We start from the raw sequence: 57,671 nt of genomic DNA on the forward strand, positions 1-57,671 counted from the left end.
AGGGGGGACCCTGTGGGAGAGTAGGACGCCGCCGAACAATTTTTGAGGAGAGGGCTCCACACTACGGTGTGGGGCCCTTTCCGCATTTCTAGACACTTTTCTCGGGAGAATGGTCGCCGGACAGGACCTGGCGACCATGTGTCTCCCGATTTTTAGAGCCGGCCGGCAGCTTTGAGCGTCAGGTAAGCGTCTGCAAGCGCCGGTGCAAGGTTCTCGGGCGTCGTGTCGACGACGGTCACCCCGTGCCGTTGCAACTGCTCGGCGGTGCGACGGCGCTGGGTCTGGGCTTGAGCGGCAGCTGCTGCCTCGTACACCGCCTCCACACTGCCCCGGGCCTTGGACATCTTCTCGACGTGCGGGTCGGCGACGGACGCCACGAGCACCGTGTGCCGCTGGGTCAGCTGAGCGAGCACCGGAAGCAGCCCTTCCTCGATGGGAGTCGCGTCGAGATTGCTCAGAAGCACGATCAGTGAACGGCGTGGTGCGCTTTTGAGCACCGCTGCGCTGAGGCCGCGGGCGTCCGTCTCGACGAGTTCGGGCTCCAGCGGGGCCAGGGCGTCGACCAGGGCCGGGAGCGTTTCGCTTGCAGATCGGCCGTGAACCTGGGCGCGGACGCGACGGTCGTAGGCCAGGAGGCCCACCCGGTCGCCGGCTCGGGACGCGAGCGCCGAGAGCAGCAGGGCGGCGTCCATGGAGGCGTCGAGACGGGGGACGTCGCCGACGCGACCCGCGGACGTGCGGCCGGTGTCGAGGACGAGGACGACGTGGCGGTCACGCTCCGGGCGCCAGGTGCGTACGGCGACGTCGGCCTGGCGGGCCGTGGCGCGCCAGTCGATGGAGCGCGTGTCGTCGCCCGGGACGTAGTCACGGAGGCTGTCGAATTCGGTGCCCTGGCCTCGGATGAGCGTGCTGGTGCGGCCGTCCAGCTCCCGCAGGCGGGCCAGCCGGGACGGCAGGTGCTTGCGACTGGTGAACGGTGGAAGCACGCGTACGGTCCACGGCACCTGGTGGCTGCTCTGGCGGGCGGCAAGGCCGAGGGGACCGTAGGAGCGCACGGTGACCCGGTCCGCGTGGCGGTCGCCACGGCGAGCGGGGCGTAGTGCGGTCGTGATGCGCCGACGCTCGCCGGCCGGGACGGTGAGGCGGCTCCGGGACCCGGCCTGTTCGGTGCCGGCTTCCCAACTGCTGGGTGGCCAGGCGTCGCGGACCTGGGCGCGCAGCATCCGCTTGGACGCGTTGGTGATGCTGAGCTGTACGTCCGCCCGTTCCCCGAGTCGAACTCTTGTTTCACCGCTTCGAGTGAATCGGAGCGATCGCACTGGCGCGGCGAGGGCGTAGTCGCACAAGATTGCTAGAGACAGCGGTGCGTTCACCGCCAGCATTCCCGTCCAACTGGGCGCGAGGATGCCGACGGGGAGCGAGCCGATGGCGGCGAGGAGCGCGGTTCTTCCGGTGAGGGCCATGGGCTCGCTCTCAGCGGGGAACGGGGACGTGACTCAGGAGCGCGGTGATGACGGAGTCAGTGGTGACTCCTTCCATCTCCGCTTCGGGCCGGAGCTGGATCCGGTGTCGCAGGGTGGGCAAGGCCAGTGCCTTGACGTCATCGGGGATGACGTAGCCGCGACCGGTCAGCCAGGCCCAGGCACGTGCTGCGGAGAGCAGCGCGGTGGCGCCTCGGGGCGATGCGCCGAGGGTGAGCGAGGGGGATTCACGCGTGGCACGACAGATATCTACGACGTAGCCGGCGATCTCGGTTGACACCGCGGTCCTGGCGACAGCGGCCCGGGCCGCTTCCAGGTCCGCGGGGCCCGCGACGGGGCGAACACCTGCGCTCTGGAGGTCCCGGGGGTTGAAGCCCTCGGCGTGGCGGGTCAGGACGCTGATCTCGTCCTGACGGGACGGCAGCGGGACGATCAGCTTCAGCAGGAACCGGTCCAGTTGCGCCTCGGGCAGGGGGTAAGTGCCCTCGTACTCGACGGGGTTCTGGGTTGCTGCGACGAGGAAGGGCTCCGGGAGCGGACGCGGCGTGCCGTCGACCGTCACCTGTCGCTCTTCCATGGCCTCCAACAAGGAGGACTGGGTCTTGGGCGGTGTGCGGTTGATCTCGTCGGCGAGCAGCAGATTGGTGAAGACCGGGCCCGGCTGGAAGGAGAACTCCGCAGTGCGGGCGTCGTAGACCAGCGAACCGGTGATGTCGCCGGGCATCAGATCGGGGGTGAACTGAACGCGCTTGGTGTCGAGTTGCAGGGATGCGGCCAGCGCCCGCACGAGGAGGGTCTTGGCGACGCCGGGCACCCCTTCCAGCAGGACGTGACCCCGGCAGAGCAGGGCCACGACGAGCCCGGTGACTGCGGGGTCCTGGCCGACGACGGCCTTGGCGATCTCCGTGCGGAGGGACTCCAGGGATGCGCGGGCGCCGTCCGAGGTCGTGGTCGTCTCGGGGGACGGGGCACTCATGAGGTGCGTACCTCTCTTTCGAGGGCGTCGAGTTGGTCTGCCAGGCGGACGAGGGCGGCGTCGTCCGCCGGCGGTGGTCCGAAGAGCAGGAGCGCCGGGCCCTGGTCACCGGGGTCGGTGCGGGCCGCGACGGCGGGGAGGAGGACGTCGGGGGAGTGGGCGTGGGCCGAGGCGATGCCGAGGAGGGGTGCCAGTCGTTCGCGTGTGGCTGCGCGCAGCACGTCCGCTGCTCGGTCGCGGGCTTTCGCCTGGTGGTACAGCCGGGCTCTGCCCTCGGTGGTCTCGGAGGCGCGGATGGACACGGGCAGGCGCTCGGTGACCAGGGGGCCCAGTCGGTGGGCGCGCCAGACGGCCGCGAGGGCGGCTGCGACGAAGAGCTGGAAGGAGGCCCAGAGCCAGCCGGAGGGGAGCAGGTCGAGGAAGGACTCGTCACCGCCGTCGGGTGCGGTGGAGCCGTCGCTCAAGGAGGGGAGGTACCAGACCAGATGGCTGCGGGAGCCGAGGAGTTGCAGGGCGAGGGAGGCGTTGCCGTTCTTGTCCAGGCGCTCGTTGTGGAGGAGGTCGGGAGCGCCGAGCACCACGGTGTCGCCTTCGCCCGAGTCGGTCCTGACGAGGGTGGGCAGGCCGTCGACGGGATAGCAGCCGTCGACGCCTGGACCGTCGGCGACGGCGTACTGCTCGCCGCCGAGGTCGACGTCCCCGGCGTTGCGGGCCGCGGGCAGCGAGCACTTGGGGGCCAGGGCCGTGACCCGGGTCGTCGACGTGGACCGGACGCCGGGCGCGAGGGTGTCCAGGGAGGTGGGGCCGGGGGCCACGAGGACGGTGCGTCCACCGGAGGTGTTGGCTGCCTTCCGCAGGGCCCGCTGTTGGCTGTCGGTCAGGAGGTCGGGGGCGGCGACAAGAAGCGTGGAGTCGGGGCCGACGGCGGTCGTGGCCTCGCGGAGGGTGGTGGCGACGCGGACGGTGACGCCGCGGTCCGCAAGGAGTTCGGCGACGGCGCGGCTGCCGGAGCGGTCGGCGGAGCGCGGGTCGAGGCTGCCGTGCCGGTCGCCGGAGCGCATCGCGGCGATGACGACCCCGGCGGTGATCAGGACGGCAAGTCCGAGCAGCAGCCCACGGGCGCGCGTCCACATTTGGCGGCCCGTGGGGGACAGGGACGTGGTGCTGGGGGCGGCCCTGGTCACTCGGCTGCTCCAAAGGACGGCTCGACCAGGTGTGGCTTGGTGCGCTCCAGTTCGAGGTCCAGGCTGCGCAGCCGGTGGTACGCGTGCTGGTCGGCCGTTCGGCCGCCGTATGTGACGTCGTCGAACTCCCGGGCCGCGGCTAGGAGGTCCGCGGAAAGGGTCGGGAGCGACCGGCCGCCCTCGGCGGCGGCTTCGTCGGCGGTGCGGCCCGGACGGAGGTCGAGGAGGGCGCGTTCCTCCAGGCCGCGGACGATCGCCCGCATGCGTTCCTGGACGGCTGCGCTCCAGCGGCCCGCTGCGGCGTGGGCCTCCGCGGCGGCTCGGTGTTCTACGGCGCTTCGGGGGGAGTCGTCGAAGAGTGGCGACGCCGACGCGGGGATGCGCCGGGGCGTGCCCAGGCGCCACCACAGGGCGCCGACCAGGGCGATGGCCATCAGGACGATGACGACGAGCCCGACCGTGCCGCCGGGGGCGGCGGTGGAAGCGGCGCCGAAGAGTTCGTCGACCCAGTCCCAGAAGTCGTTGACGGCCTGCTGGAGGGGGTTCGGATCGTTCTCGTGGTACATCGGCTTGGTGAGCTCCCGCCGTGCCGCTTCGCGTGCGGGGTCGCGGGAGACGTCCACCGGTATGTCCCCGTCGGCGCGCACCAGAGTGCCTGCCGCCGCTCCCCCCGTGGCGAACACGTCATTGGCTCCCGGTGGTCGCGCCGGGCGGCGGCTCGGTGCCGTAGCCGGGAAGACCGGCGGCGCGGCCGAGTTCGATGTCCAGGGCCTCGCGGCGGATCCGCTGGTCGATGTAGAGGAGCACGTACACGCCGGCGGTGATCGGGTAGGTGATCGACGAGGCGATCACCGCACCGATGCCCGTGATGATCAGGTACATCCAGCTGTAGTCGGGGATGTCACCGGAGACGAAGCCGCTCACGCCGCCGTCGTCCGCCGCCAGGGCCGCGATGCTGAAGGGGATCGCGATGATCATCGAGACGATGAGGGAGAGCAGCGTCGTCAGCACGACGATGCCGAAGGTGCGCCACCAGGAGCCGCTGACCAACTTGGCGGACCGCCGCATGGCTGCGAAGACGCCCTGACGCTCCAGCATCAGTGCGGACGGCGCCAGGGTGAACCGGACCATGAGCCAGATCGCCACCGGGAGCGCCGCGATGATCCCGAGCACCGCGAGGGCCGCGCCTCCCGCACCGCCCAGGGCCATGCCCGGCAGGGCGGCGACGGTGACGATGGCCGCCGCGATGAGTGGCAGCAGCAGGGTCACCGCGAGGAGTTGGGGCAGCCGGGGGCGGGCTTCCTGCCAGGCTTCGGCGATCGTCACGGGCTTGCCGAGCACCGAGCGGCTGATGACCATCGTCAGCAGCGCCGTGGTGAAGAGGGTCGCGATCAGCCCGATGATCATCATGGGGATCGTGGACAGCATCGTCGACTGGAGGGAGTCGACGGCCTGGCGCAGGGCTTCCTCGCCGTCGGCGTCGGAGTCGATCTCCAACGGCTCGGGCATCAGGTAGCGGGTGACGAGGATGTTGCCGATCTCGGCGATCACGGAGACGGTGATCGTGATGCCGAGCACCGTGCGCCAGTGCGTCCGCAGGGTGGACACCGCGCCGTCGAGGATCTCACCCACGCTCAGCGGGCGCAGCGGGATGACACCGGGCTTCGCCGCGGGCGGTGCGCCCCAGCCGCCGTGGTGCTGCGGCCCGCCCCAGCCGGGGCCGGGCTGCGGTGGAGGAGGAGCGGACCACTGGCCGGCGGGCGGCTGCTTGCTGGACCAGTTCGAGGCGGGGCCGGTCTGGTCGACGGGCTCCGCGGGGCGGGGCACCTGGGCGCCCTGGCCTTCGTCCTGGCCCTGTCCCCGTCCCTCGGAAGGAGCAGATCCGGGCGAGGCCCAGCCCGGAGTGTCGTTCACGGTCGTCCACCTCGTGTGTCGGTATCGGCGCCGGCTCGGCGAGCCGGCGTCTGCGGGGTGCCCGTCCGCACAAAGAATCGGCAGGCTGGCAGCCATCGTGCCACGCACGGTCCAACCGTGGGCCGGCGGCCGGGTGCCGATCACGCCTTCTCTGGGCGTTCGTCACCGGGCAGACTGGTCGGATGGCTGATCAGTACGCGCAACGGCGGGCCGGAGCGGAGCCGCAGCAGCTCCCGGTCATTCGCTGGGAAGAGCCGGTGGACGGGCCTGTTCTGGTGCTCCTCGACCAGACCAGACTGCCCGCTGAGGAGGTGCTGCTGGCTTGTGCCGACGTCCCCGCGCTGGTGCGGGCGATCCAGACGTTGGCCGTGCGGGGCGCACCGCTGCTGGGCATCGCGGGCGCCTACGGTGTGGCGCTCGCCGCGGCCCGCGGGGACGACGTGGAAGAAGCCGCTGCTCTGCTGGCACAGTCGCGGCCCACCGCGGTGAACTTGGCGTACGGGGTGCGCCTGGCGGCCGCCGCCCACCGGGAGGCCCTGGGCGGGGCCGCCGATCCCGCGCGCGCGGCCCTCGCCGCCGCCCGGGAGCTGCACCGCCAGGACGCGGAGGCGAGTGTGCGGATGGCCGCTCACGGCCTGGCCCTGCTCGATGAGTTGCTGCCCGACGGAGCGCATCGGATCCTGACCCACTGCAACACCGGTGCGCTGGTGTCGGGCGGCGAGGGCACGGCGCTGGCGGTGGCGCTCGCCGCCCACCGCGCCGGCCGGCTGCAGCGGCTGTGGGTGGACGAGACCCGTCCGCTGCTCCAGGGCGCTCGGCTGACCGCGTACGAGGCGGCACGCGCCGGCATGCCGTACACCTTGCTGACGGACAACGCCGCCGGTTCGCTGTTCGCGGGCGGGGAGGTGGATGCTGTCCTCATCGGCGCGGACCGCATCGCTGCCAACGGTGCGGTCGCGAACAAAGTGGGTAGCTACCCGCTGGCCGTGCTGGCGAAGTACCACCGGGTGCCGTTCGTCGTCGTCGCGCCGACCACGACGATCGACCTCGCCACCCCGGACGGGGCGGCCATCGAGGTCGAGCAGCGGGCCGCGCACGAGGTGACGGAGATCCTTCCGCCACAGGCGAGCGGGGCCCCGGGGAGCCCGGCCGGCGGCGTTCGGCTTGCGCCGCGGGGAACACAGGCGTACAACCCTGCATTCGATGTGACTCCACCGGAACTGGTGACCGCGATCGTGACCGAGGAAGGTGCGTTGTCGCCGGTCACGGGGGACGGGGTGGCACAGCTGTGTGCCAGGTCACGACAGGTAACGATGAGCTAATGGGATGATGTCGGTTATGAAGGGACGAGTCCTTGTCGTCGACGACGACACCGCACTGGCCGAGATGCTCGGCATCGTGCTGCGTGGAGAAGGTTTCGAGCCGTCGTTCGTGGCGGACGGCGACAAGGCGCTCGCCGCGTTCCGGGAAGCCAAGCCGGACCTGGTGCTGCTCGACCTGATGCTGCCCGGGCGGGACGGCATCGAGGTGTGTCGGTTGATCCGGGCCGAGTCCGGGGTGCCGATCGTGATGCTCACGGCGAAGAGCGACACGGTGGACGTGGTGGTCGGCCTGGAGTCCGGGGCCGACGACTACATCATCAAGCCGTTCAAGCCCAAGGAGCTCGTGGCGCGCATCAGGGCGCGGCTGCGGAGGTCCGAGGAGCCCGCGCCGGAGCAGCTGACCATCGGTGACCTGATCATCGACGTGGCGGGGCATTCGGTGAAGCGGGGCGGGCAGTCGATCGCGCTCACCCCGTTGGAGTTCGACCTGCTGGTGGCGCTGGCACGCAAGCCGTGGCAGGTGTTCACCCGTGAGGTGCTGCTGGAGCAGGTGTGGGGGTACCGGCACGCCGCGGACACCCGGCTGGTGAACGTGCACGTCCAGCGTCTGCGCTCCAAGGTCGAAAGGGACCCGGAGCGCCCGGAGATCGTGGTGACCGTCCGTGGTGTCGGTTACAAGGCGGGACCGAGCTGACGTGCCCGGCGGCAGCGCTGCTCCGCAGCCCGGGGAGTCGGGGGCCGTGAAGGGGCGGGCTGCTGCCGGACCGGAGCAGGGGACGGCCGGGCCGCTGTGGCTCGGCCGGCTGCTGCGCGGTCGGCGTGCGGGACAGGACGGCGAGCCCAGCAGGTTGCTGTTGCGCATCCTGCTGCGCTGGGTGCGGCGACCGTTGCTGCCCGCGATTCGGCTGTGGCGGCGCAACATCCAGCTGCGGATCGTCGTGATGACGCTGCTGATGTCGGTCGGCGTCGTGGTGCTGCTGGGGTTCGTCGTCATCGGGCAGGTGCGCAACGGCCTGCTCGACGCCAAGCGGGAGTCGGCGCGCAGCCAGGCCGCGGGCGGGTTCGCCGTTGCGCGGGAGGCCGCCGACATGCCGACGGCACCCGGCGGGCCGGACGGCGCGGGTCAGGACAGTTCGGCCGCCTCCGGTTCATGGCGCACGGACCTGGTGCAGCGGCTGGCGAGCGGCGGCCAGGGCGCCTTCCACGTGGTCGCGCTCAGCGTGGACGCGGAGTCGATGGGCGCCCGCGCGGCCCGTACGTCCGGCGACATGGACCCCGCGTCCATCCCGGACCGGCTGCGGCAGGACGTCCGCAAGGGCAGCAAGAGCTACGAGACGTACATCAGGATCACGTACAACAACGGAGAGTCACCGGCCGAGCCGGGGCTTGCCGTGGGTACGCAGCTCAACGACGCGGAGGACCAGCCGTACGAGCTGTACTACGTCTTCCCACTGGCGCAGGAGGAGCAGTCGCTCAACCTCGTCAGGGGGACGCTGGCCACCGCGGGGCTCTTCCTCGTCGTGCTGCTCGGGGCGATCGCGTGGCTGGTCGTGCGGCAGATCGTCACGCCCGTGCGGATGGCGGCCGGGATCGCCGAGCGGTTGTCCGCGGGCCGGCTCCAGGAGCGGATGAAGGTCACCGGCGAGGACGACATCGCCCGCCTCGGTGAAGCGTTCAACAAGATGGCGCAGAACCTACAGCTCAAGATCCAGCAGTTGGAGGAGCTGTCGCGGATGCAGCGGCGCTTCGTCTCCGACGTCTCGCACGAGTTGCGCACCCCGCTGACGACCGTGCGCATGGCGGCCGACGTCATCCACGAAGCGCGCAGTGACTTCGATCCGGTGACGGCGCGCTCGGCGGAGTTGCTGGGCGATCAGCTCGACCGTTTCGAGTCGCTGCTGTCCGACCTGCTGGAGATCAGCCGGTTCGACGCGGGAGCGGCGGCGCTGGACGCCGAGCCGATAGACCTGCGCGAGGTGGTGCGGCGGGTGATCGGCGGTGCCGAGCCGCTGGCCGAGCGCAAGGGCACTCGGATACGCGTCATCGGCGACGACCAGCCCGTCGTCGCCGAGGCCGACCCCCGGCGCGTCGAGCGGGTCCTGCGGAACCTGGTCGTCAACGCTGTGGAGCACGGCGAGGGCCGGGACGTCGTGGTCCGGCTGGCGGCGGCGGGCGGGGCCGTCGCGGTGGCCGTACGGGACTACGGCGTAGGGCTGAAGCCGGGCGAGGCGACCCGGGTGTTCAACCGCTTCTGGCGGGCCGACCCGGCGCGGGCGCGCACCACGGGCGGCACCGGGCTCGGGCTGTCGATCGCGGTGGAGGACGCCCGGCTGCACGGCGGCTGGCTCCAGGCGTGGGGGGAGCCGGGCGGCGGTTCGCAGTTCCGGCTCACCCTGCCGCGTACGGCGGACGAACCGTTGCGGGGCTCCCCGATACCCCTGGAGCCGGAGGACTCCCGGCAGAGCCGGGAACGCGCCGCGTCGGATGGCGCCGGCGGTGGCAAGAGCAAGATCCAGGAGCGGCCACGGGCGCACGGCGTCGCCCAGGGGCACCGGCTGACGTCCGTACCGGTGCAGCACGCTTCGGGCGCCCGCTCGGCGCTCCCGGTGCCGCCGCCGGCCGCACCGCCCGAGGTGGATCCGACGGCGCTGCCGGGGAGCGGTGCGCGGGTGGTGGCCCGTCCGGTCGGACCACCTGCCGGCCCGCCGTCGGAATCGATCACGGATCCGCTGGCAGATCCGTCTTCGGACACGCCTTCGGGTTCGCTCGCGGACTCGTCGTCGGACTCGTCGTTGGACTCGTCTTTGGAAGCGGACCGGGAGGACACGACGCGTGGGCGCTGAATCTCGTGGGGGCCGCCGGTTGCGGCTGCGGTTGGGGGCGGCCCTCGGCGGGAGCGGGGTGCTGCTGGCGGGGTGTGCGTCGATGCCCGACAGCGGGGACATCCACGCCGTCAAGGCGTCGCCGAGGGCGGACGCGCAGGTGCGGGTGTACCCCGTGCCGCCCCGCAACGGCGCCGAGCCGAGGGAGATCATCAGCGGCTTCCTTGAGGCGATGACCAGCGATGACGCCGACTTCGGCACTGCTCGTACGTATCTGTCGCGGAAGATCGCGAGCAAGTGGCAGCCGGAGGCCCAGACGACGGTGCTGACGGCGGCGCCCACCACGCGGGACGCGCCGCGACGGGACAGCCAGGAGAGCCAGGGATACACGTTTCCGCTGGTCGGCACGCGTATAGCGACGGTCAACTCGCAGTTGGAGTACGAGGCCGAAACCCCCGCCGAACACAGCTGGAACATCCACGTGTCGAAGAACGGCGAAGGGGAGTGGCGGATCGATTCGCTGCCGGACGGCCTGGTGCTCGGCCTGTCCGACTTCCAGCGCAACTACCGATCGGTGAACAAGTACTACTTCGCCAGCGATCGGGCGAAGGTCGTGGCCGACCCGGTCTTCATCAGGCAGCGGGTGGATCCGGTCACCGGGATGGATCCGGTGACGCAGGCGGTCAAGGCGCTGCTGGACGGGCCGACGAACTGGTTGAAGCCGGTGGTGGAGTCGCCCTTCCCGAGCGGTACGGCCCTGAAGGAGGGCGTCACTTCGCTGACGATCGACGACCGTGACGTGCTGAAAATACCGCTCAACGAGAAGGCGGCGAACACGGGCCGCGCGCAGTGCAACAAGATGGCCGTGCAGATCATGTTCACGCTGAAGGACCTGTCGTCGGCCAATGTGGACCAGGTGGAGTTGCAGCGGGCGGACGGCTCGCAGCTGTGCGTGTTCTTCAACGGGCGGGAGAAGCAATACGCGCCGGACAGCGGGGCTGCTGGGAGCGAGGTGCGGCAGTACTTCGTGAACGACAAGCGGCAACTGGCCGTGTTGAACGGCAGCGGGAGCGACGGCAGCGTGCCGGAGCCGGTCCAGGGACCGTTCGGCGAGGGGCACGTGCCGGTGGGGGTGGCCGCGGTCTCGCGGGAGAACGAGCGCACCGCCGCCGTGGTCTCGCCCGACAGGTCGAAGCTGCACGTTGCGCCCATCACGGCCCCGAGCCCGCCCAAGCCCCCCGTGGTGACCAGCAGCGGCAAGACGGAGAACGACCGGCTCACGGCGCCGAGCTGGGACGGGCTCGGAGATCTGTGGGTGGCCGACCGCAACCCCGGAGGGGCGAAGTTGCTGAGGCTGCCGTCCGGCGGCGGAGTGCCCCAGGAGGTCCCGATCGTGCCCGGGCTGGACGGTGCGCGGATCAGCTCGCTGAAGGTCTCGGCGGACGGGGCGAGGATCGCGCTGCTGCTGGAGAAGGACGGCAAGACGACGTTGCAGATCGGGCGGGTGGAGCGGTCGGGGACGGGGGACGGAGCAGCGGTCTCGGTGGCCCATCTACGGGCCGCGGCACCGCAGATGGAGACCGTCACGGCCGTCTCCTGGGCCGGGGCCAGCCGTCTCGTCCTGGTTGGCAGGGAGGCCGGTGGCGTGCCGCAGGTGCGCTACATCCAGACGGACGGCTCGACGCCCGCGGGGAGCGTGCTGCCCGGTCTGAACTCGGTGAAGTCGGTGACCGCGTCCGACATCGAGGGCCGTCCCCTGGTGGCGTACTCGCAGGACGACGGCATCGTGCGGCTGCCGCCCGGGGGGAACTGGCAGACGGTGGACACGACGGGCTCGTTCCCGATCTACCCCGGCTGATCACCCCATTGCCTTGTTGAGAAAACAGCAGGTCAGATGGATGCTGCGGGAGTTATCCACAGGGGTGGCGGGCTGCTGCGGTTCCGGGCACAGTGGAGTGCATGCGGGGGTGGTGGCAGGAGATCTCCGGCCTGGTGCTGCCGGCCGCATGCGGTGGCTGCGGCATCCCGCGCACGCCACTGTGCGAAGAGTGCGCGCATGAGCTGTACGGCTCCGCTGCGCGCCGGGCGACACCGGATCCCGAGCCCGACGGGATGCCGGAGGTGCATGCGGCAGCGGGATACGTCGACGCGGTGCGCGCGGTGCTCCTGGCCCACAAGGAGCGGGGTGTGTTGGGGCTGGCCCGACCCTTGGGAGTGGCGCTCGCAGGGGCCGTGCGGGCGGCGGTGCGGGATGGCTGGGTGAGTCGTGGCGGGGTGAGTTGCGGCGGTGGGCGGGACGGGCCTGAGCCCGATGGCGGGGTGCTCGATGCCGTGGGGTTCAGCGGTGCGGGACTCGACGGCTCGGTGTTCGACGGTGGTGACGAGTGGCAGGGGGCGCCGCTGCTGCTCGTGCCGGTGCCTTCGGCGCGGCGTGCGGTGCGGGCCCGCGGGCACGACGCGACACGACGGATCGCCCGGGCAGCGGCGGGCGAGTTGCGGCGTACGGGCCGGCAGGCGCGCGCACTGCCGGTGCTGCGACAGCTCCGCCCCGTGGCCGACCAGGCGGGCCTCACGGCTCGGGAGCGGGCGGAGAACGTCTCCGGGGCACTGAGTGCGGTGAGTGGGGCCGGACGGCTCCTGGCGGGCGGTCGGGTGGTGCTGGTGGACGACCTGATGACGACGGGTGCGTCTCTTGCGGAGGCGGCCAGGGCGCTGGGAGAGGCGCTTGACGAGGCAGGAGCCGGGCCCTGGCGGGCTCCGGTGAGCGCCGCGGTGGTGGCCGCACCGGTCAGCGCGCTGGCCTTGCGCTAACGGGACGGGAGGCGAAGGAAAGGGCGGTGAGCGCGGCAAGCGCGTCAAGGGTTGTGCGAAGTGCCCAAGACAAGCTGCGGAAACTGTTGAATCAGAAGGGATTGGAGTGAACTGAAGAGAATCTGGGAAAGCGGAACTTAAAGATCACGCACAAACGTTGGTCTGGGTGACAGGTGAAACGGTCCGTGTCCGCCCAAACGGACGTACGCGCTGGTAGCGGGTGCCGACACCCGCTCGATGGGGCTATGTTCGGTGGTGTGGAGTGCGGAATGAGGTCCCGTGCCTCACCGAATGCACTGCCGTCCCTCGCGGGCGGGGATTCGGGGCTGCGAAAACCTCGAAAGTTGGTGGGGTGGGGATCTTGTCGACTGGGGAGGAGGAGGTGAAAGTCGCCTAGTCCGAGGCTCCGGTTCACAACCGGGGTCTGGTGCAAGAGGGAAACGCTCCGCGTCCGCTGTGACAGCGGGGCAATCCGGGAACGGAGTTCTGCGTGGACATCGTCGTCAAGGGCCGCAAGACCGAGGTGCCGGAGCGGTTCCGCAAGCACGTGGCCGACAAGCTGAAGCTGGACAAGATCCAGAAGCTCGACGCCAAGGTGATCAGCCTGGACGTCGAGGTGTCCAAGGAGCACAATCCGCGGCAGGCCGACCGTTCGGACCGAGTGGAGATCACGCTCCGCTCCCGCGGCCCGGTGATCCGGGCCGAGGCATCGGCCAGCGACCCCTACGCAGCGCTTGACCTGGCCACGGGCAAGCTGGAAGCGCGGCTGCGCAAGCAGCACGACAAGCGGAGCGACCGCCGTGGCAATGGTCGACTGTCGGCGGCAGAAGTGCCCGACGTCGTCCCCAACGTCGCCGAACTGAATGCGAACGGGCAGCCCGTCGCACACACATCGGAATCCATTCCCACCACCAAGATCGGTTCGCTCGAAGTGCAGGGCGAAGGGCCGCTGATCGTCCGCGAGAAGGTGCACACCGCGGCCCCGATGACGCTCGACCAGGCGCTCTATGAAATGGAGCTGGTCGGACACGACTTCTATCTCTTCGTCGACTCGGAGACGAAGCAGCCCAGTGTCGTCTATCGGCGACACGCCTATGACTACGGCGTCATCCACCTGGAGACGGACCCCCTGGCCGGGTCCCCGGCCGGCGGCGCCGGAGGAGCGCTCGGCGGCTGACACCGGCCCCGTTCACCACGGGTGACCGAGTGACGATGCCCCCGGGAGCGCCCCGTGCGCCCTCGGGGGCACCACCGTGCGCCCACAGGATCACCGCAGTGACGGTCAGGCATGAAAGCATGGCGTCACGGCCAACCGGTGTGTCACGCAACGGCGTTGGCTGATGGAACATGACCGTCAGGCCCTGATCTCAGGGGAGGAACGATGCCGGACAGCTTCGGACCGGTGCACCACCAAGCGGCCGGTGCCCGGGACACGGCCGTCGAGGTCGCCGCGAGCGGCCACCGAGCCGAGCCGATCCGAGTCCTCGTGGTGGACGACCACGCCCTCTTCCGTAGAGGGTTGGAGATCGTCCTCGCTCAGGAGGAGGACATCCAGGTCGTCGGCGAGGCCGGTGACGGTGCGGAGGCCGTCGACAAGGCCGCGGACCTGCTGCCCGACATCGTGCTGATGGATGTCCGGATGCCACGGCGGGGCGGCATCGAGGCGTGCACCTCGATCAAGGAGGTGGCCCCCAGTGCGAAGATCATCATGTTGACGATCAGCGACGAGGAGGCCGACCTCTACGACGCGATCAAGGCGGGGGCCACCGGGTACCTCCTCAAGGAGATCTCCACGGACGAGGTCGCCACCGCGATCCGAGCGGTGGCCGACGGGCAGTCGCAGATCAGCCCGTCCATGGCGTCCAAGCTGCTCACCGAGTTCAAGTCGATGATCCAGCGCACGGACGAGCGTCGGCTCGTGCCGGCGCCCCGGCTCACCGACCGGGAGCTCGAAGTGCTCAAGCTGGTCGCCACCGGCATGAACAACCGGGACATCGCCAAGGAGCTGTTCATCTCCGAGAACACGGTGAAGAACCACGTCCGCAACATCCTGGAGAAGCTCCAGCTGCACTCCAGGATGGAGGCCGTGGTCTACGCGATGCGGGAGAAGATCCTGGAGATCCGCTAGGGCAGGTCCGGGAAGGAGCGCCGTTCGGGCGTCCGGCGGTGTGCGTCGGGCGCCCGTCGCCTGCGTGGGGCGGTGGCGGGGTCAGGACAGGGCGGCGACGAGGGGGGCGGCCCACTCGGGGCGGTCGACGCGCTCGACCCGTACCGCGTCGCAGCCGACCCACTCGGCCGCCTCCCGCAGCGCCTGGGCCATGGGCGCGATGGCCTTGGCTGACTCCAGCGAGACCTGCTTGGCCACCAAAGTCCGGCCCTCGCGCGCCGGGTCGACCCGGCCCAGCAGCCGGCCGCCCGACAGCAGCGGCATCGCGAAGTACCCGTGCACGCGCTTGGGCTTGGGGACGTACGCCTCCAGGCGGTGGCTGAAGCCGAAGATCCGCTCCGTGCGGGCCCGTTCCCAGATCAGGGAGTCGAAGGGGGACAGCAGCGTCGTGCGGTGCCGGCCGCGCGGCGCGGTGGCCAGCGCCTCGGGGTCGGCCCAGGCCGGCTTGGCCCAGCCCTCGACCGCGACCGGCACCAGACCGGAGTCCGCGACGACCGCGTCGAACTGCTCGCCCTTCAGCCGGTGGTAGTCAGCGATGTCCGCGCGCGTGCCGACGCCCAGGGCCCGGCCGGCGAGGCGGACGAGCCGGCGCAGGCACTCCGCGTCGTCCAGCTCGACGCCGAGCAGGGCGTCCGGGACCGCGCGCTCCGCGAGGTCGTACACCCGCTTCCAGCCGCGCCGCTCGACGCAGACCACCTCGCCGTACATCAGCGCGCGCTCCACGGCGACCTTGGAGGCGGACCAGTCCCACCACTCCCCGCCGTTCTTCGCGCCGCCCAGCTCCGTCGCGGTCAGCGGGCCCTCGGTGCGCAACTGCTTGATCACCGTGTCGTACACGCCGTCGGGCAGGTCGTGGTACCACTGCGGGCGGGCGCGGTAGGCGCGCCGGCGGAAGCCGAAGTGCGGCCACTCCTCGACGGGGAGGATGCACGCGGCGTGCGACCAGTACTCGAAGCTGTGGCCCTCGGTCCAGTACGCCTCGTCGACCGTCGTGCGGCCGACGGCGCCCAGCCGGGCGTAGGGCACGAGTTCGTGGGAGCGGGCGAGCACCGAGATCGTGTCCAACTGGACCGCCCCCAGGTGGCGCAGGACGCCCCGCACGCCGGCACGCCGGTCCGGTGCGCCCATGAAGCCCTGGGCGCGCAGGGCTATGCGGCGGGCTTCGTCGGCGGACAACTCGGCAACGGGAGGCGGCGGCGTCGTCATGCTCCGAACGATAGAGGGTGCCACTGACAGCCCACCCGGCGCGGTTTCACCGCCGGGCCGGGGCGGCCGGGAGGTAGGCGTACGCGCTCTGCATCCCCAGGTCGGACGGCAGCAAGGAGCCCACCCAGACGTCCCGCAGGCTGCCGTTGTTCAGCAGGGAAGCCCGGAGCTCGCCCTCGACCGTGAAGCCCGCGCGCACCGCGACCGCCCGGGACGCGGCGTTGCCGACCTCGGCCCGCCACTCCAGGCGCGTCGCCGCCAGCCGGGAGAAGGACCAGCGGGCCAGCGCGTCCACCGCCTCCGTCATGATCCCGCGGCCCCGGTACTGCTCCCCGAGCCAGAAGCCCACCTCCCACGTGCCCGAGAGGGTGCGGAGCGTGACCGCCACGGAGGCCATGATCGACCCGCCGCCCGCCGGGACGACGGCGAAGGTGAACATCGTCCCCGTGCGCCAGCCCTCCGGCACCATCTGTCCGACGAAGTCGATCGCGTGCTGCCGCTCGTAGGGGGAGGGGATCGTCGTCCACCGCTGGATGTCGGCGTCCTGGCAGAGCCGGTACACCTCGTCGGTGTCGTCCTCGGTGAAGCTGCGCAGCAGCAGTCGCTCGGTGGTGAGTGTGATGGGCTCCATGACCGGATTCTTCACGGGCCCCGCACCGGAGGCGAGCACTTTTCGTGCCGCACCGGCACCTTCCGCGCGTCCCGTGCGTTCACATGGGGAGCGCGGACCGCCCGGGACGGGTGCGGACCTCCCGAGCCGGCGTGGTCCTCGCTTACGATGGCCGTTGCGGTGGGGCCCGCCTGCCGTGCCCGTGCCCGAGTCCCCACGACCCAGCCAGGCCCGAATCGGCAAGGAGACCAGCCTCAGTGTCCGTCTTCAACAAGCTCATGCGTGCAGGCGAAGGCAAGATCCTGCGCAAACTGCACCGCATCGCGGACCAGGTCAACTCCATCGAAGAGGACTTCGTCAGCCTCTCCGACGCCGAGTTGCGGGCGCTCACGGAAGAGTACAAGGAGCGGTTCGCCAGCGGTGAGAACACCCTGGACGACCTGCTTCCGGAGGCGTTCGCCACCGTCCGTGAAGCCGCCAAGCGCGTCCTCGGCCAGCGCCACTACGACGTACAGCTGATGGGCGGCGCCGCGCTGCACCTCGGCTACGTCGCGGAGATGAAGACCGGTGAGGGCAAGACCCTCGTCGGCACCCTCCCCGCCTACTTGAACGCGCTCTCCGGCAAGGGCGTCCACCTGATCACGGTCAACGACTACCTGGCCGAGCGCGACTCCGAGATGATGGGTCGCGTCCACAAGTTCCTGGGTCTGGACGTCGGCTGCATCCTGGCGAACATGACGCCCGCGCAGCGCCGCGAGCAGTACGCCTGCGACATCACCTACGGCACGAACAACGAGTTCGGCTTCGACTACCTCCGCGACAACATGGCGTGGTCCAAGGACGAGCTCGTCCAGCGCGGACACAACTTCGCCATCGTCGACGAGGTCGACTCGATCCTCGTCGACGAGGCCCGTACGCCGCTGATCATCTCCGGCCCCGCCGACCAGGCCACCAAGTGGTACGGCGACTTCGCCAAGCTCGTCACCCGCCTGACCAAGGGCGAGGCCGGCAACCACCTCAAGGGCATCGAGGAGACCGGCGACTACGAGGTCGACGAGAAGAAGCGCACCGTCGGCATCCACGAGTCGGGCGTGGCCAAGGTCGAGGACTGGCTGGGCATCGACAACCTCTACGAGTCGGTGAACACCCCCCTCGTCGGCTACCTGAACAACGCCATCAAGGCGAAGGAACTGTTCAAGAAGGACAAGGACTACGTCGTCATCGACGGCGAAGTCATGATCGTCGACGAGCACACCGGCCGCATCCTCGCCGGTCGCCGCTACAACGAGGGCATGCACCAGGCGATCGAGGCGAAGGAAGGGGTGGACATCAAGGACGAGAACCAGACCCTCGCCACGATCACCCTGCAGAACTTCTTCCGCCTCTACGGCAAGCTCTCCGGCATGACCGGTACGGCGATGACCGAGGCCGCCGAGTTCCAGCAGATCTACAAGCTCGGCGTCGTCCCCATCCCGACGAACCGGCCGATGGTCCGCATGGACCAGTCCGACCTGATCTACCGCACCGAGGTCGCCAAGTTCGCCGCCGTCGTCGACGACATCGCGGAGAAGCACGAGAAGGGCCAGCCGATCCTGGTCGGCACGACCTCCGTCGAGAAGTCGGAGTACCTGTCGCAGCAGCTCAGCAAGCGCGGCGTGCAGCACGAGGTGCTGAACGCCAAGCAGCACGACCGGGAGGCGATCATCGTCGCCCAGGCCGGCCGCAAGGGCGCCGTCACCGTCGCGACGAACATGGCCGGCCGCGGTACGGACATCAAGCTCGGCGGCAATCCGGACGACCTCGCCGAGGCGGAGCTGCGTCAGCGCGGCCTCGACCCGGTCGAGCACGTCGAGGAGTGGGCGGCGGCGCTGCCGGCCGCGCTGGAGAAGGCCGAAGGGGCCGTGCGCGCGGAGTTCGAGGAGGTCACCGACCTCGGCGGGCTGTACGTGCTGGGCACCGAGCGCCACGAGTCCCGCCGCATCGACAACCAGCTCCGCGGCCGTTCCGGCCGACAGGGCGACCCCGGCGAGTCCCGCTTCTACCTCTCCCTCGGCGACGACCTGATGCGGCTGTTCAAGGCCCAGATGGTCGAGCGCGTCATGGCGATGGCGAACGTCCCGGACGACGTCCCGATCGAGAACAAGATGGTCACCCGCGCCATCGCCTCCGCCCAGTCCCAGGTGGAGCAGCAGAACTTCGAGACGCGGAAGAACGTCCTCAAGTACGACGAGGTGCTCAACCGCCAGCGCGAGGTCATCTACGGCGAGCGCCGCCGCGTCCTGGAGGGCGAGGACCTCCAGGAGCAGATCCAGCACTTCATGAACGACACCATCGACGCCTACATCCAGGCGGAGACGGTCGAGGGCTTCGCCGAGGAATGGGACCTGGACCGACTGTGGGGCGCCTTCAAGCAGCTCTACCCGGTCAAGGCCACCATCGAGGAGCTGGAGGACGCCGCGGGCGACCGCGCCGGGATCACCGCCGACTTCATCGCGGAGTCCATCAAGGAGGACATCCACGAGCAGTACGAGGCGCGGGAGAAGCAGCTCGGCTCCGAGATCATGCGCGAGCTGGAGCGCCGCGTGGTGCTCTCCGTCCTCGACCGCAAGTGGCGCGAGCACCTCTACGAGATGGACTACCTCCAGGAGGGCATCGGTCTGCGCGCCATGGCGCAGAAGGACCCCCTGGTCGAGTACCAGCGCGAGGGCTTCGACATGTTCACGGCCATGATGGACGGCATCAAGGAGGAGTCCGTCGGCTATCTGTTCAACCTGGAGGTCCAGGTCGAGCAGCAGGTCGAGGAGGTTCCGGTGGAGGACGCGGAGCGCCCTTCGCTGGAGAAGAAGGACGCCGTGCCGGCGGCGCGCCCGGAGATCCGTGCCAAGGGCCTGGAGGCCCCGCAGCGCCCGGACCGGTTGCACTTCTCCGCCCCCACGGTGGACGGCGAGGGCGGTGTCGTCGAGGGCGACTTCGAGACCGCCGAGAACCGCACCGCGTCCGGCTCGGGTGACGGGATGACGCGCGCCGAGCGGCGCAAGGCGCAGAAGGGCGGCGGGCGCCGCCGCAAGAAGTAGCCAGGTGACCGCCCTGCGAACGCGGGGCGGTGCGTGACGGCGGCCGGGCCGGACTTCCGACGGGGAGTCCGGCCCGGCCGCCGTCGTGCTGCGCGGGCTCAGGGCGCCGCAGCCCGGTCGCCGCCCAGCTCGACCGCGGAGCAGCGCCAGCGGCGGTCGTCGGGGTCCTGCTCCAGCCGGAAGGCCATGGCGCGCACCCGTTCGCCCGCGCTGATGCGGGCGAACGCCTCGATGACGCCGGGCCCGGGGCGGAACTCCCCGCAGTGGCGCACGACGGGCATCACGCGCTCGCCGGGGCGCAGCGGGGCGCCCGGGGCGAGCCGTACGAGCTGCTCGTACGCCTCGCCCATGGTGTGGCCGAGCATCCAGTGCACCGGGCGCTGGCCGCTGAGGACGGCGAGGAGGCGTTCGGCGAACCAGTAGTGGGGCTTGTCGCTGCGCTGGGGGCGGGCCGGTGCGGAGGGGGTGCCGCGGCCGGGGCCGCGGCGATCGCGCCGTCCGCCGGGGCGGGTCCCGGCGGCCGTCCCCGTCCGTCCGGGCGGCCTGCCCGGTGCCCTGCCCGCCGGCTCGGGCGCACTGCCGGCCGCGCCGGCCGTTCCTCCGGCCGTTCTCTCCGCGAGCCCGCCCGCCGTCCCGGCTGGAGCCGTTCCGGGCGTTCCGTAAGCTCCGCCTGTTTCGTCCATCTGTATCGCCCCCGTCCGCTCGGGCCCGGCTCGACCGCGGCCGATACCGGGCGGTAACTGCGCTCGGTGACCTTCTACGGGCCGGCGCGCGCCGGTCGCAACGGGGTGCCGGGGCGGCCGGGGGCGCCGCCCGATTCACCTATCCGGGTGATCGCGGGGCGTGGGCAGGGCAGACGGCCCGGGATCCGGGCTCCCCGGAGTGGACGGTTCCGCCCTGCTGGACCGGCAGTCCGAAGGGGGACCGCGCACGTATCCTGAGGTGCGTCTTCCGACTACGAAAGCGGCCAGCCATGCGCGTCTACGTCCCTCTGACCCTCGCCGGACTCGCGCAGGCGCACCAGCGCGGGGAGCTGGGCCCGGGGCCGGTGACGGCGTACGGAGTCACCCCCGGACTGCGCGAGTGGTACGTATCGGACGACATCGAGGAGCTGGAGTACGCGGCGCTCAGCCGGGCGGCCGCCGCGTCGCTGCGGATGATCGCGGGCGCGCCGGACGCGGCCCGCCGCCGGGTCGTCGTCGCCGTCGACGTGCGGGACCAGGACGCCTCCGTCGACCCCGATCGGGCCCTGGACGCGACGTCCCTCGGTGAGGTGCGGATCGCCGCGGCGGTGCCGTTGTCGCTGGCCGCGGCGGTGCACGTGGACGCCGACGACGCCGTGGCCGACGTCTCGGCGGCGGCGGGCGCGCTGGGCGCGGCGGACCAGGGCGACGACGACGCCCAGTTCACGGTGGACGGTGCCGAGGACCACGAGCTGCTCTGGTACGGGGTGCAGGAGATCCCCAACCTGGTGGGCTGACCCCGCCGGCTGTCGTACCCGGCGGGTACGGTTGATCGACATGGGGAAGCAATCGGGGAGTCATCTGGTCTGGGACTGGAACGGCACGTTGCTGGACGACGTGACCGCGGTCGTCGGTGCGACGAACGCGGCGCTGGAGGTCGTCGGCCTCGACGCCATCACCGTCGTGCAGTACCGCGAGTGGTACCAAGTGCCGATCCCGCGGTTCTACGAGCGGATGCTCGGGCGGCTGCCGACGGACGCGGAGTGGCAGGCGATGGACGACGTCTTCCAGCGGGCCTATCTGGAGCACCGCGTGGGGTGCGGGCTCACGCAGGGCGTCGAGGAGCTGTTGCGCGACTGGCAGGGCGCCGGCCGCAGCCAGTCGCTGTTGAGCATGCACACGCACGACGACCTGGTCCCGACGGTGCGGAGCTTCGGCATCGAGAGCCACTTCATACGGGTCGACGGCCGCAAGGGGCCCTCGGGCCCGTCCAAGGCGGACTCCATGGAGCGCCACCTCACGGCGCTCGCCGCCACGGTGTCCGTCGAGCGCACCGTGGTGATCGGCGACGCGGCGGACGACGCGGTGGCGGCGGCGCACGTGGGGGCGCTGGCCGTGCTGTACACGGGCGGTTCGCACAGCCGGGCCAATCTGGAGGCGACGGGCGCACCGGTGGTGGACTCCCTCGCGGAGGCGGTCGAGCTGGCCACCGGCCTGACGCGCTGAGTCCGCGCCGCGGCCCGGCGCCGGGGCGCGCGAGCCCAGCAGGATCCGGAAGAGCGGGCCGAGGGAGGCCCGGGTCGGGTCAGCCCTTGGTGCGCAGCACCTTGAGGAACTCGCGCATCCACATCGGGTGGTCGGGCCAGGCGCGGGAGGAGACGACGGTGCCGTCGACGACGGCCGCGGAGTCCTGGAAGGTGGCGCCCGCGGCCTGCATGTCCAGTTCGAGTGCGGGGTACGCGGTGACGCGGCGGCCCTCCAGGCTGCCGATGGCGGCCGTCAGCAGCGGGCCGTGGCAGATCTGGGCGACGGGCTTGTCCGCGTCGAAGAAGGACTTGAGGATCTTGCGCAGCTCGGGGTCGTTGCGCAGGTACTCCGGGGCCCGTCCGCCCGGGATGACCAGGGCCGCGTACTGGCCCGGCTCGACCTCGGAGAAGGCGAGGTCGGCCGGCCAGGTGTAGCCGGGCTTCTCGGTGTAGGTGTCGAAGCCGGGCTCGAAGTCGTGCACGACGAACTGCAACTTCTTGCGGGCGGGGGCGGCGATGTGGACCTCGTAGCCCTCCTCCAGCAGCCGCTGGTAGGGGTAGAGCACCTCCAGGGACTCTGCGGCGTCGCCGGTGACGATGAGGACCTTCGTTGCCATGTCTGCTCCCGGTGTGGAGTCGGGCGGTGACCGTGCGGTGGCGGGGACGGGCCGGTGAGGGCGAGCCGGCCGGTGGAGCCGTCCGGGTGCCTGCCCGCCCGCCCCGTTCCTTCCTTGTCGCTGTGCAGAGTGTCAAACTTCCGACCCTGCTTTTGTACACATAAGGCCCATGACGGTGACCGGGTGCGGGGGGATAGCCTGGAGCCGTGATCAGTGCGATACGCCCTGGGGGCAGCGAAGCCCCCGGCCGTCGCCCGGCGCGAGGACGCAGCCGGGCGATCGCTGGTCCCCGTGTGCCGACCCCATTGTTGAATTCTGTTGAATTTCGTCGATTGTGGCTCGGGCACCTCTCATCGCGGCATAACGTCGACCCAGACCGGACACCCCGTGCTGTGGCGTTGCGCCGCACCCTTCACCTACGTCACGCAACGGCGCGCGACAGGAGCCAGAGGACATGCAGACCAAGCTGGACGACGCCAAGGCCGAGCTGCTCGCACGAGCCGCCCGGGTAGCCGAGAACGGTCCGGGCGGTGGTCACCAACCGGCCGGGCCCGAGCAGGGCAAGCGGCCGGACCAGGACACCCTTCTCGCATACCTCCAGCGCTACTACCTGCACACCGCGCCCGAGGACCTCGCCGACCGCGACCCGGTCGACGTCTTCGGCGCAGCGCTCTCCCACTACCGCCTGGCCGAGAACCGCCCCCAGGGCACGGCCAACGTGCGGGTCCACACTCCGACGGTCGAAGAGAACGGCTGGACCTGCAGCCACTCCGTCGTCGAGGTCGTCACTGACGACATGCCCTTCCTCGTCGACTCCGTCACCAACGAGCTCTCCCGCCAGGGCCGCGGCATCCACGTCGTGATCCACCCGCAGGTCACCGTCCGCCGCGACGTGACCGGCAAGCTGATCGAGGTGCTCACCGGCGAGACCCGCACCGCCCGCAAGGACCTCCCGCACGACGCGCTCGTCGAGTCCTGGATCCACGTCGAGATCGACCGCGAGACCGACCGCGCCGACCTCAAGCAGATCACCGCCGACCTGCTGCGCGTGCTGTCCGACGTCCGCGAGGCCGTCGAGGACTGGGAGAAGATGCGGGACGCGGCGCTGCGCATCGCCGACGACCTGCCGGCCGAGCCCAGCGCCGACGACATCGCGGGCCAGGAGGTCGACGAGGCCCGCGAGCTGCTGCGCTGGCTGGCCGCCGACCACTTCACCTTCCTGGGCTTCCGCGAGTACGAGTTGGTGGACGGCGACGCGCTGGCGGCCGTCCCCGGCACCGGCCTCGGCATCCTGCGCTCCGACCCGCAGCACCGCGAGGACGAGGCCCACCCCGTGAGCCCCTCCTTCAGCCGGCTCCCCGCGGACGCCCGCGCCAAGGCCCGGGAGCACAAGCTCCTCGTCCTGACCAAGGCCAACAGCCGTTCCACGGTCCACCGGCCCAGCTACCTCGACTACGTCGGCGTGAAGAAGTTCGACGAGAAGGGCAACGTCGTCGGCGAGCGCCGCTTCCTCGGCCTGTTCTCGTCCGCCGCGTACACCGAGTCCGTGCGCCGCGTCCCGGTGATCCGCCGCAAGGTCGCCGAGGTCCTGGAGCGCGCCGGCTTCTCGCCCAACAGCCACGACGGCCGCGACCTGCTCCAGATCATGGAGACCTACCCGCGCGACGAGCTGTTCCAGACGCCCGTCGACCAGCTGAGGGCCACCGTCACCAGCGTGCTCTACCTCCAGGAGCGCCGTCGGCTCCGGCTCTACCTGCGCCAGGACGAGTACGGCCGCTACTACTCCGCCCTCGTGTACCTGCCGCGGGACCGCTACACCACCGCGGTGCGGCTGCGGCTGATCGAGATCCTCAAGGAGGAGCTCGGCGGCACCAGCGTCGACTTCACCGCCTGGAACACCGAATCGATCCTCTCCCGGATCCACTTCGTCGTCCGCGTCCCCTCCGGCACCGAGCTGCCGCACCTCGCGGACGCCGACACCGAGCGCATCGAAGCGCGCCTGGTGGAGGCCGCCCGCTCCTGGGAGGACGGCTTCGCCGAGGCGCTCACCGCCGAGCTGGGCGAGGAGCGCGCCGCCGAGCTGCTGCGCCAGTACGGCAACGCCTTCCCCGAGGGCTACAAGGCCGACCACTCGCCGCGCAGCGCCGTCGCCGACCTGGTCCACCTGGACGACCTGACCCACTCGGGCCGGGACTTCGCGCTCTCGCTGTACGAGCCGGTCGGCGCCGGCCCCGGCGAGCGCCGCTTCAAGATCTACCGGACCGGCGCCCAGGTCTCCCTCTCCGCCGTGCTGCCGGTGCTCCAGCGGCTGGGCTGCGAGGTCGTCGACGAGCGGCCGTACGAGCTGTGCCGCGCGGACCGCACGTACGCCTGGATCTACGACTTCGGGCTGCGCATGCCGGTCCCGAACGGCACCGCCGCCAGCGCCTCCGGCAACGGTCACAACGACTACCTCGGCGACGACGCCCGGGAGCGCTTCCAGGAAGCCTTCGCCGCGGTGTGGACCGGGGCCGCGGAGAACGACGGCTTCAACACCCTCGTCCTGGGCGCCGGGCTCACCTGGCGGCAGGCGATGGTGCTCCGCGCCTACGCCAAGTACCTGCGCCAGGCCGGGTCGACGTTCTCGCAGGACTACATGGAGGACACCCTCCGCACCAACGTCCACACCACCCGGCTGCTGGTCTCGCTCTTCGAAGCCCGGATGTCGCCCGGCCGCCAGAACGCGGGCACCGAGCTGATCGACGGCGTGATGGAGGAGCTGGACGGCGCGCTGGACCAGGTCGCCAGCCTCGACGAGGACCGCATCCTGCGCTCCTTCCTCGTGGTCATCAAGGCCACCTTGCGCACGAACTTCTTCCAGAGCGCAGGCGAGGGAAGCGACAAGAGGGGCCAGAGCGCAGGCGAGGGAAGCGACAAGAGGGGCCAGAGCGCAGGCGAGGGAAGCGGCGGCCACCACGGCTACGTGTCGATGAAGTTCGACCCGCAGGCCATCCCCGATCTGCCCGCGCCGCGCCCGGCGTACGAGATCTGGGTCTACTCGCCCCGCGTCGAGGGCGTCCACCTGCGCTTCGGCAAGGTCGCCCGCGGCGGGCTGCGCTGGTCCGACCGGCGCGAGGACTTCCGCACCGAGATCCTGGGCCTGGTGAAGGCGCAGATGGTGAAGAACACCGTGATCGTGCCGGTGGGCGCCAAGGGCGGCTTCGTCGCCAAGCAGCTCCCCGACCCGTCCGTGGACCGGGACGCCTGGCTCGCCGAGGGCGTCGCCAGCTACCGCACCTTCATCTCCGCGCTGCTCGACATCACGGACAACCTGGTCGCCGGCGAGGTCGTGCCGCCCGCGGACGTGGTGCGCCACGACGGGGACGACACGTACCTCGTGGTCGCCGCGGACAAGGGCACGGCCTCCTTCTCCGACATCGCCAACGAGGTCGCGCTCGCCTACGAGTTCTGGCTCGGCGACGCCTTCGCCTCCGGCGGCTCCGCCGGCTACGACCACAAGGGCATGGGCATCACGGCCCGCGGCGCCTGGGAGTCCGTCAAGCGCCACTTCCGCGAGCTGGGCCACGACACCCAGACGCAGGACTTCACGGTCGTCGGCGTCGGCGACATGTCGGGCGACGTGTTCGGCAACGGCATGCTGCTGAGCGAGCACATCCGGCTGGTGGCCGCCTTCGACCACCGCCACATCTTCGTCGACCCGAACCCGGACGCGGCCGTCTCGTACGCCGAGCGCCGCCGCCTCTTCGAGCTGCCGCGCTCCAGCTGGGCCGACTACGACACCTCGCTGCTCTCCCCGGGCGGCGGAATCCACCCCCGTACGGCCAAGTCCATCCCGATCAACGCCCATCTGCGGGCCGCCCTCGGCATCCCGGAGGGCGTCACCAAGATGACGCCGGCCGAGCTGATGAAGAGCGTCCTTGAGGCCCCCGTCGACCTGCTGTGGAACGGCGGGATCGGGACGTACGTCAAGGCGTCCGGCGAGTCCAACGCGGACGTCGGCGACAAGGCCAACGACGCGATCCGCGTCAACGGCGACGAGCTGCGGGTCAAGGTCGTCGGCGAGGGCGGCAACCTGGGCCTGACCCAGCTCGGCCGGATCGAGTTCGCCCGCGCCGGCGGCCCCGACTCCACCGGCGGCCGGGTCAACACCGACGCCATCGACAACAGCGCCGGCGTGGACACCTCCGACCACGAGGTGAACATCAAGATCCTGCTCAACGGCCTGGTCAACGACGGCGACCTCACCGTCAAGCAGCGCAACGCCCTGCTCGCCGAGATGACCGACGAGGTCGGCGCGCTGGTGTTGCGCAACAACTACGCGCAGAACGTGGCCCTCGCCAACTCCCTCGCCCAGGCCCCCTCCCTCCTCCAGGCCGGCCAGCGCCACATGCGCCGGCTGGAGCGGGACGGCGCCCTGGACCGGTCGCTGGAGTTCCTGCCGGCCGACCGGCAGATCCGCGAGCTGCTGAACGCGGGCCGCGGCCTGAGCCAGCCGGAGCTGGCGGTCCTCCTCGCGTACACCAAGATCACGGTGGCGGACGAGCTGATCGGCACCGACCTGCCGGACGACCCGCACCTGCGCAAGCTGCTGCACGCGTACTTCCCGACCCCGCTGCGGGAGCGTTTCTCCGAGGCGGTCGACGGCCATGCGCTGCGCCGCGAGATCATCACGACCGTGCTGGTCAACGACACCGTCAACACCGGTGGCGCGACCTTCCTGCACCGGCTGCGGGAGGAGACCGGCGCGTCGATCGAGGAAGTGGTGCGGGCGCAGACCGCGGCCCGGGAGATCTTCGGGCTCGGCGCGGTCTGGGACGCGGTCGAGGCGCTGGACAACGAGGTCGCGGCCGACGTGCAGACCCGGATCCGGCTGCACTCGCGCCGGCTGGTGGAGCGCGGCACCCGCTGGCTGCTGGGCAACCGTCCGCAGCCGCTGGAACTGGCCGAGACGGTGGAGTTCTTCGCCGAGCGCGTGGCACGGGTCTGGGACGAGCTGCCGAAGCTGATGCGCGGCGCGGACCTGGAGTGGTACCAGGGCATCGTGGACGAGCTGACCGCGGAGGGCGTGCCGCAGGTGCTGGCGCTGCGGGTGGCCGGGTTCTCCTCGGCGTTCCCGACGCTGGACATCGTCGCCATCGCCGACCGCACGGGCCAGGACCCGCTGGACGTCGCCGAGGTGTACTACGACCTCGCGGACCGGCTGCGGATCACCCAGCTGATGGACCGGATCATCGAGCTGCCGCGGGCCGACCGCTGGCAGTCGATGGCCCGCGCCGCCATCCGGGAGGACCTGTACGCGGCGCACGCCATGCTCACCGCGGACGTGCTCTCCGTCGGCAACGGCTCGTCGACGCCCGAGGAGCGGTTCGAGGACTGGGAGTCGAAGAACGTCTCGATCCTGAGCCGGGCGCGGGCCACCCTGGACGAGATCCAGGGCTCGGACACGTTCGACCTGGCGAACCTGTCGGTGGCGATGCGGACCATGCGCCAACTGCTGCGTACGCACAGCTGACGCACCACTGACGCACCGCCTGATCACGGCGCGCACGAGGAGGGGCCCGTCCCGGTACGCCGGGGCGGGCCCCTCGCCGTGTCGGGCCCTACCCGGGTCGTACGGCGGACCGCCACAGCCGTCGGCAGGCCAGCGCGGTGGCGAGCAGCAGCAGCCCGTTGCGGACCAGCAGCAGGGTGCAGCCGACCGCGGTGCCGGCCACCACGTCGTCGTACAGCAGCGGGTACGCCAGGGCGCTGACGGCCGCGGTCGGGAGCACCAGCAGCGCCGCGGGGCGCATCACGGTGTGCCGGCAGGTGAGGCAGACCGCGGCCAGGCCCAGCAGCCACACCAGGTACTGGGGGCTGATCACCCGGCTGGTGACGGTGAACAGCAGGACGGCGGCGAACGCGGCGTCGAAGGGGGTCGCCGGCCCCCAGCGCCGCGCCCGCACCCGCCACAGCACCAGCCAGCAGAAGGCGGCGGCGGTCAGCAGCAGTGAGAGCCGGGAGACGGAGGAGACGTACGGTCCGACGAACTCGAAGGCGCCGTACTGGTACCGGGTCTCGCCGGGCCAGCCCAGGTTGCGGGCCACGTGGAGCGCCGTGCCGCCCAGCGACTCGATCTGCACGCCGCGGGCGCCCTGCTGTCGCAGGAAGTCCAGGGTGTTGCTGAAGCCCAGTACGAGCACGGCGAGGAGGGCGGCGGCGGAGGCGACGGCCGCGCCCCAGGCGGCCCGGGTGCCGGGGCCGCGGGGCGTGCCCAGCAGCGTCAGCAGCGGCCAGACCTTGATCGTGGCGCCGATCCCGGCGAGCGCGCCGCCGAGGCGGGGGCGGCTGCGCAGGGCGAGCAGCGCGAGGACGGCGACGGCGGTCACGGGGACGTCGTAGCGGGCCAGCGGCAGGTTCAGCAGCAGCGGCAGTCCGCAGACCCACAGCCAGCCGCCGCGGACGCCGGCGCGGGCGAGTGCGCAGGTGACGACGGCGTCGCAGACCAGCACGATCAGCACGAACGCCTGGAAGTAGGTGAGCCAGGGCAGTGCGGCGGGGGAGAGCAGGACGAGGGCGGCGCCGGGCGGGTACTGCCAGGTGACGTCGTGGACGGGGAACGCGCCGTGGGCGAGCTGCTCGTACCAGGCGCGGTACAGCGAGTGGACCTCGCCGGCCACTCCGCTGTCCCCGAGGCGGTCGACGACCAGCAGCGCGAGCATCACGGCCCGGGTGAGCGCCCAGACGGCGGCCAGGGCCGCGACGTCCCCCGGCTGGGCGCCGCGCCGGTCGCGGCGCCCGCCGTCGTACGGGGCGTGGAGCGCGGGCCGCGGGGCGAGGCGGTGGCCGGCGGGCAGCGGAGTGATCCCGTGGGGCGTCATCGCCCGGCACTTTAGTCCGCTTTAGTCACTTTTAGCGGCTTATTGGTGGATCGCCGATGCGGTGTTGGTGGCCGTCGCGGGCCCTTCGGGCGGTCGGGGCGGAGCCGGACCGCCCGAAGGGCGCGGGGGCTACTTCTTGCCGCTGGAGAACTGCTCGTACGCGGCGATGACGTCCTTGGCGGGCCCGTCCATCCGCAGGACGCCCGCCTCCAGCCACAGGGCCCGCTCGCAGGTCTCCAGGATGGTGCCGTTGCTGTGGCTGACCAGGAAGACCGTGCCGGCCTCCGCGCGCAGCTCGTTGATGCGGGCCTGGCTGCGGCGGCGGAACTTCGCGTCGCCGGTGGCCAGCGCCTCGTCGATGAGCAGCACGTCGTGGCTCTTGGCCGCCGCGATGGCGAAGCGGAGCCGGGCGCCCATGCCGGAGGAGTACGTGCGCATCGGGAGCGAGATGAAGTCGCCCTTCTCGTTGATGCCGGAGAAGTCCACGATCCCCTCGTAGGCGCGCTGGATCTCCTGGCGCGACATGCCCATGGCGAGGCCGCCGAGGATCACGTTCCGCTCGCCCGTCAGGTCGCTCATCAGGGCCGCGTTCACCCCGAGGAGGGAGGGCTGGCCCTGGGTGTAGACCTTGCCCTCGGTGGCGGGCAGCAGGCCGGCGATGGCCTTCAGCAGGGTGGACTTCCCGGAGCCGTTCGACCCGATCAGGCCGATGGCCTCGCCCTTGTACGCGGTGAAGGTCACGCCCTTGACCGCGTGCACCTCCCGCACGCCCGGGGGCAGGGCACCGGACTTGCGGGCCCGGCGCGCCTTGAGGGAGACCATCCGGCTCAGGGCCGCGGTGGCACTGCCCTTGGCGGCCTTGCCGCCCTGGACGCGGTACTTGATGTGCACGTCGTCCACGACGACCGTGGGGACCTTCTCGGGGACGGGGGCGGTCACTCCTACCTCCTGTGCCGCTTGCGTCGCGTCTTTCGTCATCAGGTTCTCAGCCACGGCCGTACCGTTCCTCCGCCTTCCAGAAGTACATGAATCCGCCCACCCCGCAGAGTGCGGCCCAGCCGAGGGCGACCGCCCACACGTGCGGCGGCAGCTGGGCCGAGGTGTAGCTGTCGATCAGGGCGAAGCGCACCAGATCGATGTAGACCGCCGCCGGGTTGTACTGCAGGCCAAGCATGACCCATTCCGGCAGGTCGTGGTCCTTCAGGATCGTCGAGATGCTCCACATCACACCGGACGCGTACATCCAGGTGCGCAGCAGGAACGGCATGAGCTGCGCCACGTCCGGGGTGCGCGCCGAGATCCGGGCCATCGCCATGGCGAGACCGGTGTTGAACGCGGCCTGGAGCGCCAGCGCCGGTACCGCGAGCAGCCAGGACGGCTCGGGGAACTCGCCGAAGCCCATCAGGATCAGCAGCAGCACGCCCATCGAGAACAGCAACTGCTGGAACTGCTGGAGGGCGAACGCGACGGGGAGCGCGGCGCGCGGGAAGTGCACCGCCCGGACCAGCCCGAGGTTGCCCGAGATGGCCTTGGTCCCCGCCATGATCGAGTTCGCCGTGAAGGTCCAGATGAAGACCCCGGTGACCAGGAACGGGACGAAGTCCGGGACCTGCTTGCTGGTGCCCAGCAGGATCCCGAAGATGAAGTAGTAGACCGCCGCGTTCAGCAGCGGGGTCATCAGCTGCCAGAGCTGGCCGAGCCTCGCCTGGCTGTACTGGGCGGTGAGCTTGGCGGTGGCGAAGGCGGTGATGAAGTGCCGACGCGCCCAGAGCTGGCGCACGTACGCGCCGAGGGACGGGCGCTGCCCGCTGACGGTCAGGCCGTGGCGCAGGGCGAACTCTCGGGGGGTCTCCCCGGGGAGCCCCGAAGGGGGCGCGGCCCCCACCGCGAAGGGTGGGGAGATCGTCTGACTGCTCACTCGGATCGCTTTCGCCTCAGGCGGAGGGGGTGGAAGAGGCGCGGTCGGGGAGGTGGCGGGATGAGACGTCCGGCCGACCGCCGGGGAAGACGACGGGACGGGCCCGTTTCGTCGCTACGGCGAGACTATGGCGTACTCGCGTCGCAACGCAACCGTTTCGTCGTCACGGGTATGCTCCTTGACCATGACCACGACGGACCCGGCCCCGGACCCACGACGTCCCCGACGCGCTCCCGCGGGGGCCGCCGTGCTCCGCGAGGACGTGACGGAGGCCATCCGGGCCGCCGTCTTCGAGGAACTGGCCACCGTCGGCTTCGCCCGGATGTCCATCGAGGGGATCGCCCGCCGCGCCGGCGTCGGCAAGACCGCCGTGTACCGGCGCTGGAAGTCCAAGCTCTCCCTCGTCCTCGACCTGGTCTCCGCCTTCGCCGCCCAGGGGCTGCCCGCCCCGGCCACCGGATCGCTGTACGGGGACGTACGCGCGCTGCTGGAGGTCGCCTCGCACGCGCTGCGCCACCCGGTCGCCTCCCAGGTCATCCCCGATCTGCTGGTGGAGTCCGTCCGCAACCCGGAGATCGCCCAGGCGATCAAGGCGGCGCTCCTCGACAGCCAGCACGGCATGGCCGCGCTGATCGTGCGCGATGCGGTGGCCCGCGGGGAGCTGCCGGCGACCACGGACGCCTCCCGGCTGCTGGACGTCGCGGTCGGGCCGCTGTACTGGCGGCTGGTGGTGGTCCGCGACGACCTGCCGAAGGGGTATCTGGACCAGCTCTCGCGGGGCGCGGTCGCCGCGCTGCGGGTCTGAAGCGAGCAGGCCCCACGGGTCCGAACAGCGCGCCGGCGGTACGGGAGCAAGGGCGAGCCCGCCCCCGTACCGCCGGCCGCGCCGCTACTTCACCGCGCCCGACATCACCCCGGACACGAACTGCCGCTGGAAGGCGAAGAACACCGCCAGCGGAATGACCATCGACAAGAACGCGCCCGAGGCGAGGACGTCGATGTTGTTGCCGAACTGGCGGACCTGGCGCTGGAGCGCCACCGTGATCGGCGCGCTGTCGGTGTCCGCGAAGATCAGCGCGATCAGCATGTCGTTCCAGACCCAGAGGAACTGGAAGATCCCGAGCGAGGCGATCGCCGGTCCGCCCAGCGGCAGCACCACCCGGACGAACAGCCGCAACTCGCCGGCGCCGTCCAGCCGCGCCGCCTCCAGCAGCTCCCGCGGGATCTCCGCGAAGAAGTTCCGCAGCAGGAAGATGGCGAACGGCAGCCCGAAGCCGACGTGGAAGAGGATCACCCCGATCGTCGTCTCGAAGATGCCGATCTGCCCGAACAGCTTGGACAGCGGGATCAGCGCCACCTGCACCGGCACCACCAACAGGCCGACGACGAGCAGGAACCACCAGTCGCGGCCGGGGAAGTCCATCCAGGCGAAGGCGTACCCCGCGAGCGCCCCGATCACCACCACGAGCAGGGTGGCGGGGACCGTGATCACGATGCTGTTGAGCAGGGAGTCGGTGACGGCGTCGTTCTTCAGCAGCCCCTCGTAGTTCTCCAGGGTGAGCTGCGCCGGTGCGGTGAACACCTGCCACCAGCCGCTGTCCGCGATGTCCGCGGGGCCGCGCAGTGACGAGATCAGCAGACCGACCGTCGGGGTCAGCCAGAACACCGCGACGAGCAGCAGGAAGATCCGCACCGCGCCGGCGCCCGCCCACCCGGCGAGCCGGGCCGCGAGCGGCTGCCGCGCCTTCGGCGCGCCCCCGGATGCGGCGCTGCGCGCCGGTGCGGGGCCGGAGCCGGGCGCTGTCGTGGACGTGCGCGTGGTCATCGGCGCCGCTCCCTTCGCGTACGACGGATGTCGAACACCATCACCGGCACCAGCAGCAGCAACAGCAGCACCGCGATCGCGCTGCCGACGCCCAGGTCCGCGGCGGTCCCGAAGGACGAGCGGTAGAGCTGGAGCGCCAGGACGTTCGCGTCGTCCTGTGCGGATCCGGGCGCGATGATGTACACGAGGTCGAAGATCTTCAGCACGTTGATCATCAGGGTGACCAGCACCACCGAGAGCACCGGGGCCAGCAGCGGCACCGTGATCCGGCGGAAGACCTGCCACTCGTTCGCGCCGTCGACCCGGGCCGCTTCCATCAACTCCCGCGGCACGCTCGCGAGCCCCGCCGCGATCAGGACCATCGCGAAGCCGGCCCACATCCACACGTAGCTGCCGATGATCGCCGGGGTGACGAGGGAGGGGCCGAGCCAGCTCACGCCGTTGTACTGCTCGCGGAAGTTGTCCGCGGGCAGCCGTAGCTGCGCGCCGTCGGCGGCGGCCGGCAGGGCGAACGAGCCGTCGGGGCCGGCGCGGGTGGACGCCACCACTTCGCCGTCCTTGACCGCCTCGATCTTCAGTCCCTTGAGGCCCAGCTCCTTCGGGTCGACGGCGTTCGGCTGGCCCCCGCCGCCCCGGGTGAAGTCCAGCCACGCCGTGCCGGTGACCTCCCCCTCGCCGCCCTGCGCCGGTGCCGCGGCCGGCTTCGCGTCCGACGGCATGTTCGCCGGTGCGACGCCCACCAGCGGCAGCAGCACCGGCGTCCCGACCGCGGCGGGCTCCCTGGTGACGAACGAACCGCCGCCGCCCGACTCCAGCGGGTGCACCGGCAGCGGACGGGCGCGGGGGAAGACGGACGACTCCGCGAAGGTGTCGTGCACCCCGACCCACACCGCGTTGGCGACGCCGCGCTCCGGGTCCTGCTCGTACACCAGCCGGAAGATGATCCCCGCGGCCAGCATGGAGATCGCCATCGGCATGAAGAGCACCAGCTTGAACGCGGTGCCCCAGCGGATCCGCTCGGTGAGCACGGCGAAGATCAGCCCGAGCGCGGTGGCGACCGCGGGGGCGAAGACCACCCAGATCGCGTTGTTCTTCACGGCCGTGAAGATCGCCTCGTCGGTGAAGATCTCCGCGTAGTTGTCGAACCAGACGAAGCCGTTGCCCGACTGGTCGAAGAAGGAGCGGTGGACCGAGTACCCGACCGGGTAGACCACGAGCGCGCCCAGCAGCACCAGCGCGGGCAGCAGGAAGCCGGCCGCGACCGCCTTGCGGGTGCCGGTCACGCTCTTGCGCGGACGTGCGGGGGGAGCCGGCCGGGCCGGGCCCCCCGCCTTCACTGCGGTGGACACCCGCCGCTCAGCCCGCGTAGGCCCTGGCGGCGTCCGCTTCCAGCTTCGCCTGCGTCCCCGCCACGTCCTTCGGGTTCTTCAGGAAGTCCTGGAGCGTCTTCCACAGGCCCTTGCCCGGGGTGCCGCCGAACGCCTGCGGCATCTGGTCCGACATGTCGAAGCGGACCGTGTCGCCCGCGGCGATCAGCGCCTTCGCGATGTTCCGCATCACGTCGTTGGGGTACGCGGCCACGTCCAGCGCCTTGTTCGGCGAGACGAAGCCGCCGGCCGCGGCCTGGATCTTCGCGGCGTCGGGGGAGGCGAGGAACGTCAGCAGCGCCTGGGCGCCCTTGCTGTCCTTCAGGGCCACGGCCGCGTCGCCGCCGGTCACCACCGGGGCCTGCGCCCCGACGGCCGGGAAGGGGAACACCTTCGCGTCGGTGCCCAACTCCGCCTCGGTCTGAGCGATGTTGACGCCCACGAAGTCACCCTCGAAGACCATGGCCGCCTTCGGCTGGTCGCCGCCGGTGAAGGTCTGCGTCACCGACGCCGGGAACTCGGTCTGCAGGGCGCCGTCCGCGCCGCCCGCGATCAGCGCGGGCTTGCCGAACAGCTCCGCCAGCGTGGTCAGCGCCTGCGTCACCGAGGGGTCCGTCCACTTGATCTCGTGCTTGGCGAGCTGGTCGTACTTCTCCGGGCCGGCCTGGGAGAGATAGACGTTCTCGAACCAGTCCGTGAGCGTCCAGCCGTCGGCCCCGGCCACCGAGACGGGCGTCACGCCGGACGCGGAGACCGTCTCCGCGGTGGCGAGGAACTCCTTCCAGGTCTTGGGCTCCTTGGCGCCCGCCGCGTCGAACGCCGCGGTGTTGTACCAGACCAGCGACTTGTTGGCGGCCTTGTAGTAGACGCCGTACTGCTCGCCGTTCACCTGGCCGATCTGCTGCCAGCCCGGGGAGTAGTTCTTCGCGAGCTGGGCCTTGGCCTCCGGGCCGACGGGCTTGGCCCACTTCTGCGCCACGGCCTGCGCGATGGCGCCCGGCTGCGGCAGCAGCGCCACGTCGGGCGGGCTGCCGCCGGCGATCTTCGTACCGAGGAAGTTCACGATCGGGTCCTGCGCGGGGACGAAGGTGACCTCGGCCCCGGTGCGCTTCTCGAACTCGGTCAGGACCTTGTCGAAGTTCTCCTGCTCCGCCCCGCTCCACACGGCCGCGACCTGGACCGTCTCCCCCTTCAACTGGGGGAGTTCGACGGTGGAGGCGGTGCCGGAGCCCTTCTTGCCGTCCGCGTCCGACGACTCGTCGTCGCCGTCGTCGCCGCAGCCGGCGAGGGCGAGCGCCGCGACGACGGCGAATGTGATGGCGACCTTGCTCGTGCGAAGAGGTGTCCGCATTTCTGCCCCGTTCTCTCCCGTAGCACCGACGCGTTGCCCGACAGGTCTACGCCCGGGGCACAGGGCCCGCAATCCGCTGCGTGAGCCGATGGCTCTTTCGTGATCCCTCTGTGACGTGATGTCCTGTCAAATCGCGCAGTATTTGCAGAAGTTGCGGGAAAGGTGTGTGCTGCGGCGAGGCGTGGTGCGGTACGGGGCTACGGTGCGGCGCCCACGGTCCGGGGCGCGTACGACGCGTCAGGGGTGCACGGGCGACAGCGGCGGCAGGGGCGTCGCGTTCACCGACGTCGCGGCCCGCTCCAGTGCGCTCGCCAGCAGCGCCAGGTCCGTCGGGCCGTTCCCCAACTCCCGTACGGGACGACGGGTCGGCGGATCGCCCATCCGCTCCCATTCCAGCGGTACGACCGTGGGCCGCAGCGTGGCGGTGCGCGGGATGCGGCCGGTGACCCGACCGCCCTGGAACGGGGTGACCCGGCCGTCCGGATGCCCCAGCCGACCCCGGCCCGGCAGCGGATCGTCCGGACCGGCTGAGCTCGGCGGCGCGTCCAGCACCGCCCGCAGCCCGGCCGAGCGCGCCAACTCCGTGTCCGCGGTGCGGTCCGGGCGGGCGGAGGTCGCGATCAGATGCACCCCGAGCCGGCCGCCGTCCCGCGCCACCGCCTCCAGCGCGCGGACGACCGAGCCGGCCGCGGGCCGCCCCAGGCTGCCGAGGGCGGGGGCCACCAGCGCGTCGAAGTCGTCCACCAGGACCACCAGCCGGGGCAGCGGCCCGGGGCCGGCCGGACGCGTACGCCCACCGGGGCGCAGCCGCAGGGTGCCGCTCGGCGGGGACTCCAGGTCACCGCGGGCCGCCGCCCGCGGATCGGGGGCCCGGCCGGCGACCGCGGAGTGGTCGACGCGGCCCGCGGTCCGGGCCGGCCGCGCCGCGGCGTGGGCCAGCGGCCCGCCCTGCTCGGCCGCGCTCGGCGCGCGCTGGCCCACCACCCGTGCCGCCGCACCGCCCGAGGCGTGCCACTCGGCGAAGTCCGCGCCGTCGAGCAACTCGGCGCGGCGCTTCAGCTCCGCCCCCAGCGCCTGGGCGAACACCCGCATGCGCACCGGGTCGTTCGCCACCAGGTGGTCCATCACGTGCGGCAGGTCCGTGCAGACCGCGAGCCCTTCGCCGCGCTCGCCACCCGCGCCGTCGACCAGCAGCAGCCCGAGCCGGTCCGGCCGGCCGGCCGAAGCCAGCGAAGCCGCGGCGGAACGCAACAGCTCCGTGCGCCCGCTGCCGGGCGGTCCCTCGACCAGCAGGTGCGGGCACTCCACCGCGAGGTCGACCGCGAGCGGCCCGCGCGGATCCGTGCCCAAAACCACCGGGCTGCCCGGCACGTCCCCGGCCGCCGCCCAGCGGGCCATCAACGACGCCGGAGTGGCCCGGGCCAGCCCCAACTCGTCCAGCAGTCGGGACGAGCGCGGCAGCACGGCCGCCCGGCCCGGGACCTGGGAGCCGGCCCCTTCCGTGCGCAGCGGCGCCAGCGCCCGGGCGAAACGCTCCGCCCACGCGGTCGACACCGCGTCGACCGCGGCCAACGCGCCGTGGCCGGCGGGCAGCCCGCCCGCGGTCCGCAGCACCCGCAGCGCGGTCGCCACCTCACCGCTGAGCAGCCCGACCGCACCGCACTCCCGGAAGGCGAGCGAAGCGGCGCAGGCCGTCTCGTACGTCGCGGCGACCGGTGAAAGAGGGGAGGCGGCGGGCGCCTCGGCCAGCACCAACAGATGGATGCCCGCGGACCAGCCGGCGCCGGCGAGCCGGGCCGTCGTCTCCCGCAGGGCGGCGGAGCCGGGGTCGCCGTCGACGACGACCAGGGTGCGCGGGCCCTCGTACCGCTCGGCGGCGTCCGTCAGGGCGGCGCGGTCCGCGCTCGGCCAGCCGGGGCCGAGCCGGCCGTCGTCCAGCCGGCGGACCAGCTCCGCGGTGCGCGCCGCAGCCTGGTCGCGGTCGTACGCGAGCAGCAGACGGCAGTCCTGGCCGTGGGCAGGACGGGCGTGCGGCAGCCAGCCGAGCCAGGCCCAGTCGGCCCGGCGCTCCTCCAGGGAGCGCGCGCGGTCCGTGGCGATCAGCACGATCTCCAGATCGGTGGGGGAGTGCAGGGCGGCGAGCTGTGCCACGGCCCAGTGCGCCGCCCCGGCCAGCCGGCGGCGCGGGCCGGCGAGTCCCAGCGAACCGGCCTCCCGCAGGCCCACGGTCACCGGCACGGACGCCAGGTCGTCCCGATCGGCCGTGCCCAGCCGCAGGACCAGGGACTCGGGGTGGTCCGGGCCGCGCTCCCACAGCCGCGGACCGGGGCGCACCGCGGTGAGCAGTACGGCGGCGGGGTCGGGCCAGCTGTCGGCGGCGGCGGCGGCCGGGGCGGGCGCGGCGGGCGGCGCCTCGGGCGCCACCGCCGCCGGGAGCGGGGCCGTCGCGCCCGGGTCGCGCTGCTCGCCGCGGGTGGCGTCGCCCTTGAGGCGGCGCGCCCAGGCACCTATGCCCTTCTTCCGGGGGCCGTCGTGGGCGCGGGAGGAAACTTCGGGGTCGCTGTCGGCGGTGCTCCAGGCGTCGGCCGGATCGCCGGTCCGGGCGGGTCCGCCCTCCGGCTGCGCGGGGTGCTGGACCTCCCGGCCGGTGTGGCCGGTGCTGATCGTGTTGCTGGCGACGTGCGGGGTGGCGGTGCCGTACGCAGGCGTGGGGCCGGTGGCCGAGGGGGCGGGGGCGCCGGGGACGTACGTGCTGTGGCCCGCTTCCTTGCCGGCTTCGACGGCGCCGGCGGGCGCGGTGGCCGGGGCGGCGGGCCCGGCCACCCTGAGGTGGCCCTCGCCGTCCGCCGCGGTCGGCAGCGCGGCCGTGCGGTCGGCTGGGGACAGCCGGAGCGTGGACTCCCCGAGGCGCAGCAGGGCCCCCGGCGGGAGGGCGACGGGGCGGGCGCCGACCGGGCGGCCGTCCAGCGCCGTCCCGTTCGTCGAGCCGAGGTCGGCGACGGTGACCAGGCCGTCCTCGTCGACCGTCACCTCGCAGTGCAGCCGGGACACGTCGGGGTCGTCCAGCGGGACGTCGGCGTCCGCGGAGCGGCCGACGCTCACCCGGCCGCCGTGCAGCAGGTGGACCCCGCCCGCGTCCGGCCCGGCGACCACGTGCAGCTGCGTCGAGGGGTCCGCTTCGGTGGGGCCCTCCGGGCCGGGCTGGCCGAGCGAGAGGACCGCGCCGTCCACCAGGGGCGGCTCGCCCAGGGTGCGGCGCTGGAGGTCCAGCCGTTCTGCGCCGGCGTACAACACCACGCTTCCGCCCGCCTCCGGCCCTGCGGCGGCCGACGCCAGACCCGAGGCCACCGCGGCCAGCGCCGTGCCCGCGGGTGCGGTGACCAGCACGTCGCACGCGCGGGTCCCGGACGCGGGCCCCGCGACGGCCTGTCCGCCGCGCGGCGCGAGAACGGTCAGCCGGATCTGCATGGCCGTCAGGGATCCCTTCTGCGCGGGGTGCCGGCAGGGGAACCGCCTCCGTCGCCCCCACCCGGCTGGTCGGCGCACGCCCGGGGCTCCCCACCCCGAGACCGCACGCAAGGGGCATCCTCGCACCTGCCGCTGACAACACGCCCGGGTACTGCCAATAAGTGATCTTGATTGGCCCGCTCCGGACGGAAAAGTGCCTGGTTGCGTCGTGAAGCGAACGCGCCGTGTTGCGTAGGGCACTCCGGCTCGCCCGGTTCACCGGGTACGGCCGCAACCTTCCGGGGCGCGACGACGTCTTGCAGGCGAACGGCGCGCACCATACGCGTACGGCGCGCGGGCGCGCGACGGCCGGCCGGTCGCGCCCCGCCCGCGCCACGGGGGGTACGGGGCCGGCAACCGACCGTCGTCCTGTTCGACGCCACTACAGTGGATCGGAAACGCGAACCGCCGGGGCCGGGTCGTCGCGGGCCCCCGGGGCCGTCGAGACCGCCGGCGGCTTCGAGACCCGGCCCACCCACGGACCACGATCAGCAGGGAGCGCATGACGTGCGGCCTGTAGGCAGCAAGTACCTCCTGGAGCAGCCACTCGGCCGCGGAGCCACCGGCACCGTCTGGCGCGCCCGCCAGCGGGAGACCGCGGGCGCCGAGGCCGCCGTGCCCGGGCAGCCCGGCGAGACCGTGGCGATCAAGGTCCTCAAGGAGGAGCTGGCGAACGACGCGGACGTGGTGATGCGCTTCCTGCGCGAGCGCTCCGTCCTGCTCCGCCTGACCCACCCGAACATCGTGCGGACCCGCGACCTCGTCGTGGAGGGCGACCTCCTCGCCCTCGTCATGGACCTGATCGACGGCCCGGACCTCCACCGCTACCTGCGGGAGAGCGGCCCGTTCACCCCCGTCGCCGCCGCCCTGCTCACCGCCCAGATCGCGGACGCCCTCGCCTCCAGCCACGCCGACGGCGTGGTCCACCGCGACCTCAAGCCGGCGAACGTCCTGCTGAAGACGGACGCCCAGGGCCAGATGCACCCGATGCTGACGGACTTCGGCATCGCCCGCCTCGCGGACTCGCCCGGTCTGACCCGCGCGCACGAGTTCGTCGGCACCCCCGCGTACGTGGCCCCCGAGTCCGCCGAGGGCCGCCCCCAGACCTCCGCCGTCGACGTCTACGGCGCCGGCATCCTGCTGTACGAGCTGGTCACCGGCCGGCCGCCGTTCGCCGGGGACTCCGCGCTTGAGGTGCTGCACCGGCACCTGAGCGAGGAGCCGCGCCGCCCCACGACCGTGCCCGAGCCGCTGTGGACGGTGATAGAGCGCTGTCTGCGCAAGGAGCCCGGCGAGCGCCCCAGCGCGGAGAACCTCGCCCGCGGCCTGCGGGTCGTCGCGGCCGGCATCGGCGTGCACTCGTCGGCGGCCGAGGTGGACGCCGCGCTCGGCGTCGGCGCGCTGCTCGCGCCCGACCCGTCCCCGGCGCCGGTGCCCGAGACGCCGGGTGCCGCCGATCCCACGCAGGTCCTGCCGAGCAACGCCGGATCGTACGACCCGGCCGCCGCCACCAGCGTCCTGCCGCACACCGGTGCACCGGCCGGGCCCCCCGGAGCCGCGGACGCCACCAGCGTGCTGCCGCACACCGCAGGCCCCGGCGGCGCCCCGGACCCGACGGCCGTGCTGCCGCCCGTGTCGGCGCACGGCAGCACGGCCGGCGCGCCCGGCGGCCAGGGCCCCGAGGACCCGCACCCCTGGCAGTCCCAGCTGCGGGCCGCGCGCGACCGCAACGAGCAGACCCAGATCCAGTACCTGGACCCGGCGCAGGACCCGCTGCGCCGCCGTCCCCAGCGTCAGCAGCCGCACCCCCAGCACCCGCAGCAGCAGCCGCCGCCGCACCATCACCAGCAGCCCCAGCCGTACGCTCCGCCGCCGCAGCACGTGCAGCGTCAGCAGTACGCGCCGCCGCCGCCCCCGCCGCAGCAACAGCAGCCGCGGTACGCACCCGCGCCGCCTCCTCCGCCGCAGCCGCAGGCGCCCCAGCAGCCGCAGCGTCCGCAGCGGCCCGAGCCCGCCCCGCGCCAGCCCCGCCAGCGCAGCGCCAACCCGATGCGCATCCCCGGCCTGGGCTGCCTCAAGGGCTGCCTGTTCTCGGTGGTCCTGCTGATCGTCGCGAGCTGGCTGGTCTGGGAACTCACCCCGCTCCAGGACTGGGTGGCCGAGGGCAAGGGCTTCTGGACCGCCATCAGCGACGGCGTCTCCAAGGCCGCGGACTGGATCTCCGACCTCAGCAACTCCGACTCGGGCACCGAGTCCCCGACGAACAACACGGGCAACAACCCGGGCAACTGATCCGTGGGCAACTGATCCGCGACTGGGTCTCTTTGTCGATTTCCGTCGTGAGGCGGCGCGGAGATCTGGGGTGGTTTGCCCCTGAATGACTCCCACGTACGTGCGGCATGCGGCCGTCCGGGGCACGAATGCCCTGGACGGCCGCGTACGTTATGGGCAACGCCAGCCGCTGAGGGAGCAGTCTTGGCACGGAAAATCGGCAGCCGGTACACGGCCCACCAGATCCTCGGACGGGGCAGCGCGGGCACCGTGTGGGCCGGCGAAGGCCCCGAGGGGCCCGTCGCGATCAAGCTCTTGCGCGAGGACCTGGCGGCCGACCAGGAGTTGGTCGGCCGCTTCGTCCAGGAGCGCACCGCCCTGCTCGGGCTCGACCACCCCCGCGTCGTCGCGGTCCGCGACCTCGTCGTGGACGGCAACGACCTCGCGCTCGTCATGGACCTGGTCCGCGGCACGGACCTGCGCAGCCGGCTCGACCGCGAGCGCCGGCTCGCCCCCGAGGCCGCGGTCGCGATCGTCGCGGACGTCGCGGACGGCCTCGCCGCGGCCCACCGCGCCGGCGTCGTCCACCGCGACGTCAAGCCGGAGAACGTCCTCCTCGACATGACGGGCCCCCTCGGCCCCGGCGGTGCGCACCCCGCGCTGCTCACCGACTTCGGCGTCGCCAAGCTGATCGACACCGCGCGCCGCACCAAGTCCACGAAGATCATCGGCACCCCGGACTACCTCGCCCCCGAGATCGTCGAGGGCCTGCCGCCGCGCGCCGCCGTGGACATCTACGCCCTCGCCACCGTGCTGTACGAGCTGCTGGCGGGCTTCACGCCGTTCGGCGGCGGCCACCCGGGCGCCGTACTGCGCCGCCACGTCACCGAGGCGGTCGTACCGCTGCCCGGCATCCCCGACGAGCTCTGGCAGCTCCTGATCCAGTGCCTCGCGAAGGCGCCGGCGTCCCGGCTGCGCGCCTCGGAGATGGGGACCCGGCTGCGGGAGCTGCTGCCGTCGCTGGCCGGGATGCCGCCGCTGGACGTCGACGAGCCGGGCGCGGAGCAGGAGGCCGAGCCGTACGAGGAGCCCGCGCCCGAGCCCGTGGGGGAGGCGCGGCGGCGGGGCGCGGTGTCCCTGGTGCCGGGGGCGGCGCCCGCGGACTCCAACCGCGACACCCACACCTCGATGCGGGTGCCGGGGCCGGACGAGCTGGCGGGCGGGGCGCACGGCACGGCGCGGGCGCCCCGGGCGCCCGGCCAGCGGCGTCCCGGTTCGGCCCGCAACAAGCCCGTGCGCAAGCCGGCGGCCTCGGTCCGCCTGCGCAGACGGGTGCTGGCGGGGCTGGTGGTCCTAGTGGTGGGCGTCGGCGGCTGGCTCGCCACGTCCACGGACGCGCAGTCCCACCCGGCGCCCCCCACGCCGTCCTCCGAGCTGCCTCTGGCTCCCTGAGGCGCCCGCGGTCTCCCGGCAGAAGCGTTGCCCCCCCCCCCCCGTGCGCTGTGCCCTGCGGGCACGGGGCCCCTCGGCGCCTCGCCTCCAGACCTCGCCGTCTTCCTGCGGGAACTGCGCGACCAGCCCACCACCGGGCCGCAGTCGCGGTGCGAGAGAACTCTCACGGTGAGGGGGCGCCGGGGCGCGGTCCCGGATCGCGGAGCTGGGGGAACAGGCGCAGACGGGCCGAAGCCGCGGAACGACAGGAAGCCCCGCGGCGCCCCGCCCCGCAGGGAGGCGCAGGGACCCGCACCCCGACCCGAGCCCGCCGCAGGCGAGCCGGCGCCCGCGGGCGGGGACCGCGCGCGCAGCCGTTACGCTTGGATGCGTGGCAGTCGTCGATGTATCCGAAGAGCTGAAGTCCCTCTCCTCGACCATGGAGTCGATCGAGGCCGTCCTGGACCTCGACAAGATGAGGGCCGACATCGCCGTGCTTGAGGAGCAGGCCGCGGCCCCGTCCCTCTGGGACGACCCGGAGGCGGCCCAGAAGATCACCAGCAGGCTCTCCCACCTCCAGGCCGAGCTGCGCAAGGCCGAGGCGCTGCGGGGCCGCATCGACGACCTCGGGGTGCTCTTCGAGCTGGCCGAGGCCGAGGACGACGCGGACACCCTCGCCGAGGCCGAGTCCGAGCTCGCCGACGTCCGCAAGGCCGTCGACGAGATGGAGGTCCGCACCCTGCTGTCCGGCGAGTACGACGAGCGCGAGGCGCTGGTCAACATCCGTGCCGAGGCCGGCGGCGTCGACGCCTCCGACTTCGCCGAGCGCCTCCAGCGGATGTACCTGCGCTGGGCCGAGCGCCACGGCTACGGCACCGAGGTGTACGAGACCTCGTACGCGGAAGAGGCCGGCATCAAGTCGACCACCTTCGTCGTGAAGGCGCCCTACGCCTACGGCACCCTCTCCGTCGAGCAGGGCACGCACCGCCTGGTGCGCATCTCCCCGTTCGACAACCAGGGCCGCCGCCAGACCAGCTTCGCGGGCGTCGAGGTCCTCCCGGTCGTGGAGCAGTCCGACCACGTCGACATCGACGAGTCCGAGCTCCGCATCGACGTGTACCGCGCCTCGGGACCGGGCGGCCAGGGCGTCAACACCACCGACTCCGCGGTCCGCATCACCCACATCCCCACCGGCATCGTGGTCTCCTGCCAGAACGAGCGCTCCCAGATCCAGAACAAGGCGAGCGCGATGAACGTCCTCCAGGCCAAGCTGCTGGAGCGGCGACGCCAGGAGGAGCAGGCCAAGATGGACGCCCTCAAGGGCGACGGCGGCAACTCCTGGGGCAACCAGATGCGTTCGTACGTCCTGCACCCCTACCAGATGGTGAAGGACCTTCGGACGGAGTTCGAGGTGGGCAACCCGCAGTCCGTCCTCGACGGTGAGATCGACGGCTTCCTGGAGGCCGGCATCCGCTGGCGCAAGCGCCAGGACCAGGAGAAGTGAGCCTCCTCCCGCGCCCTGAATGACGCAAGGCGCCGTACCGCACGCGGTACGGCGCCTTCGTCGTACGCCCCCACATCACGCCACGTCAGCTCGCTTTATCGACAAGGAAATGGGGTCTTGACAAGGCCCAACACCCCGTGATGTCACAGTTGTATGGACCTCGCACCTGCCAACGCACCCCAAATGGGGACAACGAGCGCGGATTGCGCTTGACGCCTCCCGGGAAGACGGGAAAGGCTGGCGCGCGGCATGCGTGTTTCCGAGCGTGAGTGAGCAGGGTGAGAGTACGACTCTCCCGTGAGTAGCCGCTCCGGAGACCCGGCTCAGATGACGAGTGAGCTACTGGGGGTAGCAGTTAGATGACGAAGAAGACGCGAATTCGCGTGGCGCGCGTTGCCGCAGGTGCGGTGATCGCTGCCGGCGCGTCGCTGGCGGCGGCCGGTGCGGCCTCCGCACTGAACGTGGGCCCGCTCTCCGTTGAGGTGAGCGCTGGCCTGGAGGACGACAAGCCGGGCGAGGGCGAGCCGTCGCAGCCCGGCGGCGGCATCGAGGACCCGTCGGACCCGCCGACGGAGCCGGGGCCGTCCGAGCCCGGTCCGTCGGAGCCGGGTCCGTCCGAGCCCGGTCCGTCGAACCCGGGTCCGTCCGAGCCGGGGCCGTCGAACCCCGGTCCGTCCGAGCCCGGTCCGTCGAACCCGGGCCCCTCGAACCCCGGTCCGTCGAACCCGGGCCCGTCCAACCCGGGTCCCTCGAACCCGGGCCCGTCCAACCCCGGTCCGTCGAACCCCGGCCCGTCCGACCCGGGCGGTAACGGCGGCACCAACGGCGGTGGCGCGGACGACACCAGCGGTGGCACCGGCCCGCAGGGCGGCAACACCGACCCGAACAACGCGGGCTCCGAGCCCGTGCAGCAGGGTGCGGCGAAGGAAGAGCTCGCCGAGACCGGCGCCATGGAGACGTCGTTCCTGGTGATCGGTGCCGCGACCATGATCGCCGGTGGCATCGGCTTCCGGATGCTGCCGCGTCTCGTCGGCGGCGGCCGTGCCGCCGTCTGAGGGACGACCGTCCCCGCTGCCGCGGTGACGCGGTAGCACCAGAGCGTGACGAAGGGCCCGGGGTGTGGCACAGCGCCCCGGGCCCTTTCACGTCATGTCACCGCAGGTGGGGCGTGCGGAACGCTCCGTACCCGCTCGACCGTGCCTCAGGCCGTACGCACGGCCAGCACGGCCACCGCACCGATCAGCAGCACCAGCAGCGTCACCAGTGCCGCCGGCGTCAGCCCCGCGAAGGGGCCCTGCTGCTGCAGTCGCTCGCGATTGGCCCGGCACACGGGGCAGCGACCCTCGGTGACCGGGGCCGCACAGTTGGCGCACACCAATCTGTCGTAGGTCATGCGCTCTCCTCTCCCGCGCGCGCAGCCGCCCTCACGGATCGTGGGCGCAGCTTCCTACGGGAAAACGCCCGGAAACACGCGACTGTTCCCCTACCACTGTGCCAGCTCCCGTCGCGTTCGGCGCGCGCCCCTGCGGGCCCCGCCCCGCCACCGCACGCCCCGCGGGCGTGACAAACCGCGCAACCCAGGCGGACGGCTGCCTAGGCAAGCCCCGTTCGCGTAGTGTCACGCACACCCTTACCCCCGGCCCGTGGTGTGCACCCGTGATCCGATTCGCCAGCGTCTCCAAGACCTACCCCAAGCAGAACCGCCCCGCCCTGCGCGACGTCTCCCTGGAGATCGCGAAGGGCGAGTTCGTCTTCCTGGTGGGCTCGTCCGGTTCCGGCAAGTCGACCTTCCTCCGGCTGATCCTGCGCGAGGAGCGGGCCAGCCACGGCACGGTCCACGTGCTCGGCAAGGACCTGGGCCGGATCTCCAACTGGAAGGTGCCGCACGTGCGGCGCCAGTTGGGCACCGTCTTCCAGGACTTCCGGCTGCTGCCGAACAAGACCGTCGCCGAGAACGTGGCCTTCGCGCAGGAGGTCATCGGCAAGCCCCGCGGCGAGATCCGCAAGGCCGTGCCCCAGGTGCTCGACCTCGTCGGGCTCGGCGGCAAGGAGGACCGGATGCCGGGCGAACTGTCCGGCGGCGAGCAGCAGCGCGTGGCCATCGCGCGGGCCTTCGTCAACCGGCCGATGCTGCTCATCGCGGACGAGCCGACCGGCAATCTGGACCCGCAGACCTCCGTCGGCATCATGAAGCTGCTGGACCGGATCAACCGGACCGGTACGACCGTGGTGATGGCGACCCACGACCAGAACATCGTCGACCAGATGCGCAAGCGCGTCATAGAGCTGGAGCAGGGCCGACTCGTGCGCGACCAGGCCCGCGGCGTCTACGGCTACCAGCACTAATCCAGCGCGAGAAAGGCTGAACGCACGCGATGCGCGCCCAGTTCGTACTGTCGGAGATCGGTGTCGGTCTCCGCCGCAACCTCACGATGACCTTCGCCGTCGTCATCTCGGTGGCCCTCTCGCTCGCCCTCTTCGGCGGCGCGCTGCTGATGCGCGAGCAGGTCGGCACGATGAAGGACTACTGGTACGACAAGGTCAACGTCTCCATCTTCCTCTGCAACAAGAACGACGCCACGTCCTCCCCGCAGTGCACCAAGGGCGCCGTCACCGGGGAGCAGAAGAAGCAGATCGAGGCCGACCTCGACAAGATGGGCGTCGTCGACAAGATCCACTACGAGAGCGCCGAACAGGCGTACAAGCACTACAAGGACCAGTACGGCGACACGCCCATCGCGGCCACGATCACCCCCGACCAGATGCAGGAGTCCTTCCGGGTCAAGCTGCACGACCCGGAGAAGTACGACGTGGTCGCCACGGCCTTCGCGGGCCGGGCCGGCGTGCAGTCGGTGCAGGACCAACGCAACATCCTGCAGAACCTGTTCGACCTGATGAACAGCATGAACATCGCCGCGATCGCGGTGATGGTCCTGATGTTGATCATCGCACTGCTGCTGATCGTCAACACGGTGCGGGTCTCGGCGTTCAGCCGCCGTCGGGAGACCGGCATCATGCGACTGGTGGGGGCGTCGAACTTCTACATCCAGATGCCGTTCATCATGGAAGCCGCGTTCGCCGGGCTGCTCGGCGGGCTGTTGGCCGCGGTGATGCTGCTCGTCGGCCGGTACTTCCTGATCGACAACGGCCTCGCGCTCGCCGACAAGATGCAGTTGGTCAACTTCATCGGCTGGGACGCGGTCCTCACCAAGCTCCCGCTGGTGCTCGCGATCGGACTGCTGCTGCCGGCCCTTGCCGCTCTGGTCACGCTGCGCAAGTACCTGAAGGTGTGACGTCCGCCCCGGGGCGCCGTGGCGGCAACGAGCCTACGGCGCCGGTGGCTTGTCCTAGACTCAGCGTCATGCCGGGCCCTGAGTTCCGCCCTCGGCCCCGCCGTTCCCGCCGCGGGGCGGCCCTGTCGTTGGTCTTCGCGACGGTGCTGGCCACCGGTGCCGCGGCCGACGCGCTGCCCCACGAACCCGAAGCCGAGCAGGACCACTTGACCGTGCGCCCGGTGGGCGCCGTGGTCGACCGGGAGGACGTGGCGCGGGCCGCCGCCGAAGCCGTCGCGGAGGGCGAATCCGCCACCCAGGCCGCCGAGGAGGTCGTCAGCCGCAGCGGCGACCGGTGGGGTTCGGTGTACGGCAAGGAGGAGTACGAGCAGTTCCAGCAGTCCCTGGACGGCGAGTACACCGGCGTCGGGCTGTGGGCCCGGCGCTCCGGCGACGGTCGGGTGGAGATCGCCAGGGTCCAGCCCGGCGGCCCCGCGGCGAAGGCCGGCGTCAAGGCCGGTGACCGGCTGCGCACCGTCGACGGCAGCCCCGTCGAGGGCCGCCCGGTCACGGACGTGGTGGCGCTGCTGCGCGGGAACGAGGGCACCGAGGTCGAGCTCGGCCTCCAGCGCGCGGGCAGACGCTGGACCGAGAGCCTGATCCGTACGACCCTGCCCAGCGAGTCCGTCACGGTCGAGCGCCTCGACGGCGGGGCGGTCAAGATCAAGGTCGTCTCCTTCACCCGCGGCTCCGGGAAGCGGGTGAAGGACGCCGTCGAGCACGCCCCCGACGGCGCCGGCGTCCTGCTCGACCTGCGGGGCAACAGCGGCGGTCTGATCACCGAGGCCGTCACCGCGGCCTCCGCCTTCCTGGACGGCGGGCTGGTGGCCACCTACGACGTGGACGGCGAGCAGCTCGCCCTGTATGCCGAGCCCGGCGGCGACACCGAGCGGCCCGTGGTGGCGCTGGTCGACGGCGGGACGATGAGCGCGGCCGAGATGGTCACCGGGGCCCTGAAGGACCGTGGTCGCGCGGTCACCGTCGGTTCCCGCACCTTCGGCAAGGGCTCCGTCCAGATGCCCAGCGCCCTGCCGGACGGCTCCGTCGCCGAGCTCACCGTGGGGCACTACCGCACCCCCGAGGGGCGCGAGGTGGACGGCAAGGGCATCGTCCCGGACGTGACCCCCGCGGAGGGCGAGAACGTCCAGGCCGAGGCGGAGTCGGTATTGACTGGCCTCGGTACGGGGTCGTAGTGCGAAAATGGCCGCACTATGGCTAAGGAAAAAGGGCGCAAGCTGATCGCGCAGAACAAGAAGGCGCGGCACGACTACCACATCCTCGACACCTACGAGTGCGGTCTCGTGCTGACGGGCACCGAGGTGAAGTCGCTGCGCCAGGGACGGGCCTCCCTGGCGGACGGCTTCGTCCAGATCGACAGCCACGAGGCGTGGCTGCACAACGTCCACGTGCCGGAGTACACCCAGGGCACCTGGACCAACCACAGCGCCCGGCGCAAGCGGAAGCTGCTGATGCACCGGGAGGAGATCGACAAGCTGGAGGCCAAGTCCCAGGAGACCGGTCACACGATCGTGCCGCTCGCGCTGTACTTCAAGGACGGCCGGGCGAAGGTCGAGATCGCGCTGGCGAAGGGCAAGAAGGAGTACGACAAGCGGCAGACGCTGCGGGAGCGCCAGGACCGGCGCGAGGCGGACCGGGCGATCGCCTCGGCCCGGCGGCGCCAGCGGGCCAAGGTCTGAGGTCCGTGGCTTGAGCTCCGAGGTCTGAGCTCCGAGGTCCGACGGCCTCGTCCGGGACCCTCGATATGTGCTGGCACGCGCCCGCGTCGGTCACGTACGATGGAGGTGTTCCGCAGGACGGGACGCCGGTGCACTTCGCCCCTTCTCGAAGGGACGCGGTGTGCTCATTGAAAAATCAACATGGGGATGATCGGTTTCGACAGCGGATGTCGAGGCAGGGGAAGCGAGCCGAGGAAGCGGCAATGATCTCGTAAACCATATGTCGCAAACAATAATCGCCAATACCAAGCGCGATAACTCCGAAGCCTTCGCCCTCGCTGCCTAATAAGCAGTAGGTCGAAGGTTTCTCTCATGGAGCGTCAGCCCGGGGCTGTTCCCGACCCGGATCCTGGCGTCAACTAGGGGACTAAACCTCTCAACCCGGTCACGGGGTTGAGCGGGAAATCAAACAGTGACTGAGCCCGTCGGAGACTTGTCCGTGTGATCTCCGGGGCTGAGAAAATCGCAGCGGACTGCGCTCGGAGAAGCCCTGTTTCTGCACCGTTGGACGCGGGTTCGATTCCCGCCATCTCCACTCATCCCATGTGGGCGAAGGCCCGGCCGTCACGACGGTCGGGCCTTCGTCATGCCCGCGGCGGCACCGCCCAGGGCCGCGGCCGCCACCGGCACCGCGAAGCCCGCCCCTGCGGGCAGGTGCTCCGCGCACCAGCCGGCCGCCGCCGAGCCCACCGCGATGCCGCCGAGCACCGCGGTCACCGCGAGCGTCATGCCCTCGGTCAGGCCGCTCCGCGGCGTCAACCGCTGCACCAGGGCCATCCCGGTGACCATGGTGGGCGCGGTCGCCGCCCCCGCCAGCAGCAGGCCGCCGGCGAGCAGCGCCGTGGCGCCGGTGCGGGTCGCCAGCAGCGGCAGCACCATCAGCAGCGACATGGCGACCAGACAGCCGACGAGCCGGCGCGGCAGGGCGCGGGCCGGCGGCAGCAGCCCGTACAGCAGGCCGGCGGCGCACGAGCCGCCCGCCTGGAGCCCCAGCACCAGCCCGGCCGCCGGGCCGTCCACGTACGCCAGCGTCGTCACCTCCAGCCCGCCGAAGACCACGCCCGTGGCGAGGAAGACCACGAGCAGCGCCGGCATGCCGCGCACCCGCAGCGGAGAGCGGGCGCCCGCGGCGCGCGGCGCGGGCGGCGGCTCCGTCGAGCGCTGCGCGGTGAACAGCAGCGTGCCCGTGACCAGCAGCGCGGTGCCGACGAGGGTGCCGGCCTCCGGGAAGAGCGCGGCGCACAGCAGCGCGGCGATCGCCGGGCCGGTCATGAAGCACAACTCGTCCAGGGCCTGCTCGAAGGAGTTGGCGGTGTGCAGGGCGCCGGGGTCGTCCCGGTGCAGGTGTGCCCAGCGGGCCCGGGCCATCCCGCCGACGTTGGGCGCGGTCGCGGTGGCCGCGTACGAAGCGAACAGCGTCCACGCCGGCGCGTCGAGCCGTACGCAGAGCACCAGCGCGAGCGCGCCGAGCGCCGCCAGCGCCGCGGCCGGCACGGCGACGCGGGCCTGCCCGTACCGGTCCACCAGGCGCGCGGTCCACGGCGCGACGAGGGCGGTGGCCGCGAGACCGGTCGCCGTCACCGCGCCCGCCAGGGCGTACGAGCCGCGGGAGCCGGCGATCATGACGACGGCGCTGACGCTGAACATCGCGAAGGGCAGCCGGGCGACGAGCGACCCCGCGGTGAAGGCGCCGGCGCCCGCAGGGGCGAGCAGCCGACGGTAGCGGTGCGCGGCGAACGAAGGGAGGAACGGGGTCCGTTGAGCCATGCGAACAGGATCTGTGCAGGTCAGAGCCGTGGTCCAACACCTCTCGGATGCCCATTCACGCACCTCGGTTGTCAGTAGTACGGTCCGCTCGTGCCTCACGACATCGAGCCCCGGCTGCTGCGCGCCTTCGTCGCGGTCGCCGAGGAACTCCACTTCACCCGGGCCGCCAGCCGCCTCTACGTCGCTCAGCAGGCCCTCAGCCGGGACGTGCGGCGGTTGGAGCGGGAGGTCGGTGCGGAGCTCTTCTCCCGCACCACCCGGTCGGTGGCGCTCACGGTCGAGGGGGAGCGGCTGTTGCCGTACGCCCGTGCCGTGCTCGCGGCCCACGACGAGTTGCGGGCCGCGTTCCGCGCCGAGGAACGACCGCTGGTGGTGGACGTCAGCTCCTGGGCGAGCACCGCCGCGCGGGTGCTGGAAGAGGCCCGGCGGAGCGCGCCGGAGCTGGAGTTGGTGGCCTGCTTCCACAGCGGGCTGACCGGCGCCGCCGCGGACGTCCTCGCCGGGCGGGTCGACGTCGCCTTCGGCCGGGTCGCGGGCCTGGACGCGGCGGTGCGCGCCGGGCTGGACGACATCCCGGTGCGCTACGAGCGGATGGCGGTGCTGCTGCCGGCGGAACACCGGCTGGCCGGCCTGGCGCAGGTGCCGGTGGCCGAACTCGCGGGGGAGACCCTGTACGCGGGCGCCGGCAATCCTGCGACCGCAGCGTGGACGGCGTTGGCGGACCGGCTGTTCGCGGAGTACTCCATCGCCATGGCCGAACCCTTCCCGGAGATAGCGGGACGGGACGAGTTCATCCGGGTGGTGCGGCGCCGGGGCTGGTCCGTACTGGCCAGCACCGAGTTCATCGCGGTCCCGGACATGGTGGTGCGGCCCCTGGTGGACCCGGTGCCGCTGTCCCCCGTGTCGCTCGTACGGCGCCGGGGGCTGCGCCACCCCGCGGTGGACGCGCTGCTCGCCGCGGCCCGTCGACTGGGCGCCGCCGAAGGATGGCTGGAGCGTCCCGACGCCGAGTGGTGGCTGCCGGAGGAGGACCGGCGGGCGATGGAGCGGGGTGCTGCGGTGCGGGGCGCGGTGTGCGGCGGTGCGGGGCGCGGTTGAGGTTCGGCCATCTCGGTGACTTCGTACGGGAGTTCGTGCCCGGACACTGCACCGTTCGGGCGCTCCGACCGTCTATAGGTGGTGACCGGGCATCAGGCCCGTCACCACGACACGATCGGGAGAACGATCAGATGATCTCAGCCAAGGCGAGCAGGGGCACGGCTCTCGGAGCGGTCCTGCTGTCGCTGCTGACGGTGCCGGCGCAGTCCGCGACGGCGGCGCCGGCTCCTGCTGCGAAGCCCCGGGCCGCCGCGGAGCCCGCGCCCGACCTCGAAGCGCTGCGCACCGCGCTGAAGGCGGCGCTGGCGAACGGCGCGCCCGGCGCGATGGCCCGGGTCGACGACGACGGCGCGGTCCACAAGCTGACCGCGGGCGTCGCGGACCGCGCGACGGGGCGGGCCATCAGTACGAGCGACCGGTTCCGCATCGGCAGCGTCAGCAAGACCTTCACCGCGGTCGTGCTGCTCCAACTCGTCGACGAGGGCAAGGTGAACCTCGACGCACCGGTGAACAGCCTGCTGCCCGGGCTCGTCGACCAGCGGATCACCGTCCGCCACCTGCTGAGCCACCGCAGCGGGCTGTACGACTACACCAACGACATGTTCGCCCGCACGGTCCCCGGCTTCGAGTCGGTCCGCAACCGGGTCTTCAGCTACCGCGAACTGCTGGACCTCTCCCTGGCGAAGCCGCTGACGGTGACGCCCGGCACGTCGTACTCGTACTCCAACACCAACTTCGTCGTCGCGGGCATGCTGATCGAGAAGATCACCGGGCGCGATGTCGCGACGGAGTACCGCGAGCGGATCATCGACCCGCTGGACCTGGACGACACCTCTTACGTCCACCCCAGCACCGCGATCGCCGGCCGCCACACCAAGGGCTACCTCACGCCCGACGAGGCGGGCGCGCCGCTGGTGGACTCCTCGTACCAGACCGCGTCCTGGGCGCAGAGCGCCGGCGCGGTCATCTCCAGCACCCGGGACCTGAACACCTTCCTCTCCGCGCTGATGGGCGGACGGCTCACCTCCGCGGCGCAGTTGGCGCAGATGCAGCAGTGGGTGCCGGTGAACTCGACGCAGGGGTACGGGCTGGGGCTGCGGCGCCGCGACCTGTCGTGCGGGGTGTCGGTGTACGGGCACACGGGGACGGTGCAGGGGTACTACACGTTCGCGTTCGCGGCGAAGGGCGGCGGGCGGGCGGTGACGTCGGTGGCGAACACGTCGAACAACGGGACGGTGCTGAACGTGCTGCCGCGGACGTTGGAGGCGACGTTCTGCGGCAAGCAGGCGGGGGCGGCGCGGGTCGCGGCGGCTCCGGCCGAACGCTTCGAGGACGTGGCGCCCTCGATCCCCCGCGAGTGAGCTGACCCGCGTCGTTCCCACGCCTGGTGACGGCTTGCCCGCGCTCCTGGACGTCCCCGCGGCTTCCCTGCGGGTGCCGTCAGTCCTTGCGACCCGGTGGTGGGTTGTCCGCGCAGTTCTTCCCCCTATGCCCAGAGGGCATGGGGGACCCCCAGCGCCCCTAAGAACCCGTCCTCTGCCCCGCAGGCACATGACGGGGGAAGCGAATCAGGGGCGCGGGGAACTGCGCGACAAACCACGTTCAAGTCGCAGAGACCGACAGTCCGGCAGAGCTACGGCGAGGTCGTCTGGGGCGCTGGGGTGCCCCGTGCCCGCAGGGCACAGGGGGCGGAACTGCGCGAGCAACCAACCACGGTCCGCGGACGAACGAGGGGTTTCAGGGGCGCGGGGAACTGCGCGACGAGCCCACCGCCGGGCTGCAGAGACCGAACTTGCCCGCGGGGCTACGGCGGGTATGTCGGAGAGCGTTGAGGGTGCCCGCAGGGCACAGGGGCGCTGGGGTCCCCCACGTCCTCTGGGCATAGGGGGCGGAACTGCGCGGGCAACCCACCACCGGGCCGCGGAGGCCATCACGCCCGCGGGGAGACGGCGAAGGTCTCAAGAGGGACCGGGGGCGCTCGGGAACCGGTGCGTGGGGGCGGGGGGTTTTCGGAGCGGCAGCGCGTTGGCACTCTGGAGGGCGGGGCTTCCGCAGTCAGACCGGGTGGTGACGGCGCATGGCAACGAGCGCGGCGCACGCAGTGCACACGGCGCACAGGGGCGACCGCTGGCGGTTCGACGCCGGGCGGGTCTGTCTCGACCTGCTCGCCACGGCCGAAGCGGAACCCGCCGACGGGGTCGGCAGCGGCAGCGGCGACGGCCACCCGCAAGAACCCCTCGCCGTCGACGGCCGCCTCAGCCGCTGGCTCGTCGGCGCCCGCCTCGTACCCGTCGACACCCCCCTCCCCGCCTGCGGCCCCCGCTGGGTCGAGCGCTTCGTCGAGTTGCGCGGCCACCTCGCGCAGGTGGTGCGCGCCGAGATCGAGGGGCGGCCGGCCGGGCCCGCGCTGGAGCGGATCAACGCATTCGCCGCTGGTGCGCCCCCGGCCGTACGGGCCGTCCGCGGCCCCGGCGGCGAGCTGGTGCGGGCGCTCGCCGCCGCCCCCGAGTGCGGCGAACTGCTCGCCGCCGTCGCGCGCGACGCGGTGGAACTGCTCACCGACCCCGTCGCCCGCGCCGCCCTGCGGCAGTGCGAGGGCGAGAGCTGTCGACGGGTGTACGTGGACACTTCGCGCGGTCGTCGGCGGCGCTGGTGCTCCAGCGAGGTGTGCGGGAACCGCGAGCGGGTGGCCCGCCACCGCCGCCGCGCTGCTGAACTGCGGGCCGTCTCGTAATACGGGCGGCACCCGTCTCGTATTACGGGCTGCGCCTGTCTCGCGGCCCATACTGGAACCCGTGCCGTAACTCAGCTCGAAACTCGGCCAGGAGCCGGTCCTGAAATCACCCCACCGCGCCCCGAATTCCGGGCCGAATCGCCTGCGTATCGCCCGAATTCGGCGAAAGGGATGTGAAGAAATGTAGCTCCCGTTGAATGGCCCGGCGGTCCCGTCCGTAAGTGACGAGGACGAAAGTCCCGTCAACTCAGGGTCTCGACCGGGAGGTTCAGGTGCGCAAAGATGCCGCCGTGGCCGATGACCGTCCGCAGAGGGCACGCCATCGCAGCGACAGACCGCGCTTCGACGCCTCAGTGCCCGATGAGGAGTTGATGCGTGCGCTGTACAGCGAACACGCCGGCCCTCTGCTCGCATACGTACTGCGCCTCGTCGCCGGCGATCGCCAGCGCGCCGAGGACGTGGTGCAGGAGACGCTCATCCGTGCTTGGAAGAACGCCGGTCGGCTAAACCAGGCGACCGGCTCTGTCAGACCCTGGCTGGTGACGGTCGCCCGGCGCATCGTCATCGACGGCCACCGCAGCCGGCAGGCCCGGCCGCAGGAGGTCGACCCGTCGCCGCTGGAGGTCATGCCCGCGGAGGACGAGATAGACAAAGCGTTGTGGCTGATGACGCTCTCGGACGCGTTGGACGATTTGACCCCGGCGCACCGGGAAGTACTTCTTGAAACGTACTTCAAGGGGCGTACGGTCAATGAGGCGGCCGAAACGCTCGGCATACCCAGCGGTACGGTGCGGTCTCGGGTTTTCTACGCGTTACGGTCCATGAAGCTCGCGTTGGAGGAGAGGGGGGTCTCGGCATGACGACGCGGGGGGAACAGGAATCCGTGCACGACGCAGTAGGTGCGTACGTCCTCGGAATCCTGGAGGACGCGGACGCCACCGAGTTCGAGGCACACCTCGCCGGTTGCGACGTCTGCGCCGCCCACCTCGACGAGTTCGCCGTCGTGGAGCCGATGCTCGCCGCACTCGCACAGGCGACCCCGCCGCCCGGCGCCCCCGTCATCGTCCCACTGGCCGGGACGCCGAGTTCCGGATGGCAGGACGTGCCCGCGCTGTCGCCCGTGCCGGCGCTCTCCGCACCGCCCTCCCGCCGGATGCTGGAGGGCCTGTTGGACGAGGTGGCCGCCAAGCGGGCGGCCCGGAGCCGCCGCAGCATGTACCTGATCGCGGTGGCGGCCGCCCTGATCCTCCTCGCGCCCTTCGTGACGTACGCCGTCATCGGCGACGGCGGCGAGCAGCACGGCCGCGCCGAGCCCCACCCCACCTCCCCGGCCGAGGACGCCTTCCTGCACCACATGGACGAGAAGGTCACCGCCACCGACGCCGGCACCCGGGTTTCGGCCACCGTCGGCATCGAGAAGAAGGGCTGGGGCACCCACGCCGTCCTGGAACTCAAGGGCGTCGTCGGCCCGCTGAAGTGCCGTCTCATCGCCGTGTCCAAGTCCGGCGTCGAAGAGGTCGTCACCTCGTGGGCCGTCCCGAAGTGGGGGTACGGCATCCCCGACGGCCCCACCGTCGATTCGAAGAACCCGCTGTACGTCCACGGCGGCGCCGCGATGGAGCGCTCCGAGATCGACCGGTTCGAGGTGCGCACCGTCGACAATCAGAAACTGGTGGAAATCGACGCGTGACCGGTCCGTGACCGCCGCCTGACAGACGCGTCCCCTTCGCGTACGGTTGACCGCTGCCCAGTGCACGTCAGAAGGGGGCCTCGGTGGCCAAGCACAATGCCGCTGTGGACACGGCCGGCGACCCGGCCGACGCGGCGGCCGACGCGGGCGGGGACTCGCTTCGCGACCGCGAGATCGCCGTCGAACAAGTACACCTGGACCGGGTGTACCGGCGTCTTGAGGAGAAGATCCACGACGCCGAGTTCCTGATGAGCGACGCGGCCAAGCTCAGCCAGGTGGGCACCCCCGGCGCGCTGGCCGAGCGGGACGCCCAGGTCTTCCGCGCCGGCGTCCACCTCAACCGGCTGCACAGCGAGTACGAGGACTTCCTCTTCGGCCGCATCGACCTGCTGCACGGCAAGGACGGCAAGCGCGGCCCGGACGGTGCGTACACCTCAGTGGAGCCCGCGGACGACGCCGTGCGCCCGGACGGCACCGCGGACGTCGGCGAGACCCTGCACATCGGCCGGATGGGCGTGCTCGACGCGGACTACGCGCCCCTGGTGATCGACTGGCGCGCGCCGGCCGCCGCGCCCTTCTACCGCTCCACCCCGGTCGACCCCGGCCGGGTGGTGCGCCGCCGCGTCATCCGCTCCAAGGGGCGCCGGGTCCTCGGCGTCGAGGACGACCTGATGCGCCCGGAGCTGACCGCCAGCCTCGACGGTCAGGAGCTCGCGGTGATCGGCGACGGCGCGCTGATGGCGGCGCTGGGGCGGGCCCGCAGCCACTCGATGCGGGACATCGTCTCCTCCATCCAGGCCGAGCAGGACTTGGTCATCCGGGCGCCCGCCGCGTCGATCACGTACGTGGAGGGCGGGCCCGGCACGGGCAAGACGGCGGTGGCGCTG

The 57,671-nt window shown here is 71.9% G+C and carries 44 protein-coding genes and 1 other RNA gene (1 of these 45 running past the window's edge); 27 read left to right on the forward strand and 18 right to left on the reverse strand.

Annotation, left to right across the window (positions count from 1 at the left end; all coding sequences use genetic code 11):
- Positions 1–152: 152 nt before the first annotated feature.
- The 5 genes from ACH4E8_RS28520 to ACH4E8_RS28540 are packed head-to-tail and all read right to left on the reverse strand — an operon-like array spanning position 153 to position 5,555.
- The gene (locus ACH4E8_RS28520) at positions 153–1,463 is read right to left on the reverse strand and encodes a DUF58 domain-containing protein (protein ID WP_398453479.1); all 1,311 of its coding nucleotides are present in this window, start codon (positions 1,461–1,463) and stop codon (positions 153–155) included.
- Between the two features lie 10 nt (positions 1,464–1,473).
- Positions 1,474–2,457 carry an AAA family ATPase gene (locus tag ACH4E8_RS28525; protein WP_398453482.1) on the reverse strand — a complete coding sequence of 328 codons (984 nt, stop codon included), beginning with the start codon at positions 2,455–2,457 and terminating at the stop codon, positions 1,474–1,476.
- Positions 2,454–3,590 carry a DUF4350 domain-containing protein gene (locus ACH4E8_RS28530; protein ID WP_398453936.1) on the reverse strand — a complete coding sequence of 379 codons (1,137 nt, stop codon included), beginning with the start codon at positions 3,588–3,590 and terminating at the stop codon, positions 2,454–2,456. The genes ACH4E8_RS28525 and ACH4E8_RS28530 overlap by 4 nt, the downstream gene beginning before the upstream one ends.
- Positions 3,591–3,637: 47 nt before the next feature.
- A complete protein-coding gene (locus ACH4E8_RS28535; protein WP_398453484.1) occupies positions 3,638–4,324 on the reverse strand; it encodes a DUF4129 domain-containing protein in 687 nt (228 codons plus the stop codon).
- A 1-nt stretch (position 4,325) separates the two neighbouring features.
- Positions 4,326–5,555 carry a hypothetical protein gene (locus ACH4E8_RS28540; protein WP_398453487.1) on the reverse strand — a complete coding sequence of 410 codons (1,230 nt, stop codon included), beginning with the start codon at positions 5,553–5,555 and terminating at the stop codon, positions 4,326–4,328.
- 182 nt (positions 5,556–5,737) lie between these two features.
- Between ACH4E8_RS28540 and mtnA the strand changes: the two genes are divergently transcribed.
- The 7 genes from mtnA to ACH4E8_RS28575 all read left to right on the forward strand — a co-directional run bounded on the left by mtnA (position 5,738) and on the right by ACH4E8_RS28575 (position 14,638).
- Positions 5,738–6,877 (forward strand): S-methyl-5-thioribose-1-phosphate isomerase, encoded by a 1,140-nt coding sequence (gene mtnA / locus ACH4E8_RS28545; protein ID WP_398453488.1) that lies wholly within the window; start codon positions 5,738–5,740, stop codon positions 6,875–6,877.
- A gap of 4 nt (positions 6,878–6,881) precedes the next feature.
- Positions 6,882–7,571, forward strand: coding sequence for a two-component system response regulator MtrA (mtrA, locus tag ACH4E8_RS28550; RefSeq protein WP_398453490.1), 690 nt, complete (start codon positions 6,882–6,884; stop codon positions 7,569–7,571).
- Positions 7,572–7,617: 46 nt separating this feature from the next.
- On the forward strand, positions 7,618–9,720 hold the full coding sequence (gene mtrB, locus ACH4E8_RS28555) for an MtrAB system histidine kinase MtrB (RefSeq protein WP_398453492.1): 2,103 nt from the start codon (positions 7,618–7,620) through the stop codon (positions 9,718–9,720).
- Positions 9,710–11,557, forward strand: coding sequence for an LpqB family beta-propeller domain-containing protein (locus ACH4E8_RS28560; protein ID WP_398453495.1), 1,848 nt, complete (start codon positions 9,710–9,712; stop codon positions 11,555–11,557). Before mtrB ends, ACH4E8_RS28560 begins: the two co-directional genes overlap by 11 nt.
- 101 nt (positions 11,558–11,658) lie before the next feature.
- Positions 11,659–12,510, forward strand: a complete 852-nt coding sequence (locus ACH4E8_RS28565; RefSeq protein ID WP_398453498.1) for a ComF family protein — start codon at positions 11,659–11,661, stop codon at positions 12,508–12,510.
- 490 nt (positions 12,511–13,000) lie between these two features.
- Positions 13,001–13,687: a ribosome hibernation-promoting factor, HPF/YfiA family gene (gene hpf / locus ACH4E8_RS28570; protein ID WP_398453501.1), complete on the forward strand. Its 687-nt coding sequence runs from the start codon at positions 13,001–13,003 to the stop codon at positions 13,685–13,687.
- Between the two features lie 204 nt (positions 13,688–13,891).
- A complete protein-coding gene (locus ACH4E8_RS28575) occupies positions 13,892–14,638 on the forward strand; it encodes a response regulator transcription factor (RefSeq protein WP_361535039.1) in 747 nt (248 codons plus the stop codon).
- Positions 14,639–14,719: 81 nt separating this feature from the next.
- Here the strand turns inward: ACH4E8_RS28575 and ACH4E8_RS28580 are convergent, their stop codons facing one another.
- Positions 14,720–15,883 carry a winged helix-turn-helix domain-containing protein gene (locus ACH4E8_RS28580; protein WP_398453503.1) on the reverse strand — a complete coding sequence of 388 codons (1,164 nt, stop codon included), beginning with the start codon at positions 15,881–15,883 and terminating at the stop codon, positions 14,720–14,722.
- Positions 15,884–15,929: 46 nt separating this feature from the next.
- Positions 15,930–16,514, reverse strand: coding sequence for a GNAT family N-acetyltransferase (locus ACH4E8_RS28585; protein WP_398453506.1), 585 nt, complete (start codon positions 16,512–16,514; stop codon positions 15,930–15,932).
- 236 nt (positions 16,515–16,750) lie between these two features.
- Between ACH4E8_RS28585 and secA the strand changes: the two genes are divergently transcribed.
- Complete coding sequence (secA, locus tag ACH4E8_RS28590; RefSeq protein ID WP_398453509.1) at positions 16,751–19,567, forward strand: preprotein translocase subunit SecA; 2,817 nt, start codon at positions 16,751–16,753, stop codon at positions 19,565–19,567.
- A 98-nt stretch (positions 19,568–19,665) separates the two neighbouring features.
- On the opposite strand, the gene ACH4E8_RS28595 is transcribed toward secA, so the two are convergent.
- Positions 19,666–20,250, reverse strand: coding sequence for an Rv3235 family protein (locus tag ACH4E8_RS28595; RefSeq protein WP_398453511.1), 585 nt, complete (start codon positions 20,248–20,250; stop codon positions 19,666–19,668).
- Positions 20,251–20,540: 290 nt separating this feature from the next.
- On the opposite strand from ACH4E8_RS28595, the gene ACH4E8_RS28600 reads away from it, so the two are divergent.
- On the forward strand, positions 20,541–21,047 hold the full coding sequence (locus ACH4E8_RS28600; RefSeq protein ID WP_398453513.1) for a DUF6912 family protein: 507 nt from the start codon (positions 20,541–20,543) through the stop codon (positions 21,045–21,047).
- 40 nt (positions 21,048–21,087) lie between these two features.
- Entirely contained in the window at positions 21,088–21,756 is a 669-nt protein-coding gene (locus ACH4E8_RS28605; protein ID WP_398453515.1) for an HAD family hydrolase, read from the forward strand.
- A gap of 79 nt (positions 21,757–21,835) precedes the next feature.
- Here the strand turns inward: ACH4E8_RS28605 and ACH4E8_RS28610 are convergent, their stop codons facing one another.
- On the reverse strand, positions 21,836–22,393 hold the full coding sequence (locus ACH4E8_RS28610; protein WP_398453517.1) for a DJ-1/PfpI family protein: 558 nt from the start codon (positions 22,391–22,393) through the stop codon (positions 21,836–21,838).
- A gap of 454 nt (positions 22,394–22,847) precedes the next feature.
- On the opposite strand from ACH4E8_RS28610, the gene ACH4E8_RS28615 reads away from it, so the two are divergent.
- The gene (locus tag ACH4E8_RS28615) at positions 22,848–27,905 is read left to right on the forward strand and encodes an NAD-glutamate dehydrogenase (RefSeq protein ID WP_398453520.1); all 5,058 of its coding nucleotides are present in this window, start codon (positions 22,848–22,850) and stop codon (positions 27,903–27,905) included.
- A gap of 88 nt (positions 27,906–27,993) precedes the next feature.
- On the opposite strand, the gene ACH4E8_RS28620 is transcribed toward ACH4E8_RS28615, so the two are convergent.
- From ACH4E8_RS28620 to ACH4E8_RS28630, 3 genes are all read right to left on the reverse strand, one after another.
- On the reverse strand, positions 27,994–29,253 hold the full coding sequence (locus ACH4E8_RS28620; protein ID WP_398453522.1) for a glycosyltransferase 87 family protein: 1,260 nt from the start codon (positions 29,251–29,253) through the stop codon (positions 27,994–27,996).
- A 129-nt stretch (positions 29,254–29,382) separates the two neighbouring features.
- Complete coding sequence (locus ACH4E8_RS28625; protein WP_398453938.1) at positions 29,383–30,231, reverse strand: ABC transporter ATP-binding protein; 849 nt, start codon at positions 30,229–30,231, stop codon at positions 29,383–29,385.
- 7 nt (positions 30,232–30,238) lie between these two features.
- Positions 30,239–31,171, reverse strand: coding sequence for an ABC transporter permease (locus ACH4E8_RS28630; protein ID WP_398453525.1), 933 nt, complete (start codon positions 31,169–31,171; stop codon positions 30,239–30,241).
- Between the two features lie 184 nt (positions 31,172–31,355).
- Here ACH4E8_RS28630 and ACH4E8_RS28635 point away from each other — a divergent pair, with 184 nt between their 5' ends.
- Entirely contained in the window at positions 31,356–31,976 is a 621-nt protein-coding gene (locus ACH4E8_RS28635; RefSeq protein WP_398453527.1) for a TetR/AcrR family transcriptional regulator, read from the forward strand.
- 84 nt (positions 31,977–32,060) lie between these two features.
- On the opposite strand, the gene ACH4E8_RS28640 is transcribed toward ACH4E8_RS28635, so the two are convergent.
- The 4 genes from ACH4E8_RS28640 to ACH4E8_RS28655 all read right to left on the reverse strand — a co-directional run bounded on the left by ACH4E8_RS28640 (position 32,061) and on the right by ACH4E8_RS28655 (position 39,182).
- Positions 32,061–32,996 carry a carbohydrate ABC transporter permease gene (locus ACH4E8_RS28640; RefSeq protein ID WP_398453530.1) on the reverse strand — a complete coding sequence of 312 codons (936 nt, stop codon included), beginning with the start codon at positions 32,994–32,996 and terminating at the stop codon, positions 32,061–32,063.
- Entirely contained in the window at positions 32,993–34,279 is a 1,287-nt protein-coding gene (locus tag ACH4E8_RS28645; RefSeq protein ID WP_398453533.1) for a carbohydrate ABC transporter permease, read from the reverse strand. Before ACH4E8_RS28645 ends, ACH4E8_RS28640 begins: the two co-directional genes overlap by 4 nt.
- A gap of 73 nt (positions 34,280–34,352) precedes the next feature.
- Complete coding sequence (locus ACH4E8_RS28650) at positions 34,353–35,714, reverse strand: ABC transporter substrate-binding protein (protein ID WP_398453535.1); 1,362 nt, start codon at positions 35,712–35,714, stop codon at positions 34,353–34,355.
- 237 nt (positions 35,715–35,951) lie between these two features.
- Positions 35,952–39,182 carry an FHA domain-containing protein gene (locus ACH4E8_RS28655; RefSeq protein ID WP_398453538.1) on the reverse strand — a complete coding sequence of 1,077 codons (3,231 nt, stop codon included), beginning with the start codon at positions 39,180–39,182 and terminating at the stop codon, positions 35,952–35,954.
- 546 nt (positions 39,183–39,728) lie between these two features.
- Between ACH4E8_RS28655 and ACH4E8_RS28660 the strand changes: the two genes are divergently transcribed.
- The 4 genes from ACH4E8_RS28660 (at position 39,729) to ACH4E8_RS28675 (ending at position 45,482) form a co-directional block, all read left to right on the forward strand.
- Positions 39,729–41,513, forward strand: coding sequence for a protein kinase (locus ACH4E8_RS28660; RefSeq protein WP_398453541.1), 1,785 nt, complete (start codon positions 39,729–39,731; stop codon positions 41,511–41,513).
- Positions 41,514–41,696: 183 nt separating this feature from the next.
- Positions 41,697–42,944, forward strand: coding sequence for a serine/threonine-protein kinase (locus ACH4E8_RS28665; RefSeq protein WP_398453543.1), 1,248 nt, complete (start codon positions 41,697–41,699; stop codon positions 42,942–42,944).
- Between the two features lie 370 nt (positions 42,945–43,314).
- Entirely contained in the window at positions 43,315–44,427 is a 1,113-nt protein-coding gene (gene prfB / locus ACH4E8_RS28670) for a peptide chain release factor 2 (protein ID WP_361534988.1), read from the forward strand.
- A 359-nt stretch (positions 44,428–44,786) separates the two neighbouring features.
- Positions 44,787–45,482, forward strand: coding sequence for a hypothetical protein (locus ACH4E8_RS28675; protein ID WP_398453545.1), 696 nt, complete (start codon positions 44,787–44,789; stop codon positions 45,480–45,482).
- Between the two features lie 146 nt (positions 45,483–45,628).
- Here the strand turns inward: ACH4E8_RS28675 and ACH4E8_RS28680 are convergent, their stop codons facing one another.
- Positions 45,629–45,820: a hypothetical protein gene (locus tag ACH4E8_RS28680; protein ID WP_398453547.1), complete on the reverse strand. Its 192-nt coding sequence runs from the start codon at positions 45,818–45,820 to the stop codon at positions 45,629–45,631.
- 263 nt (positions 45,821–46,083) lie between these two features.
- Between ACH4E8_RS28680 and ftsE the strand changes: the two genes are divergently transcribed.
- The 5 genes from ftsE to ssrA all read left to right on the forward strand — a co-directional run bounded on the left by ftsE (position 46,084) and on the right by ssrA (position 50,033).
- The gene (gene ftsE, locus ACH4E8_RS28685; RefSeq protein ID WP_398453549.1) at positions 46,084–46,773 is read left to right on the forward strand and encodes a cell division ATP-binding protein FtsE; all 690 of its coding nucleotides are present in this window, start codon (positions 46,084–46,086) and stop codon (positions 46,771–46,773) included.
- A 29-nt stretch (positions 46,774–46,802) separates the two neighbouring features.
- The gene (gene ftsX, locus ACH4E8_RS28690; protein WP_398453551.1) at positions 46,803–47,720 is read left to right on the forward strand and encodes a permease-like cell division protein FtsX; all 918 of its coding nucleotides are present in this window, start codon (positions 46,803–46,805) and stop codon (positions 47,718–47,720) included.
- Between the two features lie 68 nt (positions 47,721–47,788).
- Positions 47,789–48,952, forward strand: a complete 1,164-nt coding sequence (locus ACH4E8_RS28695) for a S41 family peptidase (RefSeq protein WP_398453554.1) — start codon at positions 47,789–47,791, stop codon at positions 48,950–48,952.
- Between the two features lie 18 nt (positions 48,953–48,970).
- On the forward strand, positions 48,971–49,456 hold the full coding sequence (gene smpB, locus ACH4E8_RS28700) for an SsrA-binding protein SmpB (protein WP_398453557.1): 486 nt from the start codon (positions 48,971–48,973) through the stop codon (positions 49,454–49,456).
- 182 nt (positions 49,457–49,638) lie between these two features.
- Positions 49,639–50,033: a transfer-messenger RNA gene (gene ssrA, locus ACH4E8_RS28705) on the forward strand.
- A gap of 26 nt (positions 50,034–50,059) precedes the next feature.
- On the opposite strand, the gene ACH4E8_RS28710 is transcribed toward ssrA, so the two are convergent.
- The gene (locus ACH4E8_RS28710; protein ID WP_398453560.1) at positions 50,060–51,262 is read right to left on the reverse strand and encodes an MFS transporter; all 1,203 of its coding nucleotides are present in this window, start codon (positions 51,260–51,262) and stop codon (positions 50,060–50,062) included.
- Positions 51,263–51,352: 90 nt separating this feature from the next.
- Between ACH4E8_RS28710 and ACH4E8_RS28715 the strand changes: the two genes are divergently transcribed.
- From ACH4E8_RS28715 to ACH4E8_RS28740, 6 genes are all read left to right on the forward strand, one after another.
- Entirely contained in the window at positions 51,353–52,360 is a 1,008-nt protein-coding gene (locus ACH4E8_RS28715; RefSeq protein ID WP_398453563.1) for a LysR family transcriptional regulator, read from the forward strand.
- 131 nt (positions 52,361–52,491) lie between these two features.
- A complete protein-coding gene (locus ACH4E8_RS28720) occupies positions 52,492–53,721 on the forward strand; it encodes a serine hydrolase domain-containing protein (protein WP_398453566.1) in 1,230 nt (409 codons plus the stop codon).
- Positions 53,722–54,437: 716 nt separating this feature from the next.
- A complete protein-coding gene (locus tag ACH4E8_RS28725) occupies positions 54,438–55,094 on the forward strand; it encodes a CGNR zinc finger domain-containing protein (protein WP_398453569.1) in 657 nt (218 codons plus the stop codon).
- Positions 55,095–55,366: 272 nt separating this feature from the next.
- Positions 55,367–55,954, forward strand: a complete 588-nt coding sequence (locus ACH4E8_RS28730) for a sigma-70 family RNA polymerase sigma factor (RefSeq protein ID WP_398453940.1) — start codon at positions 55,367–55,369, stop codon at positions 55,952–55,954.
- A gap of 23 nt (positions 55,955–55,977) precedes the next feature.
- A complete protein-coding gene (locus ACH4E8_RS28735; RefSeq protein WP_398453572.1) occupies positions 55,978–56,784 on the forward strand; it encodes an anti-sigma factor family protein in 807 nt (268 codons plus the stop codon).
- Between the two features lie 104 nt (positions 56,785–56,888).
- A protein-coding gene (locus ACH4E8_RS28740) for a HelD family protein (RefSeq protein ID WP_398453942.1) crosses the window boundary here: on the forward strand, positions 56,889–57,671 show its start. The gene runs 1,659 nt beyond the window's last position; 783 of the gene's 2,442 nt are visible here — the first part of the coding sequence; it begins with the start codon at positions 56,889–56,891; the stop codon falls past the right edge of the window.

Origin of the sequence: Streptomyces sp. NPDC017979 (genome assembly GCF_044328175.1) — a bacterium.
In the GTDB taxonomy this organism is placed as follows: Bacteria; Actinomycetota; Actinomycetes; order Streptomycetales; family Streptomycetaceae; genus Streptomyces.

Bases quoted from the DNA above. Each gene is read 5' to 3' on its own strand.
- ACH4E8_RS28520 (WP_398453479.1), bottom strand. From the start codon at position 1,463: ATGGCCCTCACCGGAAGAACCGCGCTCCTCGCCGCCATCGGCTCGCTC.
- ACH4E8_RS28525 (WP_398453482.1), bottom strand. From the start codon at position 2,457: ATGAGTGCCCCGTCCCCCGAGACGACCACGACCTCGGACGGCGCCCGC.
- ACH4E8_RS28530 (WP_398453936.1), bottom strand. From the start codon at position 3,590: ATGTGGACGCGCGCCCGTGGGCTGCTGCTCGGACTTGCCGTCCTGATC.
- mtnA (WP_398453488.1), top strand. From the start codon at position 5,738: ATGGCTGATCAGTACGCGCAACGGCGGGCCGGAGCGGAGCCGCAGCAG.
- mtrA (WP_398453490.1), top strand. From the start codon at position 6,882: ATGATGTCGGTTATGAAGGGACGAGTCCTTGTCGTCGACGACGACACC.
- ACH4E8_RS28565 (WP_398453498.1), top strand. From the start codon at position 11,659: ATGCGGGGGTGGTGGCAGGAGATCTCCGGCCTGGTGCTGCCGGCCGCA.
- ACH4E8_RS28575 (WP_361535039.1), top strand. From the start codon at position 13,892: ATGCCGGACAGCTTCGGACCGGTGCACCACCAAGCGGCCGGTGCCCGG.
- ACH4E8_RS28580 (WP_398453503.1), bottom strand. From the start codon at position 15,883: ATGACGACGCCGCCGCCTCCCGTTGCCGAGTTGTCCGCCGACGAAGCC.
- ACH4E8_RS28585 (WP_398453506.1), bottom strand. From the start codon at position 16,514: ATGGAGCCCATCACACTCACCACCGAGCGACTGCTGCTGCGCAGCTTC.
- ACH4E8_RS28595 (WP_398453511.1), bottom strand. From the start codon at position 20,250: ATGGACGAAACAGGCGGAGCTTACGGAACGCCCGGAACGGCTCCAGCC.
- ACH4E8_RS28600 (WP_398453513.1), top strand. From the start codon at position 20,541: ATGCGCGTCTACGTCCCTCTGACCCTCGCCGGACTCGCGCAGGCGCAC.
- ACH4E8_RS28605 (WP_398453515.1), top strand. From the start codon at position 21,088: ATGGGGAAGCAATCGGGGAGTCATCTGGTCTGGGACTGGAACGGCACG.
- ACH4E8_RS28610 (WP_398453517.1), bottom strand. From the start codon at position 22,393: ATGGCAACGAAGGTCCTCATCGTCACCGGCGACGCCGCAGAGTCCCTG.
- ACH4E8_RS28615 (WP_398453520.1), top strand. From the start codon at position 22,848: ATGCAGACCAAGCTGGACGACGCCAAGGCCGAGCTGCTCGCACGAGCC.
- ACH4E8_RS28620 (WP_398453522.1), bottom strand. From the start codon at position 29,253: ATGACGCCCCACGGGATCACTCCGCTGCCCGCCGGCCACCGCCTCGCC.
- ACH4E8_RS28625 (WP_398453938.1), bottom strand. From the start codon at position 30,231: ATGACGAAAGACGCGACGCAAGCGGCACAGGAGGTAGGAGTGACCGCC.
- ACH4E8_RS28635 (WP_398453527.1), top strand. From the start codon at position 31,356: ATGACCACGACGGACCCGGCCCCGGACCCACGACGTCCCCGACGCGCT.
- ACH4E8_RS28640 (WP_398453530.1), bottom strand. From the start codon at position 32,996: ATGACCACGCGCACGTCCACGACAGCGCCCGGCTCCGGCCCCGCACCG.
- ACH4E8_RS28650 (WP_398453535.1), bottom strand. From the start codon at position 35,714: ATGCGGACACCTCTTCGCACGAGCAAGGTCGCCATCACATTCGCCGTC.
- ACH4E8_RS28655 (WP_398453538.1), bottom strand. From the start codon at position 39,182: ATGCAGATCCGGCTGACCGTTCTCGCGCCGCGCGGCGGACAGGCCGTC.
- ACH4E8_RS28675 (WP_398453545.1), top strand. From the start codon at position 44,787: ATGACGAAGAAGACGCGAATTCGCGTGGCGCGCGTTGCCGCAGGTGCG.
- ACH4E8_RS28680 (WP_398453547.1), bottom strand. From the start codon at position 45,820: ATGACCTACGACAGATTGGTGTGCGCCAACTGTGCGGCCCCGGTCACC.
- ftsX (WP_398453551.1), top strand. From the start codon at position 46,803: ATGCGCGCCCAGTTCGTACTGTCGGAGATCGGTGTCGGTCTCCGCCGC.
- ACH4E8_RS28695 (WP_398453554.1), top strand. From the start codon at position 47,789: ATGCCGGGCCCTGAGTTCCGCCCTCGGCCCCGCCGTTCCCGCCGCGGG.
- smpB (WP_398453557.1), top strand. From the start codon at position 48,971: ATGGCTAAGGAAAAAGGGCGCAAGCTGATCGCGCAGAACAAGAAGGCG.
- ACH4E8_RS28710 (WP_398453560.1), bottom strand. From the start codon at position 51,262: ATGGCTCAACGGACCCCGTTCCTCCCTTCGTTCGCCGCGCACCGCTAC.
- ACH4E8_RS28720 (WP_398453566.1), top strand. From the start codon at position 52,492: ATGATCTCAGCCAAGGCGAGCAGGGGCACGGCTCTCGGAGCGGTCCTG.
- ACH4E8_RS28725 (WP_398453569.1), top strand. From the start codon at position 54,438: ATGGCAACGAGCGCGGCGCACGCAGTGCACACGGCGCACAGGGGCGAC.